This window comes from Caulobacter sp. 602-2 (assembly GCF_011043625.1).
Classification (GTDB): domain Bacteria; phylum Pseudomonadota; class Alphaproteobacteria; order Caulobacterales; family Caulobacteraceae; genus Caulobacter.
Window position 1 is genome coordinate 338,061 of record NZ_JAAKGT010000001.1, and the last position, 55,055, is coordinate 393,115.

Annotated in this window: 55 protein-coding genes, 2 tRNA genes and 1 pseudogene (2 of these 58 cut by a window edge); 33 read left to right on the top strand and 25 right to left on the bottom strand. The window is 69.0% G+C overall.

The features are described from left to right. Window positions 1-277 carry the beginning of a polysaccharide deacetylase family protein gene (locus G5B46_RS01510; protein WP_165255453.1) on the bottom strand. The gene continues 608 nt to the left of window position 1, outside the view, so only the first 277 of its 885 coding nucleotides appear in the window; the start codon lies at window positions 275-277; the stop codon falls past the left edge of the window. 121 nt (window positions 278-398) lie between these two features. On the opposite strand from G5B46_RS01510, the gene G5B46_RS01515 reads away from it, so the two are divergent. Both G5B46_RS01515 and G5B46_RS01520 read left to right on the top strand, forming a co-directional pair. Continuing rightward, window positions 399-713, top strand: coding sequence for an REDY-like protein HapK (locus G5B46_RS01515; protein ID WP_165255454.1), 315 nt, complete (start codon window positions 399-401; stop codon window positions 711-713). 2 nt (window positions 714-715) lie between these two features. Then, window positions 716-1,555, top strand: coding sequence for an SDR family NAD(P)-dependent oxidoreductase (locus G5B46_RS01520; protein ID WP_165255456.1), 840 nt, complete (start codon window positions 716-718; stop codon window positions 1,553-1,555). On the opposite strand, the gene G5B46_RS01525 is transcribed toward G5B46_RS01520, so the two are convergent. Beyond that, on the bottom strand, window positions 1,552-2,196 hold the full coding sequence (locus G5B46_RS01525; protein WP_165255457.1) for a hypothetical protein: 645 nt from the start codon (window positions 2,194-2,196) through the stop codon (window positions 1,552-1,554). The genes G5B46_RS01520 and G5B46_RS01525 overlap by 4 nt on opposite strands. Before the next feature lie 184 nt (window positions 2,197-2,380). Here G5B46_RS01525 and G5B46_RS01530 point away from each other — a divergent pair, with 184 nt between their 5' ends. Continuing rightward, window positions 2,381-3,379: an NADP-dependent oxidoreductase gene (locus G5B46_RS01530; RefSeq protein WP_165255459.1), complete on the top strand. Its 999-nt coding sequence runs from the start codon at window positions 2,381-2,383 to the stop codon at window positions 3,377-3,379. 102 nt (window positions 3,380-3,481) lie between these two features. Here G5B46_RS01530 and G5B46_RS01535 read toward each other — a convergent pair whose 3' ends face one another. The 3 genes from G5B46_RS01535 to G5B46_RS01545 form a co-directional block, all read right to left on the bottom strand. Beyond that, window positions 3,482-4,813, bottom strand: a complete 1,332-nt coding sequence (locus G5B46_RS01535) for an MFS transporter (protein ID WP_165255460.1) — start codon at window positions 4,811-4,813, stop codon at window positions 3,482-3,484. Between the two features lie 181 nt (window positions 4,814-4,994). Continuing rightward, window positions 4,995-5,070, bottom strand: a tRNA-Lys gene (locus G5B46_RS01540). Window positions 5,071-5,257: 187 nt separating this feature from the next. Then, window positions 5,258-5,333 (bottom strand) — tRNA-Lys (locus tag G5B46_RS01545). Window positions 5,334-5,417: 84 nt separating this feature from the next. Here G5B46_RS01545 and G5B46_RS01550 point away from each other — a divergent pair. Next, entirely contained in the window at window positions 5,418-5,756 is a 339-nt protein-coding gene (locus tag G5B46_RS01550) for an Hpt domain-containing protein (RefSeq protein ID WP_165255462.1), read from the top strand. Window positions 5,757-5,785: 29 nt separating this feature from the next. After that, window positions 5,786-7,285 carry a S41 family peptidase gene (locus tag G5B46_RS24800; protein ID WP_165255464.1) on the top strand — a complete coding sequence of 500 codons (1,500 nt, stop codon included), beginning with the start codon at window positions 5,786-5,788 and terminating at the stop codon, window positions 7,283-7,285. On the opposite strand, the gene G5B46_RS01560 is transcribed toward G5B46_RS24800, so the two are convergent. From G5B46_RS01560 to gcvA, 3 genes are read right to left on the bottom strand one after another with little or no spacing between them, the layout of a single operon-like run. Continuing rightward, a complete protein-coding gene (locus G5B46_RS01560) occupies window positions 7,282-7,554 on the bottom strand; it encodes a hypothetical protein (RefSeq protein WP_165255466.1) in 273 nt (90 codons plus the stop codon). The genes G5B46_RS24800 and G5B46_RS01560 overlap by 4 nt on opposite strands. Further along, the gene (locus G5B46_RS01565; RefSeq protein WP_058348794.1) at window positions 7,551-7,886 is read right to left on the bottom strand and encodes a chorismate mutase; all 336 of its coding nucleotides are present in this window, start codon (window positions 7,884-7,886) and stop codon (window positions 7,551-7,553) included. The genes G5B46_RS01560 and G5B46_RS01565 overlap by 4 nt, the downstream gene beginning before the upstream one ends. A 37-nt stretch (window positions 7,887-7,923) precedes the next feature. Next, window positions 7,924-8,880, bottom strand: coding sequence for a transcriptional regulator GcvA (gene gcvA, locus G5B46_RS01570; protein ID WP_165255468.1), 957 nt, complete (start codon window positions 8,878-8,880; stop codon window positions 7,924-7,926). Between the two features lie 291 nt (window positions 8,881-9,171). Between gcvA and cobA the strand changes: the two are divergent. The 5 genes and pseudogenes from cobA to G5B46_RS01595 form a co-directional block, all read left to right on the top strand. Continuing rightward, window positions 9,172-9,951 (top strand): annotated as a pseudogene (cobA, locus tag G5B46_RS01575) (uroporphyrinogen-III C-methyltransferase); the annotation flags it as partial. Then, the gene (locus G5B46_RS01580; RefSeq protein WP_165255471.1) at window positions 9,948-10,316 is read left to right on the top strand and encodes a DUF2849 domain-containing protein; all 369 of its coding nucleotides are present in this window, start codon (window positions 9,948-9,950) and stop codon (window positions 10,314-10,316) included. The pseudogene cobA and the gene G5B46_RS01580, both read left to right, overlap by 4 nt. Window positions 10,317-10,324: 8 nt before the next feature. Next, a complete protein-coding gene (locus G5B46_RS01585; RefSeq protein ID WP_165255473.1) occupies window positions 10,325-11,983 on the top strand; it encodes a nitrite/sulfite reductase in 1,659 nt (552 codons plus the stop codon). After that, window positions 11,967-12,494, top strand: a complete 528-nt coding sequence (locus tag G5B46_RS01590) for a DUF934 domain-containing protein (protein ID WP_165255475.1) — start codon at window positions 11,967-11,969, stop codon at window positions 12,492-12,494. Before G5B46_RS01585 ends, G5B46_RS01590 begins: the two co-directional genes overlap by 17 nt. Further along, window positions 12,494-13,237, top strand: coding sequence for a phosphoadenylyl-sulfate reductase (locus G5B46_RS01595; protein ID WP_165255477.1), 744 nt, complete (start codon window positions 12,494-12,496; stop codon window positions 13,235-13,237). Before G5B46_RS01590 ends, G5B46_RS01595 begins: the two co-directional genes overlap by 1 nt. Window positions 13,238-13,240: 3 nt before the next feature. Here G5B46_RS01595 and G5B46_RS01600 read toward each other — a convergent pair whose 3' ends face one another. The 5 genes from G5B46_RS01600 to G5B46_RS01620 all read right to left on the bottom strand — a co-directional run bounded on the left by G5B46_RS01600 (window position 13,241) and on the right by G5B46_RS01620 (window position 17,888). Beyond that, window positions 13,241-14,671, bottom strand: coding sequence for a glycosyltransferase (locus G5B46_RS01600; protein WP_165255479.1), 1,431 nt, complete (start codon window positions 14,669-14,671; stop codon window positions 13,241-13,243). A gap of 3 nt (window positions 14,672-14,674) precedes the next feature. Next, window positions 14,675-15,718 (bottom strand): HEAT repeat domain-containing protein, encoded by a 1,044-nt coding sequence (locus tag G5B46_RS01605; RefSeq protein WP_165255481.1) that lies wholly within the window; start codon window positions 15,716-15,718, stop codon window positions 14,675-14,677. After that, window positions 15,719-16,801, bottom strand: coding sequence for a YaiO family outer membrane beta-barrel protein (locus tag G5B46_RS01610; protein ID WP_165255483.1), 1,083 nt, complete (start codon window positions 16,799-16,801; stop codon window positions 15,719-15,721). After that, entirely contained in the window at window positions 16,798-17,202 is a 405-nt protein-coding gene (locus tag G5B46_RS01615; RefSeq protein WP_346764853.1) for a response regulator, read from the bottom strand. Before G5B46_RS01615 ends, G5B46_RS01610 begins: the two co-directional genes overlap by 4 nt. A gap of 191 nt (window positions 17,203-17,393) precedes the next feature. Beyond that, window positions 17,394-17,888, bottom strand: a complete 495-nt coding sequence (locus tag G5B46_RS01620) for a 3D domain-containing protein (RefSeq protein ID WP_165255486.1) — start codon at window positions 17,886-17,888, stop codon at window positions 17,394-17,396. 189 nt (window positions 17,889-18,077) lie between these two features. Here G5B46_RS01620 and G5B46_RS01625 point away from each other — a divergent pair, with 189 nt between their 5' ends. Genes G5B46_RS01625 through G5B46_RS01635 form a run of 3 tightly spaced genes read left to right on the top strand, consistent with a single transcriptional unit; the run spans window position 18,078 to window position 20,163 of the window. Then, a complete protein-coding gene (locus tag G5B46_RS01625) occupies window positions 18,078-18,665 on the top strand; it encodes a glutathione S-transferase family protein (protein WP_165255488.1) in 588 nt (195 codons plus the stop codon). 15 nt (window positions 18,666-18,680) lie between these two features. Next, window positions 18,681-19,712 (top strand): S1/P1 Nuclease, encoded by a 1,032-nt coding sequence (locus G5B46_RS01630; protein ID WP_165255490.1) that lies wholly within the window; start codon window positions 18,681-18,683, stop codon window positions 19,710-19,712. 4 nt (window positions 19,713-19,716) lie between these two features. After that, window positions 19,717-20,163, top strand: a complete 447-nt coding sequence (locus G5B46_RS01635) for an NUDIX domain-containing protein (RefSeq protein WP_165255491.1) — start codon at window positions 19,717-19,719, stop codon at window positions 20,161-20,163. Here G5B46_RS01635 and G5B46_RS01640 read toward each other — a convergent pair. Further along, window positions 20,160-20,489: a hypothetical protein gene (locus G5B46_RS01640; protein ID WP_165255493.1), complete on the bottom strand. Its 330-nt coding sequence runs from the start codon at window positions 20,487-20,489 to the stop codon at window positions 20,160-20,162. The genes G5B46_RS01635 and G5B46_RS01640 overlap by 4 nt on opposite strands. 101 nt (window positions 20,490-20,590) lie before the next feature. Here G5B46_RS01640 and G5B46_RS01645 point away from each other — a divergent pair, with 101 nt between their 5' ends. Both G5B46_RS01645 and G5B46_RS01650 read left to right on the top strand, forming a co-directional pair. Continuing rightward, window positions 20,591-20,932 (top strand): (2Fe-2S) ferredoxin domain-containing protein, encoded by a 342-nt coding sequence (locus tag G5B46_RS01645; RefSeq protein WP_346764854.1) that lies wholly within the window; start codon window positions 20,591-20,593, stop codon window positions 20,930-20,932. Window positions 20,933-20,957: 25 nt separating this feature from the next. Further along, window positions 20,958-21,689, top strand: coding sequence for a TlyA family RNA methyltransferase (locus tag G5B46_RS01650; RefSeq protein WP_165255494.1), 732 nt, complete (start codon window positions 20,958-20,960; stop codon window positions 21,687-21,689). 57 nt (window positions 21,690-21,746) lie between these two features. Here G5B46_RS01650 and G5B46_RS01655 read toward each other — a convergent pair whose 3' ends face one another. Next, complete coding sequence (locus tag G5B46_RS01655; RefSeq protein ID WP_165255496.1) at window positions 21,747-22,562, bottom strand: LytTR family DNA-binding domain-containing protein; 816 nt, start codon at window positions 22,560-22,562, stop codon at window positions 21,747-21,749. Between the two features lie 134 nt (window positions 22,563-22,696). Here G5B46_RS01655 and G5B46_RS01660 point away from each other — a divergent pair, with 134 nt between their 5' ends. Then, a complete protein-coding gene (locus G5B46_RS01660) occupies window positions 22,697-23,914 on the top strand; it encodes an acyltransferase family protein (protein WP_165255498.1) in 1,218 nt (405 codons plus the stop codon). Here G5B46_RS01660 and phhA read toward each other — a convergent pair. Beyond that, window positions 23,872-24,753, bottom strand: a complete 882-nt coding sequence (gene phhA / locus G5B46_RS01665; RefSeq protein ID WP_165255500.1) for a phenylalanine 4-monooxygenase — start codon at window positions 24,751-24,753, stop codon at window positions 23,872-23,874. The two genes, G5B46_RS01660 and phhA, sit on opposite strands and share 43 nt — an antisense overlap. Before the next feature lie 82 nt (window positions 24,754-24,835). Beyond that, window positions 24,836-25,165 (bottom strand): heat shock protein HspQ, encoded by a 330-nt coding sequence (gene hspQ, locus G5B46_RS01670; RefSeq protein ID WP_165255501.1) that lies wholly within the window; start codon window positions 25,163-25,165, stop codon window positions 24,836-24,838. A 158-nt stretch (window positions 25,166-25,323) separates the two neighbouring features. On the opposite strand from hspQ, the gene G5B46_RS01675 reads away from it, so the two are divergent. Then, window positions 25,324-26,445, top strand: coding sequence for a Ppx/GppA phosphatase family protein (locus G5B46_RS01675; protein WP_165255503.1), 1,122 nt, complete (start codon window positions 25,324-25,326; stop codon window positions 26,443-26,445). Beyond that, entirely contained in the window at window positions 26,442-27,149 is a 708-nt protein-coding gene (locus G5B46_RS01680; protein WP_165255505.1) for an RlmE family RNA methyltransferase, read from the top strand. Before G5B46_RS01675 ends, G5B46_RS01680 begins: the two co-directional genes overlap by 4 nt. A gap of 3 nt (window positions 27,150-27,152) precedes the next feature. On the opposite strand, the gene G5B46_RS01685 is transcribed toward G5B46_RS01680, so the two are convergent. Further along, the gene (locus G5B46_RS01685; RefSeq protein WP_165255506.1) at window positions 27,153-27,440 is read right to left on the bottom strand and encodes a type II toxin-antitoxin system RelE/ParE family toxin; all 288 of its coding nucleotides are present in this window, start codon (window positions 27,438-27,440) and stop codon (window positions 27,153-27,155) included. Continuing rightward, window positions 27,437-27,712: a type II toxin-antitoxin system ParD family antitoxin gene (locus G5B46_RS24635; RefSeq protein WP_165255508.1), complete on the bottom strand. Its 276-nt coding sequence runs from the start codon at window positions 27,710-27,712 to the stop codon at window positions 27,437-27,439. The genes G5B46_RS01685 and G5B46_RS24635 overlap by 4 nt, the downstream gene beginning before the upstream one ends. A gap of 149 nt (window positions 27,713-27,861) precedes the next feature. Between G5B46_RS24635 and guaB the strand changes: the two genes are divergently transcribed. From guaB to G5B46_RS01735, 9 genes are all read left to right on the top strand, one after another. Then, a complete protein-coding gene (gene guaB, locus G5B46_RS01695; RefSeq protein ID WP_165255510.1) occupies window positions 27,862-29,325 on the top strand; it encodes an IMP dehydrogenase in 1,464 nt (487 codons plus the stop codon). Window positions 29,326-29,328: 3 nt separating this feature from the next. Further along, window positions 29,329-29,724, top strand: coding sequence for an MAPEG family protein (locus G5B46_RS01700; RefSeq protein WP_165255511.1), 396 nt, complete (start codon window positions 29,329-29,331; stop codon window positions 29,722-29,724). Window positions 29,725-29,728: 4 nt separating this feature from the next. Further along, on the top strand, window positions 29,729-31,006 hold the full coding sequence (locus G5B46_RS01705; protein WP_165255513.1) for an RsmB/NOP family class I SAM-dependent RNA methyltransferase: 1,278 nt from the start codon (window positions 29,729-29,731) through the stop codon (window positions 31,004-31,006). Window positions 31,007-31,037: 31 nt separating this feature from the next. Next, the gene (gene guaA / locus G5B46_RS01710; protein WP_165255514.1) at window positions 31,038-32,597 is read left to right on the top strand and encodes a glutamine-hydrolyzing GMP synthase; all 1,560 of its coding nucleotides are present in this window, start codon (window positions 31,038-31,040) and stop codon (window positions 32,595-32,597) included. Window positions 32,598-33,005: 408 nt separating this feature from the next. Continuing rightward, window positions 33,006-34,397 carry an SWIM zinc finger family protein gene (locus tag G5B46_RS01715; RefSeq protein ID WP_205691422.1) on the top strand — a complete coding sequence of 464 codons (1,392 nt, stop codon included), beginning with the start codon at window positions 33,006-33,008 and terminating at the stop codon, window positions 34,395-34,397. Further along, on the top strand, window positions 34,387-35,808 hold the full coding sequence (locus tag G5B46_RS01720; protein ID WP_165255516.1) for a DUF5691 domain-containing protein: 1,422 nt from the start codon (window positions 34,387-34,389) through the stop codon (window positions 35,806-35,808). Before G5B46_RS01715 ends, G5B46_RS01720 begins: the two co-directional genes overlap by 11 nt. Beyond that, on the top strand, window positions 35,805-36,884 hold the full coding sequence (locus G5B46_RS01725; protein WP_165255517.1) for an AAA family ATPase: 1,080 nt from the start codon (window positions 35,805-35,807) through the stop codon (window positions 36,882-36,884). Before G5B46_RS01720 ends, G5B46_RS01725 begins: the two co-directional genes overlap by 4 nt. Continuing rightward, complete coding sequence (locus tag G5B46_RS01730; RefSeq protein ID WP_205691423.1) at window positions 36,847-39,132, top strand: DUF5682 family protein; 2,286 nt, start codon at window positions 36,847-36,849, stop codon at window positions 39,130-39,132. The genes G5B46_RS01725 and G5B46_RS01730 overlap by 38 nt, the downstream gene beginning before the upstream one ends. Continuing rightward, window positions 39,129-40,301 carry a VWA domain-containing protein gene (locus G5B46_RS01735; RefSeq protein ID WP_165255519.1) on the top strand — a complete coding sequence of 391 codons (1,173 nt, stop codon included), beginning with the start codon at window positions 39,129-39,131 and terminating at the stop codon, window positions 40,299-40,301. Before G5B46_RS01730 ends, G5B46_RS01735 begins: the two co-directional genes overlap by 4 nt. 136 nt (window positions 40,302-40,437) lie before the next feature. Here the strand turns inward: G5B46_RS01735 and G5B46_RS01740 are convergent, their stop codons facing one another. From G5B46_RS01740 to G5B46_RS01755, 4 genes are read right to left on the bottom strand one after another with little or no spacing between them, the layout of a single operon-like run. Beyond that, on the bottom strand, window positions 40,438-42,294 hold the full coding sequence (locus G5B46_RS01740; RefSeq protein ID WP_165255520.1) for an NPCBM/NEW2 domain-containing protein: 1,857 nt from the start codon (window positions 42,292-42,294) through the stop codon (window positions 40,438-40,440). A gap of 3 nt (window positions 42,295-42,297) precedes the next feature. Then, a complete protein-coding gene (locus G5B46_RS01745; RefSeq protein WP_165255522.1) occupies window positions 42,298-42,435 on the bottom strand; it encodes a hypothetical protein in 138 nt (45 codons plus the stop codon). Next, a complete protein-coding gene (locus G5B46_RS01750) occupies window positions 42,432-43,172 on the bottom strand; it encodes an FCD domain-containing protein (RefSeq protein ID WP_165255523.1) in 741 nt (246 codons plus the stop codon). The genes G5B46_RS01745 and G5B46_RS01750 overlap by 4 nt, the downstream gene beginning before the upstream one ends. Before the next feature lie 23 nt (window positions 43,173-43,195). Next, entirely contained in the window at window positions 43,196-45,400 is a 2,205-nt protein-coding gene (locus tag G5B46_RS01755) for a galactosylceramidase (protein WP_165255525.1), read from the bottom strand. Between the two features lie 541 nt (window positions 45,401-45,941). Here G5B46_RS01755 and G5B46_RS01760 point away from each other — a divergent pair. Continuing rightward, a complete protein-coding gene (locus tag G5B46_RS01760; RefSeq protein WP_165255527.1) occupies window positions 45,942-46,667 on the top strand; it encodes an FCD domain-containing protein in 726 nt (241 codons plus the stop codon). Between the two features lie 32 nt (window positions 46,668-46,699). Here G5B46_RS01760 and G5B46_RS01765 read toward each other — a convergent pair whose 3' ends face one another. After that, complete coding sequence (locus tag G5B46_RS01765) at window positions 46,700-47,431, bottom strand: SDR family oxidoreductase (protein ID WP_165255529.1); 732 nt, start codon at window positions 47,429-47,431, stop codon at window positions 46,700-46,702. 2 nt (window positions 47,432-47,433) lie between these two features. Beyond that, on the bottom strand, window positions 47,434-48,621 hold the full coding sequence (dgoD, locus tag G5B46_RS01770) for a galactonate dehydratase (protein WP_165255531.1): 1,188 nt from the start codon (window positions 48,619-48,621) through the stop codon (window positions 47,434-47,436). Window positions 48,622-48,979: 358 nt separating this feature from the next. Here dgoD and G5B46_RS01775 point away from each other — a divergent pair, with 358 nt between their 5' ends. The 5 genes from G5B46_RS01775 to G5B46_RS01795 all read left to right on the top strand — a co-directional run. Next, window positions 48,980-50,407, top strand: a complete 1,428-nt coding sequence (locus G5B46_RS01775) for a sugar porter family MFS transporter (protein ID WP_165255532.1) — start codon at window positions 48,980-48,982, stop codon at window positions 50,405-50,407. A gap of 41 nt (window positions 50,408-50,448) precedes the next feature. Continuing rightward, window positions 50,449-52,911, top strand: a complete 2,463-nt coding sequence (locus G5B46_RS01780; protein WP_165255534.1) for a beta-galactosidase — start codon at window positions 50,449-50,451, stop codon at window positions 52,909-52,911. 101 nt (window positions 52,912-53,012) lie between these two features. Next, window positions 53,013-54,050, top strand: a complete 1,038-nt coding sequence (locus G5B46_RS01785) for a helix-turn-helix domain-containing protein (RefSeq protein WP_165255536.1) — start codon at window positions 53,013-53,015, stop codon at window positions 54,048-54,050. 186 nt (window positions 54,051-54,236) lie between these two features. Further along, a complete protein-coding gene (locus G5B46_RS01790) occupies window positions 54,237-54,806 on the top strand; it encodes a hypothetical protein (protein ID WP_165255538.1) in 570 nt (189 codons plus the stop codon). Next, a protein-coding gene (locus G5B46_RS01795; protein WP_165255540.1) for an autotransporter domain-containing protein crosses the window boundary here: on the top strand, window positions 54,715-55,055 show its 5' portion. The gene runs 5,137 nt beyond the window's last position; 341 of the gene's 5,478 nt are visible here — the first part of the coding sequence; it begins with the start codon at window positions 54,715-54,717; the stop codon falls past the right edge of the window. The genes G5B46_RS01790 and G5B46_RS01795 overlap by 92 nt, the downstream gene beginning before the upstream one ends.

Consider the following 55,055-nt stretch of genomic DNA (forward strand, 5'->3'; position numbering starts at 1 on the left):
CGAGAGCCAGGGCCGCGGCCGTCCAGGTGGCTTCGATCCCGTGCTGGTCCAGGATCCGCAGGATACGCGGCGCGCCGGCCTTGATGCCGTACAGATAGTTGCTCTCGCTGCCGTGCATCCGCATCGGCTTCTTGGGAACCGCGCCCAGCTCGTCGACCGGCTCGGGGCCCTTGTCGCCGTCGCGGATGTTGTGCTCGGCGCCTTCCTCGACATTGACGACGATCGACAGGGCGAGGCGCGAACCGTCCGGCCAGCGGAAGTCGTCAGGTGCGGGCATAGGGCTTTCTCCAGTAGGCGGTCACTTCGCTCGCGGCGCTCGCGCCTTTCGGTGCGGCGCTCCAGCGTGCGGCCTCCAAATCTTCACGGCGGCGCCCTGGCCGCAACGGAGGGAGCGCCTCATGGCCGTCACGCGGATTGTCGCCCTGTTCAACCTGAAGCCCGGCGTCTCGGTCGCCGACTACGAAGCCTGGGCCAAGGAGCGCGACCTGCCGACCGTCAACGGCCTCAAGTCCATCGACAAGTTCGAGGTCTTCCGCTCGGCGGCCCTGCTCGGGACCGACGCGCCGCCGCCCTATCAGTACGTGGAGATCATCGACGTCGCCGACATGGACGCCTTCGGGGCGGACGTGGCCAGCGAGACGATGCAGGCGATCGCCGCCGAGTTCCAGGCCCTGGCCGACACCACCTTCATCGTCACCGAGAAGGTGGGTTGAGCATGGCAGGACGCTTTTCGGGCAAGACGGCGGTCGTCACCGGGTCCGGTCGGCGCGGGGGCCTGGGGGAGGCCATCGCACGACGCCTGGCGCAGGAGGGAGCGGCGGTGGTCGTTTCCGATATCGGTCGCTCCGTCGATCCTTCTACGCCTGCCGGCATGATCGGCGGGACGCAGGAGATGGAGGCGATCGCCGCCGATCTGCGCCAGTACGGCGGGTCGGCCAGCATCCGGCCCTGCGACGTGCGTCGCTGGGACGAGGTCCGGGCGCTGGCCGACCATGCCGTGGAAGCCCACGGCTCGCTCGATATCTGGGTCAACAACGCCGGCATCGGCTACATCATGAAGCCGCTGATGGAGGTCCGTCCCGAGGACTGGTCGGCGGTCATCGACGTCAATCTGACCGGCTGCTTCTACGGCCTGAAGGCCGCGGCCGAGGTGATGATCCCGCAGGGCAAGGGCGGCCGCATCGTCAACATCGCCAGCCAGGCGGCCAAGTCGGGCTTTCCCCACGCCCAGGCCTACACCGCTTCCAAGCACGGCCTGGTGGGCCTGACCCGTTCGGCGGCCATCGAACTGGGCGCGCACCAGATCACCGTCAACAACGTCTGCCCCAACCATGTGACCACGGGTCTGGGCGCCTGGCAGAACGAGTACTTCGCCAAGGTCACCGGCGCGGCTTCGGTCGAGGCCTATCTGGCCGCCATGGCCGCCCGCATCCCGCTGGGCCGCCCGGGCAAGCCCGAGGATACCGCCGACGCCGTCGCCTTCCTGTGCTCCGACGAGGCCAAGTACATCACCGCCGAGAGCATGAACGTCTCGGGCGGCGAGGAGCCGCACTAGGTCTCTGGAGCGACCTTGTAGCGGTCGGGGACGACGCTGCGCTGGAGCGAGGCGTCGTCGAAAATGTCCGGCGCGGGCAGGTCGCCTTCGACCACGGTCTTGAGCACGCTCAGGACGGTCTTGTTGTCCTCGTTCTTGAGCTTGAACGTCGTGCCGACGATTACGCCGTTCTGGTCGATGTCGTAGATCCTCACCAGTTCGGCGTCGGCCACGCGGATGCGGTCGACCGGACCGGTCGGGGTCTGCCGCACCCCGACATAGGCCTTTTCAAGAAGCTCGTTGTTGCTGTTCACGCCGCAGGCTGAGCGGGCGTACTGGGGGCCTTCGCGGACCTCGCTGCTGGCGATGTTGAAGATCTTGCCCGTGCCGGCGGCGCAGTCGGCCACGATGCGGTCGGCGGGGGTTTCGACGCGATGCTTTGCGCCGCTATGAAACTCGGCCGACCATTCCACGGTCGGATCCTCGTCCGGCCGCTCGACATTCACCCAGGCATAGGCCGCGTAGGTGGCCTGGGTCGTGCGCGACCGTTCTAGCACGGCGTCGACCTTGGGATCGGTCACGGGCTTGGCGGGCGGCGCGCAAGCCGCGGTCGTCAGGATCAGGCCGGCCGCGAGGGCCAGGCGAGCAGTTGAAGCGAACAAGCAAGATCCCCCGGTTGGACGCGTCGCTTATTTCATGCATCGGCGGCTCTGCTCAAGGTTGCGGCTGAAGACGCACTACGTGTGCGCCGGAAAGTTCGGCTGGTGATGAAACTCGCCGCCGATCGGAGATGGCGGGCCGCCGACGGCTAGGGTCGCCGCTCGTTTTTCCTCCGCGAGCAGCGTCATGAGCAAAACCCTGGAAGTCGTCCTCAAGCGCGTGATCGAGGACGTGCCCGTCGCCGCCGATTTCGAGGTGGTCGAGCGCGTCGCGCCGACCACGGCGCCCGCCGGTCAACTGCTGGTGAGGGTGCTGTACCTGTCGCTCGATCCCTATCTCGGTTCGCGCCTGCGCGGCCGGCACATGGGCGAGCCGCGTCCGGCGCCTGGCGAGATCCTGCCGGGCTCGGCCGTCGCCGAGGTCATCGCTTCGGGCCATCCGGACTTCGCGCCCGGCGACCACGTGATCGGCGAGGCCGGCTGGGCGCAGATCGGCCTGATGGACGCCAAGTTCGCGCGCAAGGTCGATCCGTCTCTGGGCGTCTCCAATCACCTGGGCGTGCTGGGCATGCCGGGCCTGACCGCATGGGCGGGCGTCACGCAGCTGGCCAAGGTCGGCGCCGGCGACGTCTTCACGGTCGATGCGGCCGCCGGCAGCGTCGGCGGCACGGCGGGCCAGATCGCCAGGATCCTCGGCGCCAAGGCCGTCGGGATCGCCGGCGGGGCCGACAAGGTGGCGCAGGTGGTCGAGCGCTACGGCTTCGACGCCGCCGTCGACTATCGCAACGAAGGCTGGGTCGACGAGCTGAAGGCCCTGACCGACGGCGGCCCCACGGTTCACTTCGAGAACGTCGGCCTGCCGATCCTCAATCCGGTGTTCGGCCTGCTGAAGACCTATGGGCGCGTGGTGATCTGCGGCCTGTCGGCTCACTACCACGCCGACGGTCCGCCGCCGCAGTTCGGGCTGGGCCCCATCGTCGGCAAGCGCGCCGCCGTCATGGGCCTGGTGGTCTACGATTTCTATCCGCGCTGGAACGAGTGGGTGAAGACCGCTGAGCCGTGGCTGAAGGAAGGCCGCCTGGTGCAGGTCGAAGACCTGGGCGAGGGGATCGAGTCGGCCCCGGCCCAGTTCGAACGCCTGATGAAGGGCGCCAACACCGGCAAGACGCTGGTGAAGGTGGGCTGAGCTCCACTCTCAAAATAACGCGAGATCCCGGAAAGCCCGAAGGGCTTATCCGGGACCCAGGGGCCGGCGCATCGCGTCGGCCCCTTTGCTTTCTGGCAGGCCTCAAGCTCTCCCGAACTTCGCGTACAGCGCCGCCGCCGCCAGGTTGAACGCCGCCGGGGCATAGGCGAAGGCTACGGCCACGCCGACCAGGGCCGAGCCCGGCTGCGGAGCGCCCGTCACCGCCAGGGCGCTGGAGAAGCCGAAGGCCGATAGCACCAGGCCAGTCAGCAGCGTGCCGCCCAAAGCGAAGCCGATCTTGTCGGCCCCGGTCCACAGCGCCGAGAACACGCCAGCCCGGCTCTCGCCATGCTCGGCCTCGTCCTGGGCGATGACGTCGGAAAGCAGGCTGTAGCCCATCAGGCTCCAGCCCGAATTGAAGAGGGCGAACAGCACGACGACGCCATAGATCGCGCCGAGCGGAGCGCTGGCCATGACGCCCCACAGGGCCTGGACCAGCGCATGGCCCAGGGCGGCGGCGATGTAGACGCGCTTGCGGCCGAAGGCGGTCGACAGCTTGATCCACAGCGGCTGGGCGGCGATGACCACGGCGCTCATCATCAGCACGATCAGGCCGATCTGGGTCAGGGCGTCCTTGCGGCCCATGTTGTAGCTGAGGAAGTAGATCATCGCCGCATAGCCCAGGCCCGAGCCGATCAGTTGCAGTAGGTAGGCGCCAAGCAGCGGGCGGAAGGTCGGATCCACCAGGGCGCTGAGAATCGCCTTCAGGCGCAGCGCCGGCTGGGCGGCCGCCTGCACGACAGGGCGCGGGGAGGCGAGGAAGGCGATCAGCAGGCTGGCGGCGCAGACCCCGGCCAGCACCAGCGACATCTGGGAATAGGCCGGTCGTCCGCCGCCCCAGGTCTGGACCAGCACCGGCGCCAGGGCGTTGCCCACCAGCAGGCCGATGGCCGAGAAGCCCATCCGCCAGGCCATGACCACCGTGCGTTCCTTCGGATCGTCGGACAGTTCGGTGCCGATGGCGAGGTAGGGCACCGAGAACGCGCCGAACACGATCATGTAGAGGCTGAAGGCGCCGGCCACGTAGGCCGCGCTGGCGGTGGGCGAGCCTTCCGGCACGTGGAACAGCAGAGTCAACGCGAGCGGCGCCAGCAGCGCGCCGGCCAGCAGCCAAAGGCGGCGCGGGATCCGGGCCTTCCAACGGTCGGAGACCAGACCCACGGTCAGGTCCGAGATCAGGCCCCAGAACAGCTTGGGAAAGAAGATAGCCGCCCCGGCCAGCGCGGGCTCGACGCCCAGCGCGTTGGTCATGAAGAACAGCAGCAGCAGCGAGGGGGCGTCGCGGAACACCTGGCCGGCGATCTGGCCGGCGCCGTAACCGGCGTGGACGAGCAGGGGTAGACGGTGGGGCGAGGGCGGTTTGGCGGCGGTCATGGCGCGGATCCGTTGACTGGGAACCCGCGACGCTAGGCGCGAAACGCCGCTGCAAGCGGGCGCGCGCGGCGGCGCCCGACAGTCGGACAATCCTTGATTGAAGCTTGGTGATCTGCGCGAGGCAGCGGCGCCGGCCGCTTTCGCGGCCATCCAGCTTCAGATCACAAAATCGAAGAGAGAATGGTGGGTGTACAAGGATTCGAACCTTGGACCCGCTGATTAAGAGTCAGCTGCTCTACCAACTGAGCTATACACCCGTTCGCGTTTCGAAGTCGCTTTCGCGTCCCCGACGGCGAGGCGCGATACATACCCCAAGACGCGGGGAGCGCAATCCGATTTAGACAAGAAGGTGTGGATATATTCGTCGCACCCGGACGAAACGCAGATACGCCAAAGCGCCTCCCCGGGAGGGGAAGTTCTTATCGGATCAAGTATTGAGGAGAATGGTGGGTGTACAAGGATTCGAACCTTGGACCCGCTGATTAAGAGTCAGCTGCTCTACCAACTGAGCTATACACCCATTCGCGATTCCGAAGCGCTGAAGCGTCCCGGCGGCGAGGCGCGGAACATACGCAATGAATTTGAGAGCGCAAGGACTTTTTCGATGGCCAGGCGAGATATCAGTGGAGCCGTGGATTTCGCCTACCTGGAAGGGTTCGCGATGGGCGACGCTGCGGTGATCGAAGAGGTGCTGGCCCTGTTTCGCGAACAGGCCTCGCTGTGGACGCCGATGCTGGATCCCGGCCATCCCGGCTGGCGCGACGCTGTCCATACCGTGAAGGGCGCCGCGCGCGGCGTGGGGGCCAACGCCCTGGGCGAGGTCTGCCAGCGCGCCGAAGACGGCCAGGCCAGCCTCGACGAGGTGAAGACCGCGCTCGATGCGGCGCTGCTCGATATCGCCGCCTATGTGCACGAGCAGGCGCTGAAGTCGCTGAAGGGCTGAGCGTTCATCGGGGGCGGTGGATCGTGGTCGTGAAGAATCGCACCGGCGAGGCGACGCCCAGATTCGCGCTCGCCGTGCTGGCCATGTTCCTGGCTTTTCCGGCGAGCGCCCAGCCCTTGCCGTCGATCGACCTGACGCCCGCCCAGGCGCGCGAGGACCTGGAACTGGCGATCGCCGCCGTCGAGGCGGGGCTGCCGGACATCCATTGGCGACAGTCGCCCGGCTCGTGGCGTCGGGCCAAGGCGCGGGCCAGGGGCGAGGCGCAGGGCGTCGCCGACAGCCGCCAGCTCTATGCGCTGCTTAGGCCGCTGATGAGCCGGACCGGCGAGGGGCACCTGTCGCTTCATCGCAGCGAGGCGCTGATCGCGCGGGAGCGCGCCGAGGGGCGCTTCTTGCCGCTCAACCTGCATTTCAGCCAAGAGGGCGTCTTCGTCATCCGCGGTTTCGGCGAGGCGGCCGATATCGCCCGCGGAACCCGCCTGCTGGCCATCGACGAAGAGGGGGCGGACGTCCTGGTGCGCGAAGCCATGGCCGGTCTGGGCGTCGACGGCGCGATTCCCACGGGAGCGATGCGCGAGGCGGGCGGGCAAGGCTATGCGCGGCTGCGATATCGGCTGCGCGGCCCCGAGGCGAAGTTCCGGCTGAAGATCCAGGCCGGCGACGCCCCGGTCGTCGAGCGCGAGGTCGCCGCGATCGCCCATGCCGACCGGCCCGCGGCGGCGGACGAGCCTGAGGCGTCTTCGCTGGCCAGCCTGGAATGGCTGGACGAGCGCACGGCCTACCTGTCGGTCCCAAGTTTCAGCAATCGGCGCTACCGCGCGGCCGGCGCGAGCTTCGAGCCGACCATCCAGAAACTGTTCGAGGAGATCGAGCGACGCGGCGCGCGCGACCTGATTCTCGACCTGCGCCGCAACGGCGGGGGATCCGAACCGAACGAGAGCATCCTGTTCTCCCACCTCGTCGCCCGACCCATCCGGAAGTACGCCTCGGTGGAGGCGCGAGGGGCAGTGGTCTCGGTGCGCGACCTTTCAGGACGTCGCTACGAGCATGTGGTGTTCGATGACGAGGAACTGGCCCTGCAGCGCGTGGGCGCGGACGGACGCCTCTATCGCCGCGAGGGCCTGATGAGCCGTCCGGCGCCGGCCTCGCCGGTGTTCGGCGGTCGGCTGGTGGTGCTGACGAGCGGCGACACCTTTTCGGGCGGCGCGGAACTGGCCTCGATGCTGCGCCACGCAAGGCGGGGTGTCTTCGTCGGCGAGGAGGTCGGCGGAACCCAGGACGGCAACACCAGCGGCTATGGCTGGGAGCTGGTGTTGCCCAATTCAGGCCTGGAGCTGGACGTGCCGTTGCTGCGCTTCCGGCACGCCTGGCGCGCGCAGGTGCGCGATCGGGGCGTCATGCCGGACTGCCCCGTTCCGCCGCGCGTCGACGAGATCGGCCAGACGCGCGACGCGGCCTGGCGCGTGGCCGTGACCCTGCTGAAGCAGGACTGGAAGAGGGGGCGTCAGGCCCGCTGTCCGGCGCCCTAGTCGAGCGGCGTCAGGTCCTCGAACGCGCCGACCTCGAGGCCCGCGGTCTCCTTGCGGGTGATCACCCTGGTGTCGTAGCCGCGGGCCACGAAGACCCGGATGCCGCGATAGCGCTGGCCGCGCACCGCCGAGATGGTCTCGGTGCGGATCTCCGTGCCGTACAGCCGGTCGTTCAGATAGATTAGGCCTGGACGCAGGTCGTCGTCGCCCTTGGCCGCGGCCTCGGCGGCCATCTCGTCCAGGAGCTTGTCGATCTCTTCCTTGGTCACGCCTCGCCCTTGGTCCGGTCCCAGCTGTCGTATTCATAGGCGATGCAGCGGTCGATCAGCGTGCGCCACACCGGCTCTGCGATGGCTTCCGACAGGCCGGCCTCGCGGGCGGCGGCCTTGACCTTGTCGACCACGTCCTCGATGCGGGCGCGGTCGAACACCTTGGAGCGGTCGGCCTTGATGCGGGCGGCGGCGTCCATATAGCCCTGGCGCTCGGTCAGCAGGGCCACCAGGGCCCGGTCCAGCGCGTCCACGCCCTGGCGGACGTCGAGCATGGTCTGGCAGTCGGCGGGAGCGAGGCGCTCGTCGACGGTGAGAGTCGTCTTGATCATGCGCCCCTTTAAGCCGGTTTGGCTGCGCCGTTCCAGCCTAGATGCCGGCTCCGTTGTCGATGGTCAGCAGGGCCGCTTCGTGGGCGGCCGCCTCGTCCTTCAGCCAGGTCACGAAGGCCTTCACCTGCGGCAGGCGACCCTTGGCCTTGGGGTGGACGACGTAATAGGCGAAGTCGACCGAGGTGGCGATGTCGAACGGGATCACCAGGCGTCCGGCGTCCAGGTCGGCCTGGGCCAGGGTGCGCTTGGCAAGGGCGATGCCGCGGCCGTTGGCGGCGGCTTCGATCACCAGGCTTGACTGGTTGAAGCGCGGGCCGCGGGCGCCGTCGACGCCCTTGATGCCGCGCGCCGCCAGCCACATGGCCCAGTCTGGACACGAATCGTCGGCGTCGGGCGAGCCGTCGTGCAGCAGGATGTGACGCGCCAGGTCCTCGGGCGATTCCAAGGGGTTGTCGGCCAGAAGCTCAGGGCTGGCGACCGGCACCACCGTCTCGTTCAGCAGGCGGGTGACTTCGAGTCCCGGATAGCGGCCCGAGCCGTAGCGGATCGCCAGGTCCACCTCGCCGGCGGCGAAGTCCACGACCTCCATGCCGGCCGACAGCCAGACGTCGACCTGCGGCTGCGCCTGCTCGAACTTGCCTAGGCGCGGCACCAGCCATTTGGCGGCGAACGAGGGGGCGGCGGTCAGGGTCAGGCGGCGGCCGTCGACGGCGGCGGTGAGCAGGGAGGCGGCCTCAGCCAGACGGTCGAAGGCCTCGCGCAGGGCGGGCAGGGCGGTCTGGGCTGCGTCGGTCAGCAGCAGGCCCTTTGGCGTGCGCTTGAACAGGGCCGCGCCGACATAGTCTTCCAGGTTCTGGATCTGCTGGCTCACCGCGCCCGGCGTCACCGACAGCTCGTCGGCGGCGCGGCTGAAGTTCAGGTGACGGGCCGCGGCCTCGAAAGCCCGCAGGGCGTTGAGAGGCGGAAGGCGGCGCCGTTCGGTCTGTCGTTCCATGAGTTTTACTGAACGCCCCGGCAGAAGTCCTTGTTTGCGAATTGGCCTGCCCGCGCCCAGTTTGCAAGCGTTCGCTGATGGATTGGCCCTTTTCATCGGCGAGCGAGAGGCGGGGCGGACCCTAGGGTTCGCCCCGCATTTCTTTTGGATCTTGCGGCGGGGTCGTGGCGGCTCGCGCCGCTTTCGCACGTCCATCGGACGCTTTTAGAGGACCTGGGATCGCGCATGGCGTCGCCCTCTGATCGTAAGGCTGCACCTCGTCTGGTCGCGCTTCGGGGCGGCGAGGGCGAACGCGCCTTGGGTCGGGTGACGTTGGTCGGCGCCGGCCCCGGCGATCCCGACCTGCTGACCATCAAGGCCCTGAAGGCCCTGCAGGCCGCCGACGTGCTGGTGCATGACGGCTTGGTCTCGGGCGAGATCCTCGACCTGGCGCCCCAGGCCCGCCGCATCGACGTGGCCAAGCGCAAGTCGCGCCATACGCTGCCGCAGGACGACATCAACCAGCTGCTGGTGGCGCTGGCCCGCGAGGGGCTGGAGGTCGTGCGCCTGAAGGGCGGCGATCCCTTCCTGTTCGGTCGTGGCGGCGAGGAGTTGTCGGCCTGCCGCGAGGCGGGGATCGACTGCACGGTCGTGCCCGGCGTCACCGCCGCCCTGGCCGCCAGCGCCGGCGCCGGCGCGCCCCTGACCCATCGCGGCAGCGCCCAGGCCGTCACCTTTGTCACCGGCCATGCCGCTCACGGCGAACCCGACCTGGACTGGGCCGCCCTGGCGCGCCCGAACCAGACCGTTGTCGTCTACATGGGCGTCTCGACGGCCGGCCTGATCGCCGACCGCCTGACCGCCGCCGGCCGCGCCGGCGCGACCCCGGCCCTGATCGTCGAGAACGCCAGCCGTTCCGACGAGCGCCGCATCCTGACCACCCTGGCGGGCCTGGCCTTGGCGGCCGAGGGCCTGAAGGGGCCGGCCCTGCTGATGGTCGGCGAGGCCATGGCCATGGCCCAGATTTCAGTTCCCGGCGAGACCGCAACGCTCGCCGTCTTCGAAGTTCAAAACGTGAGTTCGGGCCAATGAAAGCCGTGACCGCCAATCGCCTGATCGACGGGGAGGTCGTCTTCTGGAAGGAAGGCGCGTGGGTGGACGGCTTCGGCGACGCCCAGCTGTTCGACGAGGCGCAGGGCGAAGCCGTCGAGGCGGCCGTCGCCGCTGGCAAGGCCGCGCCGACCGTGATCGTCGATCCCTATCCGATCGACCTCGTGGCCGTCGAAGGCCTTGGCCTGGCTCCGGTCAGCTATCGCGAGCGCATCCGCGCCCTGGGGCCCACCAACGAGCTTCTCCACGGCAAGCAGGCCGAGGGCGGCGCTGTCGTCGAGGCCATCCGTCACGCTTCCGGCGCCGCCCGCTCGACGGGCCGCGTCGACCTGATCCGCCGCAAGTAGGCCGAGCCATGTATCAGTACGACGTCATCGATCGCGAGTTCCTGACGGACCGCTCCAACGAGTTCCGCCATCAGGTCACGCGCCGCCTGGCCGGCGAGCTGACCGAGGACCAGTTCAAGCCGCTGCGGCTGATGAACGGCCTCTATCTGCAGCTTCACGCCTACATGCTGCGGGTCGCCATCCCGTACGGCTCGCTCAACTCCCGCCAGGCCCGGCGCCTGGCCTGGGTCGCCCGCACCTACGACAAGGGCTACGGGCACATGACCACGCGTCAGAACATCCAGTTCAACTGGATCAAGCTGAAGGACGCGCCGGACATCCTGGACGCCCTGGCCGAGGTCGACCTGCACGCCATCCAGACCAGTGGCAACTGCATCCGCAACACCACGGCCGATCCCTATGCCGGCGCCACCGCCGAGGAGATCGACGATCCGCGCGTGTGGTCCGAGGTGATCCGCCAGTGGTCGACGCTGCACCCGGAATTCTCGTACCTGCCGCGCAAGTTCAAGATCGCCATCACCGGCGCCCTGACCGATCGCGCCGCGGTGAAGGTGCACGACATCGGCCTGATCCTGCGCCGGGCCCGCGACGGCTCGCTGGGCTTCGAGGTGATCGTCGGGGGCGGGCAGGGGCGCACGCCCTATGTCGGCCCGACCATCAAGCACCACCTGCCGGCGTCCAGCCTGCTGAGCTACCTGGAAGCCGTCCTGCGCGTCTACAATCGCCACGGCCGCCGCGACAACATCTACAAGGCCCGCATCAAGATCCTGGTCGCCGCGCTCGGCGCCGAGGAGTTCGGCCGTCAGGTCGAGGAGGAATGGGCCAAGATCGATCAGGGCCGCGCCGACCTGGGCGACCTGGAGCTGGCCCGCATCCGCGGCGCCTTCGCCCAGACCCCGTTCGAGACCCTGCCGGCCCGCTCGGAGGTGTTCGAGGCCGCCAAGGCCGCGAGCCCCGCCCTGGCCCGCTTCGCGCGCAACAACGTCAAGCCGCACAAGAAGCCTGGCTATGCGATCGTCGAGGTCTCGCTTAAGGCCGTCGGCCAGACGCCGGGCGACGCCACCGCCGACCAACTGGACGTCGTGGCGGATCTCGCCGAGCGCTACGGCCTGGACGACCTGCGCGTGACCCATGCCCAGAACCTCGTCCTGCCGCACATCAAGCTCGACGACCTGCCGGCGGTGCACGCGATCCTCGAGGCCAACGGCCTGGCGACCGCCAATATCGACCTGATCAGCGACATCATCGCCTGCCCGGGCCTGGACTACTGCGCCCTGGCCAACGCCCGCGCGATCCCGATCGCCCAGGACATCGCCAAGACCTTCGCCGACCCCGACCGGGCCGAGACGATCGGCGAGCTGAAGATCAAGATCAGCGGCTGCATCAACGCCTGCGGCCACCACCACGTGGCCCACATCGGCATCCTGGGCGTCGATAAGAAGGGCGAGGAGTTCTACCAGCTCTCGCTGGGCGGTTCGGGCGCGGAAGACGCCTCGATCGGCAAGATCCTCGGCCCGGCGCTGCCGGCCGACAAGGTCGCGCCCGCCATCGACACCCTGGTCGACACCTATCTGTCCGCGCGCCAGGGCGAGGAACGCTTCCTCGACACCTATCGCCGCGTCGGCCTCGAGCCCTTCAAGGAAGCGGTCTATGCCCAAGCTGATTAAGCTCGTTGGCGAGCAGGCCCAATGGGCTGAGAACACCTTCGTCAACGTGACCGACGAGGACGCCATTCCCGAGGCCGGCGACGTCATCCTGTCGCTGACCCGCTTCCAGGCCGAGGGCGACGCGCTGCTGTCGTCCAACAGCCGCCGCGTCGGCGTGCGCATCGAGCCGGCTGAGGAGGTCGAGGCCCTGGCCTACGACCTGCCGCGCCTGTCGGTGGTGGCCCTGGCCTTCCCGAAGTATCGCGACGGCCGCGCCTATACGTCGGCCCACCTGCTGCGCGAGCGCTTCGCCTATCAGGGCGAGGTCCGGGCCGTGGGCGACGTGCTGCAGGAGCAGGCCGGGTTCATGGTCCGCTGCGGCTTCGACGCCTTCGAGCCGAACGACGGCGCGACGCCGGAAGCCTGGACCAAGGCCGCCAACCGCTTCCGTCACGTCTATCAGCGCGCGGTCGACGCCCGGCCGATCGCCGCCGACGAGCGCGCGGTTCAAGCCAAGGAAGGCGCCCTCTGATGGCCTACGACCAGACCGACGCCGCGCCGACCCTGGCGGCGCGGCTGGACGCCGAACTGCGCGACGCCCATCCGCTGACCATCCTGCGCAAGGCCTACGAGACCTTCGGCGACAAGCTGGCCCTGGTCAGTTCGTTCGGCGCTGAGTCCGCGGTGCTTCTGCACCTGGCCTCGCAGGTCTCGCCGAACATCCCGGTGCTGTTCCTCGACACCGGCATGCTGTTCGGCCAGACCCTCGACTATCGCAAGAGCCTGGCTGCGACCCTGGGCCTGACCGACGTGCGCGACCTGCGGCCCGCCTTCGCGGACCTGGCCGTCACCGATCCTCGGTCGGACCTGTGGCGCACCGACACCGACGCCTGCTGCCACATCCGCAAGGTGCTGCCGCTGGATCGGGCCCTGGAAGGCTTCGAAGGCTGGGTGACCGGCCGCAAGCGCTTCCACGGCGGCGACCGCCTGCGCCTGGCCGTGGTCGAGGAGTCCGAAGGCCAGCTGAAGTTCAATCCGCTGGCCAACTGGAGCAAGGCCGAGCTCGACGCCTACGCGGCCGAGCACAAGCTGCCGGCGCACCCGCTGGTCGCCCAGGGCTTCCCGTCGCTGGGCTGCTGGCCGTGCACCAAGCCGGTGGACGATCCCAACGCCGACGTCCGGGCCGGCCGCTGGCAGGGGCAGGACAAGACCGAGTGCGGCATTCACGTCGCGCGCACGCCGGGCGTCGCCCCCAACGTCGGCGGCGACATCTAGGCTTCAGGGCTGGGACGAGAAGCCCTTGCGGGTCATCTTGCCCCAGCCCTGGGCGCCGGTCAGGAACTGCCAGGTGCCGCGCAGCCGCCAGAAGTTGTTGATCTGGCGATAGCCGAAGTTCTCCAGGATCGCCGCGCCCATCAGCACGGCCAGGCTGCGGGCGTTGGGAAACCGGCGCAGTTCGGTCTCCTCCAGCGCCAGGGCGCCGACGCTGATGACGATGCCGAAGCCGAAGGTCACGGCCAGCAGCGCCCAGAGATACGCGATGTCGAGCACGCCCAGCAGCCAGAAGGCCGGGATCAGCACGTAGCCGAAGATCTCGATGATCGGCCCCAGCACGTCGACCACCAGGATGTGGCCGAAGCCCACGACGCCGATCCGGCCGTAGCGTGGGTTCAGGATCATGTCGCGGTGGCGGAAGAAGGTTTCCAGCGCGCCGCGATGCCAGCGGGCCCGCTGGCGCGACAGCACGGCCATCGTCTCGGGGGCCTCGGTCCAGCATACCGGCTCGGGCGTGAAGGCCACGCGATACGGTTTGCGCAGGCGGCGGTAGTGCTTGTGCAGCTTGACCACCAGCTCCATGTCCTCGCCCACGGTGCCGTGGCTGTAGCCGCCGACGTCCAGCACCGCTTGGCGGCGGAACAGGCCGAACGCGCCGGAGATGATGGTCAGGGTCGAGATGCGGCTCCAGGCCAGGCGCGCCATCAGGAAGGCGCGCAGGTACTCGATGGTCTGCAGGCGCGCGAGCATGTTGCGGGGCACCCCGACCTCGACCACCCGGCCGAACGAGATCTTGCAGCCGTTGGCGATGCGGATGGTGCCGCCAACGGCCACCGTGCGTTCGGGGTCTTCGACGAACGGCGCGACGGCGCGCAGCAGGGCGTCGACCTCCAGCAGGCTGTCGGCGTCCATCGAACAGACGATGGGTGAGCGCGACAGGTTGATCGCCGCGTTCAGGGCGTCGGCCTTGCCGCCGTTCTCCTTGTCGACGACCAGCAGGCGCGGCTGGTTGGCGGCGGCGTAGAGGCCCCGGATCCTCTGGCAGGGCGTGGCCAGGTCGTAGTGCCGCTCGACCGGGTGCAGTTCGAAGGCGTCGACCAGCACCTGTAGTGTCTCGTCCTTGGAGCCGTCGTTGACCACCACGACCTCGAAGTGCGGGTACTGCAGGGCCAGCAGCGACCTGACGCTCTCCACGATGGTCAGGGCCTCGTTGTAGGCCGGCGCCATCAGGGTGATCGGCGGCGCGGCCTCGGCGTAGCGTCGCCAAAGCAGAGCGGCCTGGTTGACCGGCGGCGCCTGCGACAGCGCTCGGGCGGCCAGCACCAGCTGATAGAGATAGAGCGCGTTCTGAGCCAGGCCGGTCGCGATGACGGCCCAGGCTATGGTCTCGGCGAAGCGGACGACGATGAGGGCGAGGGTTTCCAGCTCCGGCATGGTTCAACCGATCTCGGCCAGGGCGCGTTCGGCCGCCCGCTGGGCGACGGGGCGCGCGCCGTCGGCGGCGGCCGCCTCGAGTTGACCGCGTCCGGCCTTGCCCAGCTTGCCCAGGGCGTCGCCAGCCCGAAACCGAACCCACCATTCGGGATCGTCCAGCAGGGCGGCGACCTGCGGCGCCAGGCGGACCAGTCCGGCGGCGCCCACCGCTTCCGCGCCTGCCGAGCGCACCGTCCAGGCTTCGTCCGTCAGGGCGGCGGCCAAGGTCGAGGCGGCCGCCGGATGCTGCAGCCGTCCGAGGCCGCGAACGGCGGCCGTTCGCACGTCCGGGGCCGGATCCTCGGCGGCGAGCGCCAGCGCGGGCACGGCCTCGTAGGCGCCCGATCGGCCTAGCGCGTCGAGCAGTACGGCCCGCATCAGCGAACTGAGGTCATGTCTCTGCAGGGCCAGGAGCCCGTCGGCGGGGGCGGCCGCCACGGCCTGGCGCATCACCTCCGAATAGACCCGCGAGGGCGTCAGTTCGCCTGTTCCGACATAGTCGAGAAGGCGTGAAGGCGTGGGCGGCGCGCCGGCGTCGGCAAGGCCCTTGATCGCGGCCATCCGCACATTGGGGTCTTTCGAGCGGATGGCCCGCCGGAGCGCGGCCTTCACCTCCTCGCCGCCGAGGGCGGCCAGCGCCTCCACGCTGGTCAGGCGTTCGTCGCGCGAGCCGTGGATGATCCGGGTCTCCAGCGCCGGGATCAGGCCAAGGCGCCTGAGCGCTCCCATGGCGCGTTCCTGGTCCGCGCCGCGGATCAGGCCCTGGAAATCGAGGACGGCCTCGGCCAGCACCTGGGGTCTGCGCACGAAGGGGGCGAGGATGTCGCCCGCCTCGGCCTGGCCCCGAAGCAGGCCCGACAGCGCCTGGATGATCATCTTGCGGTCCGCGGTGCGATCGGCGGCCCGGGTCTCCTTGACGAGCCGGGCGAGGATCAGGCCGCTCATCCACGCCAGCGCCGCGCCGATCAGGACGAGCGCGATCACCCAGATCAGCGTCAGCGACGACATCTAGAACCGTCTGGTGACGGCGACCCCGACCTCGTCGCGGTCGTAGGCCGTGCGTTTCTCGTGCGCCCCGACCACCTGCACCGTCCAGCGGGACGTCAGGTCGTAGGCGATCCCGCCCGATATCGCTTCGACGGGCACGGTCGCGCCGTCGGCGCTCTCGGGGGCGTCGGCGTAGCCCAGGCGCAGTCTCAGCCGTTCGCTCGCCGCCCACTCGCCGTTCAGGGTGTAGCCCGACTGATGCTTGCCCCGTTCGTCCTCGGTGTTGATCGAGCGGACCGTCAGCGATGCTGGCCCTGCCGCCAGCGTCAGGTAGGGCTGCAGGCTCTTGACCTCGCCCACCGCGTATCGCGACCACACGGCGTCCAGTCCCAGCCTGGCTCGCCAGGGGCCGGTGTCGCGCAGGGCGGCCGAACCACCGACGCGGATGGACAGTTCCGGGCGATAGTCGGCGTCAGGCGCACCTCCGACAGCCAGAAAGGCGTCCAGACGCTGGCCGAAGCGACGGGCGACCAGCGCCTCGGCATAGGTGTCGGAGACGCCGAAGCGTTCGGTGTGCTCGATGGAGCCGCCGACGGTGGTGGCCGGATCGAGCCGTTTCGACAGGGCCAGTGTCGCCGCGCTCCAGTGGCCCAGGTCCTTGGTCAGTTCGCTGCGGGCATAGGCGAGGTCCAGCCGCCAGGTCGGCTCGCCCGGCATCGCCTGGGTGGCCGCGATCTGCTGCTCCAGGTTCCTGGCCTCCGCATCGTTCGGCGCCGTCGCCAGCAGTGGGGCCAGGCGTCGGCGCGCCAACTCCGGCCGGCCGGAAAACAGCGCGGATCGCGCATAGGCGATGCGGGCGTCGCGGTAGTCCGGCGCCAGGGTCAGGGTCGTCTCGAAGGCCCGGTCGGCCTCGGCGTAACGCTGGGCGGCCATGCGGGAGAGGCCGAGGTTCAGCCAGACGTCCGGATCCTTGGGGCGCTGTTTCGACAGCAGGTCGAAGGCGGCGATCGCCTCGGCCGTGCGTCCGGCCTGGCGGGCCTGCACCGCAGCGGCATAAGCCGGGTCGGCCGTCTCCGGCGCCTGGACCGCCGCCGTCTCGATCATGCGGCCACCGGGGCGATGCGAAACAGGCGCGCCAGCAGTTCGTCGGGGTCGAAGGGCTTGGGCAGATAGTCGGCCGCGCCGAGGTTCAGGGCGGTGACGATGTCGTTTCGTCCCTTCAGCGCCGTCAGCATCACCACGGGGATGTCGCGCAGGGCGTCGTCGCCCTTCATGCGGCGCAGCACCTCGAAGCCGTCGATGATCGGCATCATGCCGTCCAGCACCACGACCTGCGGTCGCTCGGTGCGGGCGGCCTCCAGCACGGCGCGTCCGTCCTCGAACACCGTGACCGCGTAGCCGGCCATGCTGAGCTTATGCTCGAGGATTTCGCGGAGCAGGGCGTCATCGTCGGCGATGAGCACCGAAGGCGAGGACGCAAGGTTACTTTCAGATCGCCTGGACACCAATTCCTCGCCTGCAAGCTGAGCTTCAAGAGAGTCGCGACACCAATTCAGAGTGGTGCAGAACGTTCGGAGAGGCCAGCGCGAACATCTCGCGTTTGGTTAACTTCCCGACATTGCACGCATGCAGCGAAACGGCCGCTTTCGCGGCCGTGTCCAGTGCTCGATCTGTCGTCGGAAGAGGCTTGGGCCGGCTATTCCGGCGGGCAGCCCTTGAACTCGCCGACCTTGGTCACCGACAGGTGCGCAAGGTTCAGGCCCGCCAGCGGCTTCATCGACTTGGCGCCCTGGCCGCTGAACATATCGATCTTGTTGCCCTTGATCGCGCCGCCGATGTCGGAGGCGTACCAGTAGCCGTCGTGCGTCTCGCCGTTGGGCATCGGCAGGCCGACGGTTTCCTTGATGAAGACGATCGTGCGGCGCGGGATCACCTTGGTGTCGACAGCCAGGGTGCGCATGGCCACCACCTTGCAGCCCAGGCTGTCGAGGGCGCGGATGCCCTTGGCGCCGGCGTGGTACAGGGTGGCCTTCATCTTGTATTCGATGGAGCCGGGGATCGAGCCGGTCAGAGCCCCGGCGATCAGTTCGCCAAGCGGATCGGTGGCGCGTTCTGAGTCGGGGCCCGCGGCGGCGGGAAGGGCGGCGAACATGGCCATGAAGGCCAAAATTCCGGCGAGCGTGCGTCGCATCGAGGGGGTCCTCTTATCGGCGTATCTGTCGGTTCGGGCCGTTCCTTAAGCCGATCACGGCTCCGTGACAACCCGCTTAAAGTCGCCCGTATAGGGTGGAATCGGATGAAAACTTCTGGTGAAGCTCGGAACTCGTCCGAAAATTCAATCGTTTAGCGCGCCGTTTGAAAAGTGGGGGAGGGTGACCGAATGACGCTGCGGATCTTCGGCGACGGCAAGTCGGGCAACTGCCTGAAGGTGAAGTGGACCGCCCAGCGCCTGCGCCTGCCCTTCGAATGGATCGAGGTCGACATCCTCAAGGGCGAGTCCCGCACCGCCGAATTCCTGGCCATGAACCCGGCCGGCCAGGTGCCGGCGGTGATCCTTGAGGATGGCCGCGCGCTGGCCCAGTCCAACGCCATCATGCTGCATCTGGCCGAGGGCTCGGTGCTGATCCCGAGCGACCCCTATCTGAAGGCCAAGATGTACGAGTGGCTGTTCTGGGAACAGTACAGCCACGAGCCCTATGTCGCCGTCGCCCGCTTCCAGGTCGCCTATATGGGCAAGCCGGTGGAAAGCCTGGACGGCAAGCTGGTCGAGCGCGGCCACGCGGCCCTCGCGCGCCTCGAAAGCGGGCTGTCAGGCAGCGGTTTCCTGGTCGGCGATCGCCTGACCCTGGCGGACATCGCGCTGGTGGCCTACACCCGTGTCGCCCACGAGGGCGGTTTCGATCTGGCGCGCTATCCGGCCGTGAAGGCCTGGGTCGGCCGCGTCGAGACGGCCCTCGGCATCGCATAAGTCTTCGGAGCGCGCATGAAGTCGCCGTCGTCCAGCCTGAAAGTTCTCGTCCTCGCCGCCGCCCTGGCTGCGCCGGCCCAGTCGGCCTTGGCCTGGGGGGCTTCGGGCCACCGGATGATCGGCGTGCTCGGCGCTTCGACCCTGCCGGAAGACGTCCCGGCCTTCGTGCGCAGCCCCTACGGCGTGGCCGCGATCGGCGAATACGCCCGCGAGCCGGATCGCTGGAAGGGTTCGGGCAAGGTGCACGACCACGACCGCGACGCCGCCCACTTCCTGGATCTCGACGACGAGGGCCGCATGTTCGGCGGGCCCAAGTTCACGGTCGAGACCCTGCCGGCCACCCGGGCCGACTACGCCACGGCCCTGCGCGCCGTCGGGCAGGACGAGTGGAAGGCCGGCTACCTGCCGTATGCCATGATCGACGGCTATCAGCAGCTGGTGAAGGACTTTACCTACTGGCGCATCCTGGTGGCCGCCGAGAAGCAGACCACCGACGCCCAGAAAAAGGCCTGGTACGCCGCCGACCTCAAGCGCCGCGAAGAGCTTCTGCTGCGCGACCTGGGCGTCTGGGCCCACTACATCGGCGATGGCAGCCAGCCGCTGCACATGAGCGTGCACTACAACGGCTGGGGCGATTACCCCAACCCCAACGGCTACACCCAGAGCCGCGGCACCCACGGCGCCTTCGAGGGCCCGCTGGTCAAGGCTGTGGCCAAGGACGACGACGTCAAGGCCAAGATGCCGGCGCTGCGCGACTGCGCCTGCAGCTACGAGACCCGCATGGTCGGCTACCTGACCACCACCTGGAAGCTGACCGAGCCGCTGTACCAGCTGGAAAAGTCGGGCGGCATGGTCGCCGCCGATCCGCGCGCCAAGGCCTTCGTCGACGAGCGTCTGGCCGCCGGCGCCGCCGAGCTGCGCGACATGGTCACCATGGCCTGGAAGGCCAGCGCCGACGGCAAGATCGGCTATCGCCCCGAGATCAGCGTCGCCGACGTCGAGTCCGGCAAGGCCGATCCGTGGAACGACCTGTTCGGCAAGGACTGATCGCTTGATCGCGTTCTACGCCCCTGACGCGTCCCTCGAGTACGGGGACCGTCACGCCGCCTTCGGCATCGCCGAGGATGCGCGGGGGCACATCGCGCTGGTGGAGGTCACCAAGCCCGGCAAGGCGCCTTACTTCGACCTGCCGGGCGGCGCGGTAGACGGCGACGAGACCGAGGGCCAGGCCCTTGTTCGGGAATTTGGCGAGGAGACGGGCCTTGTCGTCGAGGTCGGGACGCTTGTCGTCGACGTCTCGCAGCCGTTCCTGAAGTCCGACGGCCAGCCGGTGCGCAATTACGGCGGCATTTATGCCGTCACGCTGGCGGGAGAGCGTCCGGAGCTGAAGGTCGAGGACGACCACAGGCTGGTCTGGCTGGATCCGCGCGACGCTGTCGTGGCCCTGCGCCACGACGCCCATTCGTGGGCCGTCGCGGCGTGGATGCGCAAAGGCTAGTTCGCCTTCTTCTTCAGCGCCGCCTTGGCCTCGGCCGGGGCGACCTGTTCGAACAGCATCGACAGGTGCTGGTCCTTGGCGTGGTCGTTGTGCAGGTCCCAGGCCAGCGAGATCGGCAGGCGCAGGCGACCGCCGTCGGGCAGGCGGGCCACCAGCACGCGCCAGCTGAAACCGTCGCCCGGATCGCCCAGCGGGCCGAACTCCAGCGGGGCCGGATCGCGCAGGCGGAAGGCGCGGTCGGCCTTGGCGGCGAACCAGGCCAGGTCGTCCGCGGCGGTCGGGTCGGCGGCCTTGGGCAGAAGCTCGCCCTTGAGATTGCGGGCCATGACAGCCTCCGAAGCATGAAAGCGCGGGTCTCTAGCACTATGCGCCTCGACTTCCCATGTCCAAGGCTCGGGTTGGGCGCCTGAAACGCAACGAGGCTCTGGTGAGCAAGGAAAGGCCGATCAAGCGCGTGCGCGCCGACTGGAACGATGTCGTCCTGGTCTGCCGCAAGTGTTCGCGCAAGCTGGACGGCGGTTTCGGCAAGGGCGGCGAGCAGAGCTTCGCCAAGGCCCTGCGCAAGGCTTCCGGCGGCGGCAAGGGTAAGGACCGCAAGGCGCCGCTGGCGGTGATCGAGGTCGACTGCTTCGACGTCTGCCCAAAGGACGCCGTGATCGCGGTCAACGCCTCGCGTCCGCGGGAATGGGTCGTGGTTCCACGCGGTGCGTCGATGGAGGCGGCCGTGGCGCGTCTTGGCCTGGCCGCCAACGACGCCGAAGCGGCCTGAAGCCGAGTCTGCTATCAGGCTCGCCATGAGCCGAAAACGCGCCGACATCCTGCTGGTCGAGAAGGGGCTGTTCGACAGCCGCGCCAAGGCGCGAGCGGCCATCGAGGCCGGCCGCGTCACCGCCGACGGCAAGGTGGTCGCCAAGGCCTCCGAGACGGTCGATGAGACCGCCGACATCGTCGCCGAAGCCGCTCACCCCTGGGTGGGGCGCGGGGCGCTGAAACTGGTGCGGGCGCTGGAGCTTTGGCCGGTGTCGGTCGAGGGGCGCGTCGCCGTCGATGTCGGCGCCTCCACCGGCGGGTTCACGCAGGTGCTGCTTTCGAAGGGGGCGGCGCGCGTGCTGGCCGTCGACGTCGGCCGCGATCAGCTGCATTCCAGCCTGAAGGCGGACGGGCGCGTCGAGGACCTGTCGCCGCTGGACGCCCGCGCCCTGACCGCCGAGCACGCGCCGAACGGCGTCGACCTTGTCGTCACCGACGTCAGCTTCATCTCGCTGGAGAAGGCGTTGCCGGCGGCGCTGGCCCTGGCCCGCCCGGGCGCGGACCTCGTGGCCCTGGTGAAGCCCCAGTTCGAGGCCGGCCGCGAGAACGTCGGCAAGGGCGGGTTGGTGAAGGATCCGGAGGTCATCGCCACCTGCGTCGAGCGCGTCTCGGCCTTCCTGGAAGCGTCTGGCTGGAGCGTGCGTGAAAGCGACGACAGCCCAATCACCGGCGGCGAGGGCCAGGTGGAAAAGCTGCTCTGGGCGGTGAAGCGGTAGCGGGCTTATCCCTTTTCCGTAAGATCCCCGACTTCGTGGAAATCTAAGGGGGAGGGGTTACCCTCGCAGCACCGCCAGCGCTTCGGGGTAACGGCGCGACAGCGGCGCTTCGGCCACGCCCAGCTCCACCGCGTAGTCGCCCGAGCCCTCCGGCCGCAGGCCCGTCACCCGCACCGTGTTGACCAGCCACGAGCGATGCGTGCGCACGAAGCCATGCGGGGCGAGCTCATGCTCCAGCGCCGTCAGCGACGACCGCGTCAAGGGGCGTCGACCGTCGGCAAGCAGGAACTCGGCGTAGTTGCCGGCCGAGCGCACGGCCAGGATCTCGCCGACGGGCGTGCGCACCAGGCGCGCGCCGTCGCGGATGTCGAACATGGCCGGAGCGACGGTGGCGGGCGAGGCCGTCACGGGCGCCTCGGCGACCACGTCGCGCGCCATCCTGGCCAGCAGCCAGAACACGACGAAGCCCAGGAGGTAGGCGATGACGTCCTTGCGCAGTTCGTAGACGAATTCCGGCCCGATCGGCCCGAAGTCGTAGCCTTCGTCCAGGATCAGGCGATGGGCGATTTTCCGCAGCACCACGAAGCCGGTGACGTGCAGGGTCGAGTAGAGCAGCAGCGTGACCGCATGGACGGGCAGGGCGCGCAGCAGAGTGGGTCTCGTCCGATGGGTCCAGATGGCGACGGCCGCCGGCAGCAGCATGATGAACACCGTCACCAGCCCGCTGGAGATCTCCCAGATCGCCGGCCGCCAAGGGCCCAGCCGCGGCGCGTCGTGAATGATCGTCAGGATGTTGATGACGGTGATCGCCGCCACGATGGCCAGGCCGCACAGCCATCCGCGCAGCAACAGGCGTCGTTCGGCGCCGCTCATCCCCCAGCGCGCGCCGTTCGTCCCGCCGCCGACGGCGGTGTCACCGACAGGGCGCTGTTCGTCCCCTGGTGCTTGGCGTGCGGCGGTCGCGGCGGATTTCTCTCCGGCGACGCCATCGTTCGGAACCAACCCCAATGCCCCCTTCGACCTCACAGGACCTCGCCCGCCGCCACGACCTCGACTGGATCCGCGTGGGCGCGTTCTTCCTGTTGATTCTGTACCATGTGGGCATGTTCTACGTGCCTTGGGAGTGGCACGTGAAGTCGCCCCATCCGATCCCGGCGCTCGAGCCGGTGATGATGCTGACCAGCCCCTGGCGGCTGACCCTGCTGTTTCTCGTCTCCGGCGCGGCCACGCGCTTCATGGCCGACAAGGTCAGTGTCGGGAAACTGGCCAGGGGCCGCATGGCGCGGCTTCTGCCGCCCCTGCTGCTGGCCATGATCGTGATCGTGCCGCCGCAGTCCTACTACCAGGTGGCCGAGTATGTGGCCGCGCACCCGCAGGCGCCGTTCGGCGTCGATCCCTGGCCCGTCTTCTGGGGCAAGTACATGACGTCGTCGGGCCGGTGGTGCGGCGAGGACGGCGACTGCCTGATCACCCCGACCTGGAACCACATGTGGTTCGTGGCCTATCTGCTGGTCTACACGCTCGTTCTGGCGCTGCTGCTGGCGATCATTCCCAGGCTGGGCGACAAGCTGCAGGCGGCCTGCGAGCGCATGCTGGCCGGTCCCTGGCTCCTCGTCGCGCCGATCGCCTTCCTGGCGCTGGCTCGCGCGGTGCTGCTGCCGCTCTTCGACATCACTCATGCGCTGGTCGACGACTGGTACAATCACGCGATCTCGTTCGCGGCCTTCCTGCTGGGCTTTGGCCTGGCCAAGTCCTCGGTGCTGCGAGACCGGCTGATCGCGTTGCGCTGGCCCGCGCTGACGCTGGCGATCGTCGCCTACGCCATGTTCGCGACCTATGCCTGGATCTATCGGCAGGGCGAGCCGGCCGAAGCGTTGCACCTGGCCATGCGCGGCGTCTACGCGGTGGACCAGTGGTGCGCGATCGCCGCCATTCTCGGGATCGGCGCCAGGCATCTGAACCGGGGCGGGCCGGTGCTGCGCTACCTGACCGTGGGCGTCTTTCCGTTCTATATCGTCCATCAGACGGTGACGGTGGTCCTGGCCCACCACCTGGCCAAGCTCGGGCTGCCGCAAGGTCTGGAGGCCCTGATCCTGGTCGCGGGAACCTTCGGCGCCTGCTTCGTCACCTACGAGATCGTCAGGCGTGTTCCTGGCGTGCGGGCGCTATTCGGCCTGCGGGCTCAGCCCGCCGCCGAGGCCAGCCGCCCGCCGGCCTTCGCATAGGCCTGGGTCCCGCGGGTCAGCACCTGGTCGGCGCCCACGATCTCGGCGATGCCGAGGTCGCCGGCGCCGGCCAGCCGCTCGTAGAGCGCGGAGAAGTCGCGCAGGGTCACTTCCTGTAGCGTCTGGATCGACGGGATAACGAAGTAGACCTGCTGGAAGTCGTCGATGCGGTAGGGCGTGCGCATCACCCGCTCCAGGTCGAAGCCGATGCGGTTGGGGGAGGGGTCTTCGAGGGCGAAGATCGACTCCGTCCGCGACGAGACGATGCCCGCGCCATAGATCCGCAAGCCCGCCGGCGTAGCCATCAGGCCGAACTCGACCGTGTACCAGTAGAGCCTGGCGAGATTGGCCAGCCGGCCAAGGCCCAACGCCCGCTGGCCGCCCTTGCCGTAGGCCTGCATGTAGTCGGCGAACACCGGGTCGGTCAGCATCGGCACGTGGCCGAACACGTCGTGGAAGACGTCCGGCTCTTGCAGGTAGTCCAGTTCATGCGGCTTGCGGATGAACTGGCCGGCCGGGAAGCGGCGGTTGGCCAGGTGGTCGAAGAACACGTCGTCGGGCACCAGGCCCGGCACGGCCACCACGCTCCAGCCGGTCAGGCGCTGGAGCTCCTCGTTGATGCGGTTGAAGTCGGGAATGCCGGTGCGGTGCAGGTCCAGCGCATCCAGGCCGCGCAGGAACTCGTCGCAGGCGCGGTTCTGCAGGACCTTGGCCTGGCGCTCGTACAGCGTGATCCAGACGTCGTGCTCGGCTTGACTGTAGCCTTCCCAGCCCTGGTCGATCGTCCAATCGGGCCGCGCCCCTGGGGGCGGCCCACCGCTGAAACCGTCTGCGCTCATGAAACGACGTTACGCCCGCTGTCGGGCAAGTTCCGTTCGATTTTTGCGCGTAACCGGCAGGGTGGCGGTGAGACCTTGCGAGCTAGTGTGAGATCCGGGGGCGAAGCTTGTAGGCGCCGTGGTCGAAGGATTCGAAGATCAGCGCCGCCTGCGGATGGTGCACGGGTTCACCCGTGTCGTCGGCCAGCAGGTTCTGCTCGGAGACATAGGCGACATAGGTGTTGTCGTCGTTCTCGGCCAGCAGGTGATAGAACGGCTGGTCCTTGGACGGCCGGATGTCCTCGGGGATGGACTCCCACCACTCTTCCGTATTGGCGAACACCGGGTCGACGTCGAACACCACGCCCCGGAAAGGGAAGATGCGGTGCTTGACGACCTGGCCGATCGCGAATTTGGCGAGTCTCTCGTTCATGGTGAAGATATTACGACGAGTCTCCTGACTGAATCCTGAACGTAAACGGCGTTCATTGTTGGGTCACGCCGCCTTCCGGTGCATCGACACGGTTGCTATGGTCGCACCCGAAGTGAGGCGGTTCGTGACGAATCGCCTGCGAGACAAGGTGAAAGACCATGTCGGAGGCGCCGAGAGCGCCCGGCGGACCCCGTGGCCAGCCAGGCCAGGGCTCGCGCCGGTCTCCGGGCGAGCAGCCGTGCTATGCGGCGCTCGATCTCGGAACCAACAACTGCCGTCTCCTGGTGGCGACGCCTTCGCCGCGCGGTTTCCGCGTCGTCGAGGCCTATTCTCGCATCGTCCGCCTCGGCGAGGGGCTGTCGCAGACCGGCCAGCTGTCGGACGCGGCGATGGAGCGCTCGATGGCCGCGCTCAAGGTCTGCGCCGAGAAGATCCGCCGCCGCAAGGCGGTGCGGGTAAAGGCTGTAGCCACCCAGGCCTGTCGCGGCGCCAGCAACGGCACCGAGTTCGTCCGCCGCGTGGCGGAAGAGACCGGCCTTCGCCTGCAGATCATCACCCCACGCGAGGAGGCCCAGCTTTCGGTCGCCGGCTGCATGAGCCTGTTCGACCGCGAGGCCGACGCGGCCCTGGTGGTCGACGTTGGCGGCGGCTCGACCGAGCTTTCGTGGGTCGACCTCAAGGGCGGGGGGCTCGACGCCAAGCCGCGCCAGTTCGAGGCCTGGAAGCTGCCGATCCGCGCCTGGCTGTCCATTCCCATCGGCGTCGTCACCCTGGCCGAGCGCTTTCCCGAGGGCGAGCGGGCCGACGACGGCTGGTTCCGGGCCATGGTCGAGGAGGTGAAGTCGAAGATCTCGGCGTTCCCGCACGCCGCGCCGATGCGCAAGACCTTCGACGCCGGCCGCGCCCACATGGTGGGCACCTCGGGCGCCATCACCAGCCTTGCGGGCCTGCACCTTGGCCTTCCGCGCTATGACCGCAACGTGGTCGACGGCCTGTGGATGCAGCGTTCCGACTGCGAAGCCGCCGCTGGGCGCCTGCTGCAACTGACCGCCAAGGAACGGGCGCTGGAGCCCTGCATCGGGGCCGATCGGGCCGATCTGGTGCTGGCCGGCGCAGCCATTCTCCAGGCCGTTCAGGAGCTTTGGCCGTGTTCTCGCGTGCGAGTCGCCGACCGAGGGCTTAGAGAAGGACTTCTGATGTCTCTGATGTCGGATCGGCAGAAGCGCCCCCGCCGTCGGCGGCGCGGCGGAGCCGGTTCGGCCCGAACGGTGAACGCATGAACGACGAGATCCCCCGCCGCCGGATGGTCAAGCCGCCCACGGGCGGCAACGCCGACGGCCGCGCCAAGCCTGCGCGTCTGAAGACCGCCGACGGCCGCACGCCCAGCCAGCAGGCCTGGCTGGAGCGCCAGATCAACGATCCGTTCTCGGCCAAGGCCCGGGCCCTGGGCTATCGCAGCCGCGCGGCCTTCAAGATCAGCGAGATCGACGAGAAGTTCCGCTTCTTCAAGAAGGGCGCACGCGTCATCGATCTGGGTTGCGCGCCCGGCGGCTGGCTGCAGATCGCGGTCGAGCGCGGCGTCACCCAGCTCGTGGGCGTTGATCTGCTGCACGTCGATCCGGTCGAGCCGGCCCACATCATCGAGATGGATTTCACCGACCCGGCCTGCCCCCCCAAGCTGATCGAGCTCTTGGGCGGCGCGCCCGATCTCGTGATGTCCGACATGGCCCCCAACACCGTGGGCCACCGCGAGACCGACCACCTGCGCATCGTCGGGCTTATCGAGATCGGCGCGGAGTTCGCCATCGAGACCCTGCGTCCGGGCGGCGCCTTCGTGGCCAAGGCCTTCCAGGGCGGCGAGACCTCCGAGGTCATCGCCCGGCTGAAGAAGCACTTCGAGAAGGTCCAGCACTTCAAGCCCAAGGCCAGCCGCCAGGACAGCTCCGAGGTCTTCCTCGTGGCCACGGGGTTCAAGGGGCGCTGAGGCCTATATGTGCGTGGTGATGTCTTGCGCCCCGTCCAGGATGCGCAGGACCTCCACGCTGTCGGCGGCTATGCGATAGCAGATTGCGTAGCGACCATGCGGCGCTCGTCGCACGCCGTTATCCTCGCGGTCGGTCAGCAACGGATAGGCGTAAGGGTGATCGGCGAGGTTCAGGCAAGCTATCTTCAGCCTCGCGACGACCTTCTTCGCGGCGTTCGGTCTGTCGGCCGCTATCCAGCGAGCTATGCCGTTGAGGTCGCGGATGGAAAGCGGCGTGAACCGGGTCTTCATTCCTCGGAGAAGCCGGTGGGCCGCGCCAGCAACAGATCTAGTTCCGCTTCGACTTGGCCGAAGGCTTCTTCCAGCGGAACCGTGAGGCCGGCTTCGGCCTCGGCCAGTCCCGCGTCTATTGAGGCGTAGAACGCCGCCAATCTGGCCTCGCGCTCCTGGACGAGGCGAACGCCTTCGCGCAGCACCTCGCTCTTGGAGCCGTACCGGCCTTTCTCGATCAGCTCGCCGACGACGGCTTCGAGCTGCGGGCCCAAATCGACGCTGATGGCCATCTGGAACTCTCCTCTGCCGCCAATATCTATTATCGAGCTGGCGTCGGCAAATCGGAAAGAGAAGAGGCAAGGGCGGCGAAATCCCCCAATCACCGCCTCGACAAACGCCCGCCTCGCGACTATACGAGCGCCGCAAAATGGAGAATCCGATGGAGATTCGCGAAGGGCTCACCTTCGACGACGTTTTGCTCGAACCTGGTCCGTCCGACGTCATGCCGACGCAAGTGACGACCGAGACCAAGTTCACGCGTGAAATCAGTCTGAACATCCCGCTCGTGTCCGCCGCCATGGACACGGTCACCGAAAGCCGTCTCGCCATCGCCATGGCGCAGGCCGGCGGCCTGGGCATCCTGCACCGCAACCTCTCCAACGAGGAGCAGGCCGACCACGTCCGCGAGGTCAAGCGCTACGAAAGCGGCATGGTCATCAACCCGCTGACCATCCACCCCGACACCACCCTGGCCGAGGTCCGCGAGATCACGGCCCGCCGCAAGATCTCGGGCTTCCCGGTGGTCGAGCGCGACACGGGCAAGCTGGTCGGCATCCTGACCAACCGCGACATGCGCTTCGAGGGCGACGCCAGCGTCCCGGCCTCGGCGCTGATGACCCGCGAGAACCTGATCACGGTCGGCGAGGGCGTGGATCACCGCGAGGCCCGCGAGCTTCTGCGCAAGCACAAGATCGAACGCCTGATCGTCGTGGACGAGGCCTATCGCGCCGTCGGCCTGATCACGGTGAAGGACATCGAGAAGGCCCAGGCTCACCCCCTGGCCGCCAAGGACGACAAGGGCCGCCTGCTGGTCGGCGCGGCCTCGACCGTCGGCGACGCCGGTTTCGAGCGCTCCATGGGCCTGGTGGACGCCGGCGTCGACGTCGTCGTCATCGACACCGCCCACGGCCACTCCAGCCAGGTCGCCGCGGCGGTTTCGCGCCTGAAGCGCGAAGCCAACCGCGTCCAGATCGTGGCCGGCAACATCGCCACCTATGACGCCGCGCGGGCCCTGATCGACGCCGGCGCCGATGCGGTGAAGGTGGGCATCGGCCCGGGCTCGATCTGCACCACCCGCATCGTGGCGGGCGTGGGCGTGCCGCAGCTGACCGCGATCATGGAAGCTGTTCGCGCCGGTCGCGAAGCCGGCGTGCCGATCATCGCCGACGGCGGCATCAAGTACTCGGGCGACCTGGCCAAGGCCATCGCCGCGGGCGCCTCGACCGCCATGATGGGCTCGATGTTCGCCGGCACCGAAGAGGCGCCGGGCGAGGTGTTCCTGTACCAGGGCCGCTCTTACAAGAGCTATCGCGGCATGGGTTCGGTGGGCGCCATGGCCCGCGGCTCGGCCGACCGTTACTTCCAGAAGGAAGTGACCGACAGCTTCAAGCTCGTTCCGGAAGGCATCGAGGGCCAGACCCCGTTCAAGGGTCCGATCTCGCCGGTGCTGCACCAGCTGGTCGGCGGTCTGCGCGCGGCCATGGGCTATGTCGGCGCGCCGACCATCCCCGAGCTGCAGGAACGCGCCCGCTTCGTCCGCATCACCGGCGCCGGCCTGCGTGAAAGCCACGTCCACGACGTGATGATCACGCGCGAGGCTCCGAACTATCCGAGCGCGGTCTAGGCCATGCAGATGGCCTTCGAGCTGCGGATGCTGGCGGTCGCGGTCGTCATCGGGCTGGTCCACCTCCTGTGGGCCAGCGCGGCGGCCCAGCCCCAGCGCGGCTTGAAGTGGAATGTCGGATCGCGGGAGACGCCGGTCGAGCTGACCGGCATGGCCGGGCGGCTCGAAAGGGCCTTCGCCAACTTCCGCGAGACGTTCCCGTTCTTCGTCGCCGCCGTGCTGGCCGCCTATCTGGGCGGCCGGCTCGGCGCGCTGACCGCTATCGGAACCGCGCTCTATGTCGGCGCCCGGGCGGTCTATGTCCTTCTCTATGCGTTCGGCGTGCCGGTCGTTCGCAGCCTGGTCTGGGTCGCCTCGATGGCGGGCCTGGGCTTGGTCCTTCTGGCGTTGGTGATTTAGCTCCATGCGTGACGGAGGACGGGTTTCCGCGGCGATCGAGGTTCTGACCGAGATCGAGACGCGGCATTTCCCTGTGAAGATGGCGCTCAAGCGCTGGGGCGAAGCCGCGCGCTACGCCGGCTCCAAGGATCGGGCCTTCGTCTCGGGCCTTGTGCTCGACGCCCTGCGCCGCAAGCGCTCGCTGGGCTGGATGATGGGCGAGCCCGCCGCGCGCGGCGTGGTGCTGGGCGTCCTGGCCTTCGTCTGGAAGTGGCCTGCCGAGCGTATCGCCGAGGCCGCTTCGGAAGAGCACGGCTTTGGCGCGCTGACCGGGGCCGAGCAGGCCCGCCTGAAGGATCCGGTATCGCTGGACGGCGCCCCCGCGCCCGTGGCCGGCGACTATCCCGACTGGCTGGAGCCGCACCTGGCCCGCGCCCTGGGCGCCGACCAGGCCGTCGAGATGGCCGCGCTGTCCGAGCGTGCGCCGGTCGACCTGCGGATCAACACGCTGAAGACCGACGCCGAACGCGGCGCCAAGGCTCTGGCCCCGATCAACGCCGCGCCGGCGGGGATCCTGCCGACCGCCTTCCGTATTCCCGCGCCCGCCGCCGCTGACCGCACGCCGTCCGTCGAGGCGGTTCCGGCCTTCTCCAAGGGCTGGTTCGAGGTCCAGGACCTGGGCTCGCAGATCGCCGCCGCCGTGGCCGGCGCGGTCAAGGGCAAGCAGGTGCTCGATTTCTGCGCCGGGGGCGGGGGTAAGACACTGGCCCTGGCCGCCGCCATGGGCAACAGCGGCCAGATCTTCGCCCATGACGCCGACGCGCGCCGCCTGGCCGACACCATCCGTCGCGGCCAGAGGGCTGGGGTGCGCAACCTGCAGATCCGCTCGCCGATCGAGGCCGAGCCGCTGAAGGGTCTGGAAGGCAAGATCGACGTCGTCTTCGTCGACGCGCCCTGCACCGGCGCGGGCACGTGGCGGCGCCACCCCGACGCCAAGTGGCGCCTGTCGCCCGACCAGCTGGCCAAGCGCCAGATCGAGCAGGACAGCGTCATGGAGGACGCCTCCACCTTCGTGAAGGCCGGCGGCCGGATGATCTACGTCACCTGCTCGCTGCTGACCGAGGAGAACGAGGACCGCGTCGCGGCCTTCCTCGATCGCCACCCCGAATTCACCGTCAAGCCGATCGCCCTGGACGGCGTCACGCACGTGACCCCGGAAGGCTATCTGCGCCTGACCCCGCACCGCGCCGGTACGGACGGCTTCTTCGCCGCCGTGCTCGAGCGCTCGACCTACGCGCCGTAACGCCCTGACCGACACGCTGGAGACCTTGCCGATGACCACCGAAACCCACCACCAGCGCGTCCTGATCGTCGATTTCGGCAGCCAGGTGACCCAGCTGATCGCGCGCCGGGTGCGCGAGGCCGGCGTCTATTGCGAGATCCATCCGTTCGACAAGGCTGAAGCGCTGGTCGACGACTACCAGCCCTCGGCGATCATCCTGTCGGGCGGCCCGGCCAGCGTGCTGGAGGCCGACAGCCCCCGCATCGGCCGCAAGCTGTTCGACCTGGGCCTGCCGATGCTGGCCATCTGCTACGGCCAGCAACTGCTGTGCGACGTGCTCGGCGGCAAGGTCGAGGGCGGCCACGCCGGTGAGTTCGGCCGCGCCGAACTGACCATCGGCAAGGCGAGCCCGCTGTTCGAGGGCCTGGCCGGCGTGGGCGAGGTGGAAACCGTCTGGATGAGCCACGGCGACCGCGTCACGGCCATCCCCGAAGGCTTCGAGGTGGTGGGCACCTCGAACGGCGCGCCTTTCGCCGCCATCGCCAACGACGCCAAGAAGATCTACGCGCTGCAGTTCCACCCCGAGGTCTACCACACCGTCAACGGCCCGCAGATCTACAGGAACTTCCTGGCCCTGGCCGGCCTGAAGGGCGACTGGACCATGGCGGCCTTCCGCCAGGAGATGGTCCAGAAGATCCGCGACCAGGTCGGTGACGGCAAGGTGATCTGCGGCCTGTCGGGCGGCGTCGACAGCTCTGTGGCCGCCGTGCTGATCCACGAGGCCATCGGCGACCAACTGACCTGCGTGTTCGTCGACACCGGTCTTCTGCGCAAGAACGAGGCCGACCAGGTCGTCACCCTGTTCCGCGACCACTACAACATCCCGCTGGTCCACGTGGACGCCGGCGACCTGTTCCTGGGCGAGCTGGCCGGCGTCTCCGACCCCGAGACCAAGCGCAAGACCATCGGCAAGCTGTTCATCGACGTCTTCGACAAGGAAGCCGCCAAGATCGACGGCGCCCAGTTCCTGGCCCAGGGCACCCTCTATCCCGACGTCGTCGAGAGCGTCTCGGCCCGCGGCGGCCCGTCGGCCGTGATCAAGAGCCACCACAACGTGGGCGGCCTGCCGGACTACATGAAGCTCAAGCTGGTCGAGCCGCTGCGCGAGCTCTTCAAGGACGAGGTCCGCGCCCTGGGCGTCGAGCTGGGTCTGGCGCCGGCCTTCGTCGGCCGCCATCCGTTCCCCGGCCCGGGCCTGGCCATCCGCATCCCGGGAGAGATCACGCCCGAGAAGGTCAAGGTGCTGCAGGACGCCGACGCCATCTATCTCGAAGAGATCCGCAACGCCGGCCTCTACGACAAGATCTGGCAGGCATTCGCCGTGCTTCTTCCCGTCAAGACGGTTGGGGTCATGGGGGATGCGCGCACCTACGAGAACGTCCTGGCCCTGCGCGCGGTCACCTCGACCGACGGCATGACCGCCGACTTCTTCGAGTTCCCCTGGGAGATCCTCGGCAAGACCGCCACCCGGATCATCAACGAGGTCCGCGGCGTCAATCGCGTCGTCTACGACGTGACCAGCAAGCCGCCCGGCACGATCGAGTGGGAGTGATCAAGGAAGGCGCTTTCAGCGCCTTCTTTTTTGTCTCCAACCCGGACGCCCGCTTGGCGCATAGCCTCAAAACGCCTTGATCTCAGAGCCGTTGTCGGTCGGTGACGGTAAATTGCGCCTGCCCTTCCGGGCTGTAAAAAAAAGGGGGCTTTCGGGCGGGGAGGGTAGTGGTTTTGGAGGGCGATCAGGCGGGGTTTCGGGCCGGCGAGATCGGGTCGGACGACGTCGGCAGACGGCTTGTTCGCGAAGTAATGGAAGCGTCTCGGTCTGGCGCGGTTCCGCCCTAGGCCCAGGCGTGTTCTGGATGCCCCAACTAGAAGGCGAGACGACGCATCCTGTCGTGCGATCTTAGCTTGTATCCTTCGCGACCCGGTCAGTAGTCTGCAGCCCAGAGTCGGGGGAGTGATGGTGGCGCTGTCGCGCAGCGAGATCGAGGCGATGGCGCCGGACCAGAGCGCGCTGAAGGCGGCCGCAGGGCTGCTTAAGCCCGCTAAATGGTCTTCTCGGGGCGCGTCGGGCGGCCTCATCTGGGGTGAGTGCCTGGGCTCCGGAGCAAACCCCTATCGGGTCGCGGCCGATACGATCGATATCGGCAGCAAGTGCACCTGTCCGTCGCGCAAGTTTCCGTGCAAGCACGCTATCGCTCTGATGTGGCTGCATGTCGATGAGCCAAGCGCGTTTGCACCGGCCGAGATCCCCGATTGGGTCAGCGACTGGATGGGGCGGCGGCGCAAGTCGTCCGGAACGGCTCCGCCCACCGCCGCCGCAAGGCCGACGCCGGGCCCCAAGAGCCTGGAGGCTGCGACCGCCGAAGAGGTCGTCGAGGCGCTGGATCCCGCCGCCGAGGCCAAGCGCAAGGCCGCGGCCGAGAGGCGGGCGGCCGATGTCCGGCGGCAGGTCGAGGCGGGGCTGGACGATCTGGAGCTCTGGATCTCCGACCAACTTCGCACCGGTCTGGGCGCGTTCCTCGCCGAGATGGGCGAGCGCTGCCGGCGGATCGCCGCCCGCCTGGTCGACGCCAAGGCGGGGGCCTTGGCCAGCCGGCTGGACGAGACGCCGTCGCGCCTGCTGCAGTTGCCGGCGGAGGAGCGGATCGATGCGGCCATCGTCGAGCTCGGGAAGCTGACGTTGCTGGCCAGGGCCTGGCGCGCGGCGCCCGAAGATCCGGAACTGCGGCGCGAGGTGATCGCCACCGAGACCCGCGAGGAGCTGATCGCCGCGCCCGACGCGCTGCGCCACGCCGGGGTGTGGGAGGTGCTTGGAGAGCAGATCGCCACCCGCCGCGACGGGCTGGTCAGCGTCTCGACGTGGCTCCTGAATACAGCCGCGGAAGGGCCGCGCTTCGCCCTGCTGCTTGACTATTTCCCGGCCTCGGCCGGGCGGCGCAGCGGCGCCTTCGCGGCCGGCGGCCGTTTCAGCGCTGAGCTGGTGTTCTACCCGGCGCGAGCGCCCCTCAGGGCGCTGATCGTCGAACGTCTGGAGACCGAGGCCTCGTCGCCGGACGGCCAGACCTGGCCCGAAGCTGCGACCAGCGATCCGCTGGCCTCCTATGCCGAAACCCTGCTGGCCGCGCCCTGGTCGCTGGCCGCGCCGGTGGTCCTGCCGCCCGGCCGCATCGCCGAGGACGCCGCGGGGCGACCCTGGTGGCTGGGAGAGGGCGGCGCGCTGCCGCTGGAGGGCGCGGCTCCCGACGTGTCGCTGGGGGCTCGGCTCGACGGCGCGGCGGGTCTCTGGAACGGGGCGAGGCTTAAGCTGCTGGCGGCGCGGACCAATTGGGGGCGGGTCGGCTTTGACGCTTGAACTGGAAGACCATCTCGCGCGCATCCGGGGCGCCTGGATGTCGGGCCGCGGGGCGGCGGATTACGCGCCGGCGGCGTGGCGTGACGCTGTGGGGCAGGGCGTGGGCTCGGAAGCCGCCCTGGTCGCCCTGGCCGGCCAGGCGCTGCAGGTGCTGTTCCGGCCGGCCGCGCCACCTCTGACGCCGCGCGCGCTGCTGCCGACCTTGTCGTCGCCGACGCCGCCGGAGGCGACCCGCGCCCGTATCCGCCGCATTCTCGCGACGCGCCGGACGGAGGAGGGCGGCGCGGCGCCCCTGGTCCGCTTTCTGGCCGCTCGCGGCTATGTCATGCACCCGGCCGACTGGCTGCCGCGCGCGACCGACGACTGGACGCCCGCCGTCTATTCGCCATGGGTGGCCTGGGCGGCTTCGGAAGCCAAGGCTTCCCTGAGCTCCCTTACCGCCGACAACTGGGACGATTGGCCCTGGGCCGAGCGGCGGGTCGCCCTGATCGCCCTGCGCCGAGCCGAGCCGGCGGCCGCGCGGGCGCTGATCGCCGCCAAGGCCGGCGGCGAGGCGGCCGAGCGCCGTCTGAAGGTGCTGGAGATCCTGGAAGAAAGGCTGTCGTCCGACGACGCGTCGGTGCTGGGCGGTTTCGCCGGCGATCGCTCCGAACGGGTTCAGGCCCTGATCCGCCGACTGCTGGCGCGGCTGGGGCAGGGCGAAGGCGACGTCTCGTCCGCCCAGGAACTGGCCGCAATGATGGAGCTAGGCCGTGTCGGCCTGATCAAGCGCCGCAACCAGCTCAAGTTGAGGCCTCTGAAGACCCAGGCGCAGGAGAGCCGCAGGATCAACCTGCTCGGCCAGGTAACCTTGGCCGACCTGGCCAGGGCTCTGGCCGTGGATGAGAAGGCCCTTCTGGAAAGCATGCCCGTCGGCGAGCCGTGGGTATTGAACAGCTTCATGACCATGGTCGAGGAGACCGCTTCGCCGGCAGCTTGGCGCGCCTTGTTCGACCTGGCGCTGCAAGAGGCCGACGCGCCGGTCGAAATGGTCGCCTTGCTGGCCCGGCGGGCCTCGCCGGAAGAGCGGCGCGTGGCCTTGCCGATCGTCCTGGCGCGGGAGGGCGTCTCGAGCTTCCGGAGCAGTCTCGCGGTAGCCGGTGATCTGCTGGGCGAAACGGGCCGCGGGGCCCTGGCGTCGTCGCCCGGCTACAAGGAACTGCTCGCGCTCGTCGCGGCCAGCCTTTCGGAAGATAACCGCATCGCAGCGCAGCCTCTGTCCGTGGGCCTGGCCAATCTTGGTCTGCTGCTCGACCGCATCGCCGCCCAGGCGGTGATCGACGCTTGCGTCGCGGCCGGGCTTTCAGCCGCCGATCCGCGGCTTGATCCGCTGCATCTCAACATCGCCCTCGAACCGGAGCGTCAGACTTGACCGATATTCTGCGACTGCCCGCGGAGACGACCTACGCCGCCGAGCTCGAGGCCCTGAAGCGCAAGGACGACGCGCCGACCCCGCGCGGCTGGGCGCTGTCGCCCAAGGCCGTGGTCACCTACCTGATGGGCGGCAAGGCGGCGGACGGCACGCCGATCAGCGCCAAGTACGTCGGCGACCGCCGGCTGATCGAGACAGCCGTGGCGACGCTGGCCACCGACCGGGCGCTGCTTCTGCTTGGCGTGCCGGGCACAGCCAAGTCCTGGGTGTCGGAGCATCTGGCGGCGGGGATCTGCGGCGACTCCAGCCTGGTGATCCAGTGCACCGCCGGCACTGACGAGAACCAGATCCGCTATGGCTGGAACTACGCCCAACTGCTGGCGAACGGCCCGTCGCGCGAGGCCCTGGTGCCGACGCCGCTCTATCGGGCGATGGAGACCGGCAAGCTGTGTCGCCTGGAGGAGCTGACCCGTATGGGCTCGGACGTGCAGGACACGCTGATCACTGTGCTGTCCGAGAAGATGATGCCGATCCCGGAGCTGAACGACGCCGTCTATGCACGGCGCGGCTTCAACCTGATCGCAACGGCCAACAACCGCGACAAGGGCGTGAACGAGCTGTCCTCGGCGCTCAAGCGACGCTTCAACGTGGTGGTGCTGCCGCTGCCGGACGACATGGATGAAGAGATCGCCATCGTCACGCGCCGCGTCGGCGAGATGGCTCTGAGCCTCGATCTGCCCGCGCCCAAGAATGTGGCCGAGGAGGTCGCGCGCGTCGTCTCGATCTTCCGCGAGCTGCGCGGCGGATCCACCATCGACGGCAAGGTGACGCTGAAGACGCCCTCCGGCTCGTTGTCGACCGCCGAGGCGATCGCCGTCACCGTCGGCGGCCTCAGCCAGGCGGCCCATTTCGACGGCGGCAAGCTCAATGCAGAGGGGCTGGCGCCCAGCCTGCTCGGCGCCATCGTGAAGGATCCGGTGCAGGACAAGATCGTGCTCGAAGAGTACCTCGAAGCGGTCCTGAAGAAGCGCCCGGACTATGCGGGCTACTATCGCGCGCTGGTCGACCTGGTCTGATCGCGTGGCGGCGGACGTCCATTATTTCGGGATCCGGCACCATGGACCGGGATCGGCACGCCGGCTTCTCGACGCCCTGGGAGCGCTGCGCCCGACAACGGTTCTGATCGAGGGGCCGTCGGACGCGTCGGACCTGCTGCCGATGCTGGCCGACCCGGCCATGGTCCCTCCGGTGGCGCTGCTGGTCTATGCCTCGGACGATCCGGCGCGGGCCGCGTTCTGGCCGTTCGCCGTCTATTCGCCGGAATATCAGGCCGCCTGCTGGGCGGTGCGCAACGGCGCGGCCGTGCGGTTCATCGACGTCCCCGCCGCTTGGGGGTTAGCGTCCGGCGATGAGCCGGCTTCTGAACCAGAGGCTGAACCGAGCGATGCGGCCGAAGCGCCCGTGGATGAGATCGCCGTGCGGCTGGAACGGGACCCGATCGGACTTCTGGCCGAAGCCGGCGGCTACCAGGACGGTGAAAGCTGGTGGCGGGACGTCATCGAGGAGAGCCCGGCGTCCGACGCCGTCTTCGCCGCCGTCGCCGACGCCATGGCGGCCTTGCGCGACGCCGCGCCGCCCGCCGAGGGGCGTGAGGCCCTGCGTGAGGCGCACATGCGGCTGGAGATCGCCAAGGCCGCCAAGGAGCAGGAGGGGGTGGTGGCCGTCGTCTGCGGCGCCTGGCACGAGCCGGCGCTGAAGGCCAAGGTTCCGCTGTCGCAGGATCGAGACCTGCTGAAGAGCGCGCCAAAGCAGAAGACAAGCGCCACCTGGGCCCCCTGGACCTCGCCGCGCCTGGCGTTCCAGAGCGGCTACGCCGCCGGGGTCACCGCGCCCGGCTGGTGCGGCCACCTGTGGGAGACGCCGCGCGAGGAGGTGACGGTCCGCTGGCTGGGCCGCATCGTCCAGGCGCTGCGCGAAGCCGGCCACATCGCCTCGACCGCCTCGCTGATCGAGGCCCAGCGCCTGGCGGTCGCCCTGGCGGCGATGCGCGACCGCCCGCATCCCGGCTTCGAGGAGCTGCGCGAGGCGGCGATCGCCTGCCTCTGCCATGGTGAGCGGCTGGTCTGGGAGACCATCGCCGCCAAGCTGCTGCTGGGCGACGCCGTCGGCGAGATCTCACCTGACGTGCCTCTGGCCCCGCTGATCGAAGATCTTCAGCGCGAGCAGCGCCGCACCCGGCTCAAGCCTGAGGCGCTGGAGCGCGAACTGGCCATCGACCTGCGCAGCGAGGGCGGGCTGGATCGTTCGACCCTGCTGCATCGGCTGTTGATCCTGGGCGTCCCCTGGGGGCGGCAGGTCGACGCCGGCCGCAGTCGGGGCACATTCCGCGAGCGCTGGCAGCTGCGCTGGGAGCCCGAGTTCGTTGTCCGCCTGGTTGAGAACCTGGTCTACGGCCCGACCCTGGCCCGCGCCGCCGCAGGCCGCCTGACCGCGCATTTCGCCGAGGCGGCGGACCTGCCGGCGCTTTGCGGCCTGACCCTGTCGGCGCTGACGGCCCAACTGCCCGACGCCGCACATGCCGGGGTCGAGCGGATCGAGCATCGCGTGGCCCTGACCAGCGACTGCGGCGAGCTGCTGTCTTCCCTGGCCCCGCTGGGCGACATCGTCCGCTACGGCCAAGCCCGACGCACCGACGCGGTGCAATTGGAGACCCTGTTCGTCCGGATCCTGTCGCAGGGCGCTCTGGCCCTGCCGTACGCGGTCAGAGGGCTGGACGCCGAAGCGGCCAAGCTTCTGCGCTCGGCGCTGCTGGCGGCCGACGCTGCGGCGGTGTTGGCTGAGGCCGACCTGACCGACTGGCGCGCGGCGCTGTCGACGGTGGTCGAGGACGAGCAGGCCGCGCCGCTGCTGGCCGGCGTCGCCGCGCGGTTGCTCTACGAGGCCGGGACGATCATGCCCGAGGCGGCCGCGGACCTGCTTGGCCGCATGTTGTCGCCTGGTCGGGCCGTGGCGGACGCCGCCGGGTTCTTCGAAGGTTTCTTCGACGGCGCCGGCGAGCGGCTGATCTACGACCCGGGCCTGCGGGCGGCGGTCGACCGCTGGATGCAGGAGCTGGAGGCGGAGGATTTCACCGCCTTCCTGCCGTTGTTCCGGCGCGCGCTGGGCAATCTGGACCGCATGCAGCGGCGGCGCTTGCTGGACGCCGTCTTTGGGCGGGGCGGGGCGGGTCTGCAGGGGCGGGCTGCGGCCGCCGACGCCGAGGCGATCTGGCCCGCGCATTTCCAGCGCCTGACCGACATCCTGACCGCGAGGCCGGCTCAATGAACGAGGAACGCGAACGCCGCTGGCGGCTGGCCGTCGGCGGCGAGGACGAGGCCTTGCCGGCCGGGGACGATCAGCGGCTCTCCAGCGCCCTGACCATGCTCTATGGAGAGGGGGAGGGGCCCGGTGGCGGCGGCAAGGGGCGCGGCGGCCTGGGGCGGTCGGCGCCGAGCGTCGCGCGCTGGCTGGGCGACATCCGCCAATTCTTCCCGACACCCGTGGTCCAGGTGGTGCAGAGGGACGCCATGGACCGGTTGGGCCTGCAGCAGATGCTGCTCGAGCCCGAACTGCTCGGTGCGGTCGAGGCGGACGTCAATCTCGTCGCCACCCTGGTGAGCCTGCGCAACGTAATGCCGGCCAAGACCAAGGCCATCGCCCGCGAGGTCATCGCCAAGGTCGTCGCCGCGCTGATGGAGCGCCTGGAGCAGAAGACCGCCGAGGCCGTGCGCGGAGCGGTCGATCGTGGCCGCCGTACCGGGCGTCCGCGCTTCTCCGACATCGACTGGCCGCGCACCATCCAGGCCAATCTGCGGCACTATCAACCCGAGCATCGCTCCGTGGTGCCGGAACGACTGATCGGCTTCATGCGGCGTCAGCGTCGGCTGGTGGATCTGGACGAGGTCGTGCTCTGCGTCGACCAGTCCGGCTCGATGGCGCCGTCGGTGGTCTACGCCTCGATCTTCGCCGCCGTCATGGCCTCGCTGCCAACGGTGAAGATCAAGCTAGTCTGCTTCGACACCGCCATCCTGGATTTGACCGAGGATCTGGCCGATCCGGTGGAAGTGCTGTTCGGCGTCCAGTTGGGCGGCGGCACCGACATCAACCAGGCGGTCGGATACTGCGAAAGCCGGATCGAGCGTCCGGCAAAGTCGCACTTGATCCTGATCACTGACCTGTACGAGGGCGGCGACAGCGAGGCGCTGGTCGCCCGACTGGCGCGGCTGGTCGCCTCCGGCGTCAACGTCATCACCCTGCTGGCGCTCAGCGACGAGGGCCGTCCGGCCTACGATCCGCAACTGTCCGGCCGAGTGGCGGCGTTGGGCGTGCCGGTTTTCGCCTGCACACCTGATCAGTTCCCCGACCTGATGGCCGCCGCTTTGAAGCGCGAGGACGTACTGGCCTGGGCGGCCAAGGCGGACATCAAGGCGGTCCGGTCCAGCGACCAGGGATAACGAGATCGGTCCGGACGAAATCGGTTCGTCCCGATGTCCGGATGACGGAGTGATCGCAGAGCCGGAAACTGGCGCGCTTCGGCCCCGCCTCACATCATTTCGGCCGGCCCATCACCCACGGCTCGTCCTTCGTCTCCTAGCGAGCCAGCTTGGCGCCGCCCCAGGCGACGGCGGGAGGAGGGCCTTCGCCGTGCGCGACGGCCACCAGTTCCAGCGTCCGGACGCCTTGGAGCCGCGCGGTGAGGTCGACCGGGGGCTGGCCTCGACGCAGGGGCTTGCTGCGGGCGAGGAGCTGGCCGTCGCCATAGACCAGGAACCGCACCTCGCCGAGCGCCGACGGCGAGGCGTCGTCGACGCCGACCCTGGCCGAGAAGCGCTTGAACTCGGCTTCGGCGCGCACCTCCAGGCGGGAGTTGGCGAGAACGCCGACACCGTGCGGGATGGTGCGCCCGGCGACCGTAAGCGGCGTGCGGTAGGGCGAGGCGTCGATCTGGGCGCCGCCCGGGCGTCCCGCGGCGTCGGCCGGACCGTCGAAGCCGTCGGCGGGCGGCGCCCAGGTCGGCTCCTGCGCCACGTGGATGCGCGCGGGCATTTCTGACAGCAGCACCGAGCCGGCGGAGGCCGTGTCGCGGGTCTCGAACACCAGGGTCTCGTGCGGGCCAAGCTCGAAGCGGCGCCCGCCCTTGAAGGGCGGCAGATCCGCCTTGCTCCAGAGATCGCGCAGGGCGATCGGGACGTCGGCGGCCAGCCGCAGGTGCTGGCTGCTTAGGGTGGCGCCGGCCGGTTTGTCGCCGCGATTGAGCAGGGCCACCGCAGTGCGGCCGCCGCTCAGGGTTTTGACCAGGATCTGCACGTCGCCTTGGTGGGCCGCCAGAGCCGCCTGGTTGCCCAGCGGGTCCTGGTTGACGGCGATGAGGTCGGCGTTGCCCCAGATGTCGAGCAAGGACCTGGGCGCGTCGCGCAGGTCATAGCCGATCAGCAGCGGCGCATTGACCATGGCCCACAGCGTGAAGTGGCTCCTGGCCTCGGTCAGGTGGGCTTCGTCAAAATCGCCGGCGCCGATGAACAGCATGTCCGGGTCGTTCCAGGCGCCGGGGCGGGCGTAGAGCGTGCGGGTGGCGACGCTGTCGAACGAGCGCAGCATCGAGCTCCACCTGGACCCGATGTCGGGGCTGGTGCGCCAGAGGTTGCCGACCTGGCCGCCCCAGGCGCGCACGTCGCCTCGGCCCCAGGTGCAGATCGAAAAGACGTAGTCGCCATCGGGGCTGTGCCTGGCGATCGACTGGCCGACCTCGAGATAGAGGTCGCGCACGGCTTGGGAGCGGTCCGCCGTCGGATCCTTGCGCACGATCAGCGGGTCGCTCGGGCGATAGCCGTTCTTGGCGACCACGGCGGAGCCCGGGGCGTAGTCGGCCAGGCCGCAGGCGTCGACCTTGACGTAGTCGAAGCCCCATTCGCCGAAGAACAGGCCGATGTCCTGGTCGACATGGCCCTCAAGGCCGACCTCGCGTTCCTGCACGGTTCCCACCGGCAGGTTCGGCGACTTCAGGTCCCAGGCTTGCGAGCAGGCGTTGCGGCCGACGTCGGTATAGATGCCGGCCTTGAAACCCATGGCGTGCATGCGGTCGACGAACGGCTTGAACGAGGCCTCGCCGCCGTCCTTGGGCGTGGCGCTCGGAAACAGCGCCGTGCGGATCTGCAGCCGGCCGTCGGAGGTTCGGCGCTGGAGCCACCAGCCGTCGTCGAGATTGACGTACCTGTAGCCGAGCCTGGCCAGGCCCGTATCACGCAGGGCCTGGGCCGAGCCCATGACCTTGGCCTCGTCCACTTCGGTGCGGAAGGCGTTCCAGGCGTTCCAGCCCATGGGCGGGGTGGCGGCGGCGCCCATGCGCGGCGCGGTCCAGCGACCGGTCGGTTGCAGGCCGTCCTGGGCGAGGGCCGGGGAGGCGGCGAGAAGGCTTGCCGCGGAGGCGATCAGGAGTTTGCGCAGCACGTTTCAGGCCTTGGGTTTGACGCGGAAATCATAGTCGCCGGAGCCCACCTTCACGGTGACTCGGCCATGTTCGAGGCTGACCTCGGCGGTCTTCAGCGCCGCCAGCGGCTTGCCGCTCTCGCAGACGGCTGGCGGGGTCATGAGCGTTGGCGGGATGCGGGGGCGCCGATGGACAGGTGATGTTCGGCCGCCGCGCACCGGATCAGCGCCAGCAGGTCGACGATCATGGCGCGCATGAGAAGAGAGGCTTCATCGGCCTGCCGCCCCAGGATCGCCACGACCAGCGCTTCATGGCGGGTCAGGGCGATGGCGCGCTCCTGACGTGCGCTGGCGAACCTGATCGAGATGCGCAGGGCGGTGCTCACCAGGTCCTGAAGGCCGACGTAGAAGGGATTGCGAGTGGCGATCAGGATCGCGCCGTGCAGGGCGATCTCCGCGCCGAGCGGATCGTCGAAGCCGGCGTCGGCGGCCTTGAGCCGCGCCATCGCCGCGCGGATCTCGCGCTGGCCGGCGCTGTTGGCGTGGCTGGCGGCCAGGGCGGCGGCGGCCGGCTCGATGCCAAGGCGCATCTCGGTGAACTGCGACAGGTGCCGAAGCGTCGACTTGCGCTCCAGCATCCAGCGCAGGACGTCCGGGTCCAGCACGTTCCACTTCGCCTGGGGCTCGATCGCCGTGCCTTGCCTGGGGCGGCCGGTGAGCAGGCCCTTGGCGACCAGCATCTTCACCGCCTCGCGCGTCGCCGTCCGGCCGGCGCCGTGCTTCACGCCCAGCTCGCGCTCGGTGGGAAAGTCGGCGTTGTCGTAGGCGCCCGCGACGATCGCCTGGCCGATCTGTTCGACCAGGCTGTAGGTCAGGCTAAGTCCCATGGTGTTGCGCATTCTGCCTTCGCCCCCGCGACGCGTCAGCCGGAGCGAGAATGTCTTGCAGCCTTGCGGGCGGCATAGATCGGGGTCTGGCGGGGCAGCGCGCGGGCCGGCCTGGGCGTTGGTCCGCCGATGGGACCGGCGGTCAGTTCGCCGAACCAGGGCGTGCTGAGGCGCGTACGCTCGGCCCCCGCCAGCAGTCCGACCATCCCCTTGGCGTAGAGCCTGTTTTCGGCTGTCAGCACCACCTGATCGTTGACCAGCCCGGTGATGCGGCTGCCTTCGAACCGCAGGGAGAGCCTGATCCACTGGCCGGCCGCGACGCCGGCCAGCATGGTGTCGCCCAGGACCAGTTCGCCGCCTTCGCCGTCGAACTTGCCGGCCTTGATCTGGGCCTGCTGCTCGGCGTCGCCGATCACGGCCTTGGGGTCCTTCTTGCCGCGAATGGCGACCAGTCGGCAGCGGCCGTCGTGGGCCAACTCAAGGAAGTAGCCCTTCGGGATGAAGCCGTAGCCGGTGCCGACGTGGTTGATCCGGCCCATGACCGCGGCGGTGTCGCCCGGGTTCAGCCAGACCGTGGTCGAGACTTCGTAGTCGCTCCAGGCCGCGTCGCCGAGAATGGTGTAGGGCCGCCAGTCCGGCGCCCAGGAGATGGTCGGGATCGGCACCGCCTGGCGCAGGCAGCGTCCCTTGCCGTCGGGGCGTTCGGTCAGCTCGAAGGCGCCGGCGATGTCGGCGGTGTAGCGCGGCAGCCAGCCGTGGGCCGCGGGCGCGGCGTAGGTCTCGAAGGTCTCGCGGTAGGGGAACGGGAAGGGCGCGGGCTTGGGGATCGCCTCGAAGCTGCCCTTCTGCTGCCCGCGGGTGGTCGACAGCGAATAGATCGCGTTCGGTTCCGCGATCAGGTTCACCACGCCGTCGACGGGCGTCAGGTCGGCCTGGCGGGAGAACTGTTCGGCGGCGGTGCTGCGCCAGACGCAGAGCGGCTTGGGCGACAGGCCTTCGCCGATCTCGATCCTGACGGTCTGGGCCTGCGTCGCCCCCTGGGTCTCGACGACGAGGCTGTAGTCCACGCCGGGAGACTTGAGGGTCGTGTAGGAGCCGCCCCCAGGCAGCATGCCGCTGGCCCCGTCGAGATAGGTCCAGCCGATCTCGGTGAACTGACCGTAGTGGGCGTAGCCCCATAGAGCCTCGCGAACCTTGTAGTGGCCGCTCCACGGCTCGTGGGCCAGCACGGTCGCCGGGTCTTCCGAATAGGGCTCGAGCGGATAGAGGCCGGCGATGTCGTACCAGTTCACGACCTTGGTCGCGCCGCTCAGGATCCAGTTGTGGTTGAAGGCCCGGACGATGCCGATCGCGCAGTCGAAACCCTTCAGGTAGACGTGGTCTTCTGTGTTCCAGATCGGCTTGCCCATGGCCTTGGCCATCGCCTGCTGCTCGGCGCTGGCGTGGGCGTTGGCGTAGAAGACGTGGGCGCTGATGATGTCGATTGCGTCGCGCAGTTCGGCGTCGGTCGTCATGTCCTTGACGAAGTCGAGCTTGTCCTTGGGCCAGTTGTCGAAGGCGTGGACCTTCACCTTGGAGAAGCCCTTGGCGTTCAGCGTGCGACGCAGGGCTTTGACGAAGGCGTAGTCCTGGCCTTTCTCGTTGCGGCAGCCGATGGCGTCCAGTTCCAGCCCGTAGGCGCCGCGCAGGCCCTCCAGCCATTTGACGTAGTAGTCGACGGCGTCCTGAGACCAGAACTTGCCGCCGCCGATCCAGCCCGGCGCGCTCCAGGCCGTGGCGTCCAGCGACAGGGCCGGATTGCGCTTCTTGGCCTCCTGCAGGATCCACCAGATGTAGCCGCGCTCGTAGCTGAGGTCCTCGCGCGTGTGCATGTGGCTGGGCGTCGATCCCTGGGTCGAGTTGCCGTCGCCCGGGATCTCGGCCAGCAGGGCGCTGACCGAGGCGCCGAACTTGGGCTTGTAGAGCAGGTCGAGGATCTGGCTGCGCTGGGGCTCGGGATAGTCCTTGAGCAGCACCGCCGTGGCGCCGCCTCCGGTGACCACGCCGATGCCGTCGAACCGCGCGCCGCCGGCGTCGCCGCGCAGCCTGATCACGTGGGGCGAGGCGGGCTGGGCCAGGGCGCGGCTCAGCGGCGCAAGGCACAGCAACGAGCCGGCGGCCAGCAGGTGCCGACGTCGCGACGGGTCGAAATCGCCGCGCCGATCAGCGGCCGCTTGGCCGCGCGCGCTTGCGCGCTCCATTGTTCCCTCTCCCAATTCTTATGTCGTGAACGCCGAGCTGGCTCGGTGTTCGCCGGTCTCCATCGGCGTTGATCGCGATGGTGCATCCCGAGCGTTTCGCGCGGCGAGAGCCGTGAGAAGCCGTCTCGTCCCTGAGGGGGTATGACCAACTTATTGCACGCATGAAATGAGCGGGCAAGTTATTCATAGGACAAATGTTATTGTTATCCAAAGTCTAAAGTTGTGAGAAAAATCAGTGAAATAGCGCTGTCATTGCCGACTCTTTCAGAGCGTGAGAGTCGCATCCTCTGCAGGCGAACAGGCGATCGAGTGGCACGAAGGCGCCATGTTTCGGCGGTGCTTGAAATCTACTGGTATGACCAATCATGTTGGCTCGGAGCCTGCTCGCAGGCCCACAGGTAGGCGCTTGATCGCAGTCTTGGGTTTTCCCTCAGGCGGCATTTCCGGGAGGGTGTTCGGCTTTGCCCAAGGATGCTGAAAGCTGGCCCGCGGGCGGCTAGAAAGAGGCAGGCTGCCAGTCGGTAGCGCAGAGATTCGGACCATGCGGGCAGCGACCCCCCACAAGAGCGTCACCGACACCATCGTTCAGGATCTCGGTGCGGCGATCGTGACGGGCCGCTACGAGGGCGTGCCGTTCCCGACCGAGCAGGATCTGTCCGAGAAGTACGGCGCTGCGCGCACGGTCACCCGCGAAGCCGTCAAGATGCTGGTCTCCAAAGGCCTGCTGTCGTCGCGGCGCCGGCGCGGCATCGTCATCGAGAACGAAGACAGCTGGAACCTGCTCGATCCAGACGTCATGCGCTGGATGCTGCAGCGCGAGTTCTCGCTCGACCTGCTGATCGAGTTCACCGAGATCCGCCTGAGCATCGAGCCCGGCGCGGCGGCGCTGGCGGCCAGGCGCGCCGACGGCGACCAGCGGGCCGCCATCGACCGCGCGGTCAGGCGCATGTTCGCCGCCGATCGCGGCGAAGACGACCCGCTGCTGTCGGACATCGCCTTTCACGTCTCGGTCCTACGCGCCAGCGGCAACCGTTTCTATCGGCAGCACTGCGAGATGATCGACACGGCGCTGCGCTTCAGCATCCGCAAGACCAACGACCTCAAGGGCGTGCGTTTCGCCAGCGCCGAGGATCACAAGCGGGTCGCCGACGCCATCCTGGCCGGTCACGTACGTGAGGCCGAGACCCGCATGCGCGACCTGATCGGCGGCGCGCTCGACCTGATGCAGCGCAGCCGCGACGAGGAGCGCCGCCGGGATCGCCGCTGAAGGCGAGGGCGGGCGGCGCACGGGCTCATCCTCTAGAGCTTGGCTAGCCGGCCTCCGTCGGCGACCAGTTCCGCGCCGGTGACGAAGCGGGCCTCGTCGCTGAGCGCGAAGGCGACGACGGCGGCTATGTCCTGCGGCTGTCCGACATCCTGCGGATCGAGAACCTCAAGGCCCGCCTTGATGTTGGGGCTCTCGCGCAGCATCGGCGTGTCCACCGCGCCGGGCAGCACGCAGTTGGCGCGGATGCCGCGCGGGCGTCCCTCGATGGCCGCCGTTCGGGCCAGCGAGGTCAGGGCCGCCTTGGCCGCGGCGTAGGGGCCGACGAGGGGCGAGGTCTGGCGGGCGTGGATGCTCGAGACGTAGACGAGGCTGCCGCCGGTCTCCATGCGGTTGAAGGCCTGTCGCGTGAAATAGGCCGCGGCGTAGAAGTTCACCGCCATGATCCGCTCCCAGTCCTGGCCGGTAAGCGCGTCCAGGCCCTTGTAGATCATCGCGCCAGCGACGCTGACCACGCCGTCGACGCGGCCAAAGCGCTGGATGGCCGCCTCAAAGGCGGCCGCCGCTTCGGCTTCCACGCTGACGTCCTGCACGCGAACCAGCACCCGCTCGGGGGCGGCCAAGGTCGATTGGGTCACGGCCAGCGCCTCGGCGTCACGGTCGATCAGAACGAGGTCGGCGCCTTCGTCGTGGAGGCGTCGAGCGCAGGCCTGGCCGATGCCGCCCCCGGCGCCCGTGATGAGGATGGTCTTGCCGGTGAAGCGCATGGTCACCACTCCCGCAGGTCGCCGTGGGGGCCGCGCCAGGCGGGGTTGCGCCAGGCCGGCGCATCGCGGCTGAGCCGGCGGACCTTCTCTTCGTCGATCTCGACGCCAAGGCCTGGGCCGGTGAGCGCCTCGACCGTCCCGTCCTTCACCGAGAAGGCTTCGGGGTTGAGCATGTAGGTCAGCAGGTCGTGGCCGTCGGTGTTGTAGTGGATGCCCAGAGACATCTCCTGGATCACGAAATTGGGCGTCGTCAACGCCAGCTGCATGCAGGCGGCCAGGGCGATGGGGCCCAGCGGGCAGTGCGGGGCGATGGCGACGTCATAGGCCTCGGCCATCGCCGCGATCCGGCGCACTTCGGAAATCCCGCCCGCGTGGCTGAGATCGGGTTGCAGAATGTCGATCGAGGCCGAAGCCAGGAACGGCTTGACGTCCCAGCGGCTGTAGAGCCGCTCGCCGAGAGCGATCGGCACGGCGGTCTGCTGGCTGAGCTGGGCGATGGCCTCGGGGTGCTCGCTGAGCAGAGGCTCCTCGACGAACAGCGGACCCAGCGGCTCCAGGGCCTTGACCAGTTGCCGGGCCATCGGCTTGTGCACCCGGCCGTGGAAGTCGACGCCGGCGTCCAGGCCCTCGGCGCGCACGGCGGCGAGGCGGTCGACCGACGCGGCGAGGGCGCTGGGGCTGTCCAGCCAGCCCAGGTCCTCGACGCCGTTCATCTTCACGGCCTTGAAGCCCTGCGCCTTGCGCACCCGCGCGGCCTCGACGACCTCGCCGGGGCGATCGCCGCCGATCCAGGCGTAGACCGGGATGCGATCGCGCACGCGCCCGCCCAGCAGCTGGTGCACCGGGACCTTCAGGGCCTTGCCCTTGAGGTCCCACAGCGCCTGATCCAGGCCCGACAGCGCCGACATCAGCACGGGGCCGCCGCGATAGAAGCCGAGGCGATAGGCGGTCTGCCAGATGTCCTCGATGCGGTCCGGATCGGCGCCGATGAAGCGGTCGCGCAGCGAGGCGAAGGCGCCCTCGACGGCTTCGGTGTGTCCCTCGAGCGAGGCCTCGCCCCAGCCGATCAGGCCGTCCTCGGTCTCGACGCGCACGAACAGCCAGCGCGGCGGCGCGGGGAAGGTTTCGATGGATTTGATGGAAGCGACCGGCGTCGTTTCGGCCTTGGCGCGTGCGGGGTCGTCGACCATGAACGTCCTCACGGGGATGGCGCGAGACTGTCCCGGATCCCCCTTGTTGTTGCCGGAATGGCTAGCACTTAGACCATCGCCGTCAAAGATATATATTACAAATCAGCTGGAGCGATGGGGCGTTAAGTTGGGCTCTGCCGGTGGGCTTAGCGGTCTCGGCTCCGTCATGGCCGAGTTCCGGTTGACCGTGGGGCCGGAGAGCGGTCTCCATGAAGCGCTGCTGGATGAGATAAGTAATACAAATAGGTTGACGGCGAGGCCGCCGCACGGACTTATGGCCGCGAAAGGCGGGCCCGTCGCTCCTTGCGACCCTGACGGGTACACGCCGAAGCAAGGGGGCGATGTCCGGATGCACACGATGTCGAGCGGCCGAGCCGAGCAGGCTGCTTCGGGCCAACTGAACCTCGCCTACATCTGGACGATCTCGAGCGTGGCGGCCCTGGGCGGGCTGCTGTTCGGCTACGACTGGGTCGTGGTCGGGGGCTCCAAGCCGTTCTACGAACCCTATTTCCACCTGACCAGCGAGGCCCAGGTCGGCTGGGCCAACAGCTGCTCGCTGCTGGGCTGCCTGCTGGGCTCGGTGTTCAGCGGCCTGGTCAGCGACCGGATCGGCCGCAAGAAGCTGCTGATCATCGCAGCGGTCCTGTTCGGCGTATCGTCGATCCTGACAGGCTGGGCGCAGGGGTTCTCGACCTTCGTGTTCTGGCGGATCGTCGGCGGCGTCGCCATCGGCGTCGCTTCCAACATCTCGCCGACCTACATCGCCGAGATCAGTCCAGCCGCCTGGCGCGGTCGGCTCGTCACCCTCAACCAACTGACGCTGGTGGTGGGGATCCTGGCCGCGCAGGTGGTCAACATGCTGATCGCCGGCGATGTCGGCGGCGACATGGGCCACGAGGCGATCCGCGACACCTGGCAGGGCCAGTACGGATGGCGCTGGATGTTCACGGCCGTCGCCGTCCCGTCGGTGATCTTCTTCTTCTGCGCCTTCCTGGTGCCGGAGAGCCCGCGCTGGCTGCTGAAGGCCGGCCGTCGCGATCGCGCCCAGGCCGTGCTGCGCAAGATCGGCGGCGAGGCCTATGCGCGCGAGGCCCTGGCCGAGATCGAGGCCGGGCTGGAGCGCGAGCGCGCCGACACGGGCTCGGCCAACGAACTGCTCGCGCCGGCTGTGCTGGGCGTGCTGCTGACCGGCGTCGGCCTGGCCGTCCTGCAGCAGTGGAGCGGCACCAACGTCATCTTCAACTATGCCGAGGAGATCTATCGCGGCGCGGGCTACGACCTCAGCGGCGTGATGTTCAACATCGTCATCACCGGCGCGATCAATCTGGCCTTCACGCTGGTGGCGACCGCCACCGTCGACCGGCTGGGCCGGCGCACGCTCATGCTGTGGGGCGCGGCGGCGATCGCGGTGATGCACGGGCTGCTCGGGGCGGCGTTCTTCCTGGGGATCCAGGGACCCGTCGTCCTGCTGCTGACCCTGGGCGTCATCGCCGCCTACGCCATGTCTCTGGCGCCGGTGACCTGGGTGCTGCTGTCGGAGATCTTCCCCAACCGCGTTCGCGGGGCGGCGATGTCGATCGCGGTCTCGGCGCTGTGGATCGCCTGCTTCGTGGTCACCTTCACCTTTCCGATCCTCAACCAGCGTCTGGGCGCGGCGGGGACCTTCTGGTCCTACGGCGTCGTCTGCCTGGCGGGCTTTATCTTCATCGCCTTGCGCGTGCCCGAGACCAAGGGGCGAACCCTCGAGGAGATTGAGGCCGCCCTGTCGCATCGCCGCGATCGCTGATCCCCCCGCGCGCCGAAACAGACACCGTCAGGAACCGTTCCATGACCCTTCGCATCCGGACCCTTGCCCTGGCCACGGCCTCGGCGTTCGCAACGGCGATCGCAGCCCAGGGCGCCGACCTGACGGTGGACGCGACCCGTCCGCCCGCCGCGGTGCGCTCCGAGCACCTGCGCATGGGGGCCTCCACAGCACCCGACGGCCAGACGCTGGGCGTCAACAACCGCTACCTGACGCGCAACGGCCAGCCCTGGATCCCGGTCATGGGCGAGTTCCACTACACCCGTTATCCGCCCGAGAACTGGAACGCCGAGCTGGCCAAGATGAAGGCCCAGGGCGTCGACATCGTGGCCACCTACATCATCTGGAACCACCACGAGGAGCGCGCCGGTCAGTTCAACTGGGCGGGCGATCGTGATCTCAAGCGCTTCGTCGCGCTGACCAAGGCCAATGGCCTGATGGTGGTGATCCGCATCGGCCCCTGGGCCCATGGCGAGGTGCGCTGGGGCGGCACGCCCGATTGGGTGGTCAACGCCATGCCCACCCGGCGCGATGATCCGGTCTACCTGACCTATGTCGAGCGCTACTGGCGCGAGATCTACAGACAGGTCGAGGGCCAGCTTTGGAAGGACGGCGGCCCTGTCGTCGGCGTCCAACTGGAGAACGAGTACAATCTCGGTGGTCCTGGCGCCGGCGTCGGGCATATCGCGACGCTCAAGACCCTGGCGCGCAAGATCGGCTTCGACGTGCCGCTCTACACGGTGACCGGCTGGGACAACGCGGTCTATCCCAAGGGCGAGGTCATTCCCGTGTTCGGCGGTTACGCCGACGAACCGTGGAGCGCCAGGCAGGGCCGCCTGCCGCCCAAGGAGGTCTACGCCTTCCGCTTCGCCAGCCGCGTCGGCGGGGATCTCGGCGCGCAGACGACGTCGCGCAATCCCGGCACGATCGAGACCGACATGGACAACACCCCTTTCCTGGGGGCGGAGTTCGGCGGCGGCGTGCCGATCATGTATCGTCGCAGGCCCTATCTGTCGCCCGACGACGTGGCCGCCATGCTGCCGGTGCAGCTGGGCTCGGGGGCCAATCTCTACGGCTACTACATGTTCCATGGCGGCCGTAATCCGCAGGGCCACACCACCCTGGAGGAGGACGACCGCCAGGGCGGCTACAACGGCATGCCGATCATCAACTACGATTTCCAGGCGCCGCTGGGCCAGTACGGCCAGGTTCACCCCGTCGCCGACGCGGTCCGGCCCTACCACCTGTTCATGAAGGCGTTCGGAGCCAGGCTCGCGCCGATGGAGGTGCAGCGGCCAGCCGAAAGGCTGAGCGGCCGCGACGACGTTTCCACCCCGCGCTGGTCGGTGCGCAGCCAGGGCGACCGTGGCTTCCTGTTCTTCAACAACCACGTGCGGCAGTTCGAAACTCCGATTCAGGCCAAGACCCGCTTCGAGGTCAAGCTGCCCGGCGGCCTCGTGACCTTCCCGAGCCGTGCTGTCGACATCCCCGCCGGCGCCTATTTCGTCTGGCCGATCAACCTGGATCTCGACGGCGCCAACCTGGCCTGGGCCAGCGCCCAGCCGCTGACCCGGCTCGAAGACGCCGACGGGCCCGTCTACGTCTTTTCGGCCACCAAGGGCGTGCCGGTGGAGATGGCCTTCTCGGCCGATGTCGTGGTCACGCTGAACGGCAAGCGCCTGAAGGCCGCCGGCGGCCGCGTGGTGACCCCGACCCTGACGCCCGAGGGCGTGCGCGAGCTGGCCGTACGGGCCCCTGGCGGCAAGCGGGTGCGGATCGTGCTGATCAGCGCCGAACAGGCCAGGCAGGCCTATCTGCTGCCGTTCGGCGGCAAGGAGCGGCTGGTGCTCAGCGAGGATCCGATCTTCGCCGATGGCGAAGGATGGTCGGTGCGCTCCAAGGCCGACGCCGGCTTCCGTCTCTCGGTGCTGCCCGCGCTGGACGCCGCGCCGGTCGCCAGCCTGCCGCTGCGCCGCGTGAAGGGGCGGGGAGCCTTCCAGGTGTTCGAGGCCCAGGCGTCCGCCAAGACCCTGACCGCCGAGGTCAAGCCGCTGCGTAAGCCTCAGGGAATGCCGGCACCGGAGATCGGCGGGCGGGCCAAGGCCGTGCTGCAGCCCTATGCCGAGCAGTACGGGCGCTCGGGCGCCTGGACGCTGAGCCTGCCGAAGGGCGCGCTCGACGGCCTGAGCGAGGTCTGGTTGGAGATCGACTATGCCGGCGACGTGGCGCGCCTGTTCGACGACGTCGAAATGCTGGACGACCAGTTCTACTACGGCCCCAAGTGGGAGGTGGGGCTGAGCCGCTTCAGCGACAGGCTGGGCCGCGACTGGACGCTGACGGTGCTGCCGCTGCGCGCCGACAATCCGCTCTATATCCAACCCGAGGTGAAGGCGCCGATCCCGGTCGGCGGCCAGGTGGGCGAGGTGAGGGGCGTGCGGATCGTTCCGGAGTACGAACTGCGGCTGACCTCCGGGACACGCAGGTGACGGCCGGGGCGTCCTTCACGCGTCGCTAGGGCGGCGTCGAGCTGGCATGAGGTCGTGTGGCGCGAGCTCTGGTTGTTCTTTGACGCGTCTTGGAATACCGGTTGCTGATTGTCGCCAAGTCGACACAGTTTGCGACCCAGCGCACCAAGATGACGCCCGATCCGTCCCGATATTCCGTCTCGAGCGCGTTCGCCACGTTCACCGACCCCGAGACGATGGCTCTGGCGATCGGCGACATCAATTCGGGCGCGAAGCCTCTTCCGCTCGAACGTGGCAGGCTGCGGTTCGACGGCATGCTGGCGCGGGCGAGCTTTGGCGGACTGAACCTTGGCATGGGTCGGTTCGCTCAGGGCATCGCCCAGACCGCGGCCATCCCCGGCGTCCACACCTTCATGTTCGCCACCGAGCCGGGGATCATGCGGCGGGTCTCGGGGCGCAAGCTCTTCGGCCGGCACATCTTTCACTTCCGGCCCAACGAACGGACCGTCACGAGCTCGCCGCCCGGCATGCCCTGGGCCTTCGGCATCGTGACCATGCCGTTCGAGCGACTTACGGCGCACGCGCCCGATCTGATGGGCGCCGGGCATGGCGCGCCGCTGGACGATGACCGCATGTTCGTCGCGCCGGCGGCGGCGATGAACGAGCTCATCGCGCTGATGGGCGACATTTCCGGCGTGATCCGGAGCCGGCCGCATATCCTCGCCGAGCCGCAACCCTCCAAGGCCCTGGCTGGCGCGGTCGTAGACAGGCTGATGGCCTGCCTCTCACAGGGGCTGGTCAAGCCGGGCAGGGCCGCCCTCGGGCGTCATCGCCAGATCGTCGCCCGCTTCGAAAGCGCCCTGGAGGAGCGGCCGGAGGAGATGCTGTCGCTGGGCGACATCTGCAGGGTCGTGGGTGTTGCCGAGCGGACGCTGAACCTGGCCTGCCAGGAATTCCTGGGAGAAAGCGCGGTGCGCTACGCTCGCAATCGCCGGCTGGACCTTGTCCATGCGCGGCTGCAGGCTTGCGATCCCGCCACTACGCTGGTGACCAACATCGCTATGGACCACGGCTTCTGGGAGCTGGGCCGTTTCGCCCAGGCCTATGGCCTGCGTTTCGGCGAGCGTCCTTCCGACACCTTGCGCCGCAACACGCACTGACCCTTCCGCTCCAAGCGCCGCTGTTCATGCCGGGATTGCATAGGCGCTCACCCGTCCCGCTGGCAGGGACGGTCGACACGCGTCATGCGGATCATCGACGCGGCGCGCGTAAGGCGCCGCCGTCGGCCGCTGTTTGCGCGTGCGTTTCAGGGGGATCGGGCCAGGCCCAGCCGAACGCGTCGCGTGATGCGTTCCGACGTCCCTGCGGTTCAGGAGCGGCTCGCCAAGACGGGCCTGGCAGGTGTCAAAGTGCTGCAGTCGTTCAACAAGGCGCGGGTCATCCGCAACTCGGTCTCGCTCACGGTGCTCGCGCTGGCCGTCGGCCTCGGCGCCCCGATGGCGCAGGCCCGGCAGATCACCAAGGGCGGGGGCGACGGCGCCGGCTATACTCCCCACACGCCTCAGGGCGGTATTGCGGGCGGCGGCGGCGGGGCCTCCGGCGCTGGAAGCTACGGCGGGGCAGCGGCGACTACACCCACCGGTTCGGCGGAAGCCGGGGCTGGTGCGGCCGGAGGGCAGCCTGGGGCGCTGAACGACCTTTCGGCCGGCGGCGGTGGCGCGGCTGGCGGCGGTAGCGGCGGCGCCGGCGGCCTGGGCTCGCAGCTCGCCACGACTGGAACCGCTTCGTTGACCGTCGACTTCATCGCGACAGACGGCGCCAACGGTGGTGCGAGCGCGGCGGGCGGCGGGCGGCGGCGGCGGCGGTGGGCTCGTTCTGACGGGGACGAACGTTCAGCTGTCGACCGCGGGCTATGACGTCACGGGCGGCGACGGCGGCGCGGGCAGTGGCGGCGTTGGCGGCGGCGGTGGCGGCGGTGGCGGCGGCGCCGGACTGGTGTTGCTGAATGGCGGTTCGGTGACCGTCAACGGCGGCGCGGGCGGTTCGGCCAGCGCCATCACGGGCGGCGCGGGCAGCTCGTTCGGCAACGGCGGCGCCGGCCTGTTCCTCTACAGCGGCGGTTCGTTGAACGTCGTCAGCGGCACGATCACGGGCGGGGCAGGGGG

Coding starts and splice junctions, on each gene's coding strand:
- G5B46_RS01515 (WP_165255454.1), top strand. CDS start 399: ATGGCCGTCACGCGGATTGTCGCCCTGTTCAACCTGAAGCCCGGCGTC.
- G5B46_RS01520 (WP_165255456.1), top strand. CDS start 716: ATGGCAGGACGCTTTTCGGGCAAGACGGCGGTCGTCACCGGGTCCGGT.
- G5B46_RS01530 (WP_165255459.1), top strand. CDS start 2,381: ATGAGCAAAACCCTGGAAGTCGTCCTCAAGCGCGTGATCGAGGACGTG.
- G5B46_RS01535 (WP_165255460.1), bottom strand. CDS start 4,813: ATGACCGCCGCCAAACCGCCCTCGCCCCACCGTCTACCCCTGCTCGTC.
- G5B46_RS01550 (WP_165255462.1), top strand. CDS start 5,418: ATGGCCAGGCGAGATATCAGTGGAGCCGTGGATTTCGCCTACCTGGAA.
- G5B46_RS01565 (WP_058348794.1), bottom strand. CDS start 7,886: ATGATCAAGACGACTCTCACCGTCGACGAGCGCCTCGCTCCCGCCGAC.
- gcvA (WP_165255468.1), bottom strand. CDS start 8,880: ATGGAACGACAGACCGAACGGCGCCGCCTTCCGCCTCTCAACGCCCTG.
- G5B46_RS01580 (WP_165255471.1), top strand. CDS start 9,948: ATGAAAGCCGTGACCGCCAATCGCCTGATCGACGGGGAGGTCGTCTTC.
- G5B46_RS01585 (WP_165255473.1), top strand. CDS start 10,325: ATGTATCAGTACGACGTCATCGATCGCGAGTTCCTGACGGACCGCTCC.
- G5B46_RS01590 (WP_165255475.1), top strand. CDS start 11,967: ATGCCCAAGCTGATTAAGCTCGTTGGCGAGCAGGCCCAATGGGCTGAG.
- G5B46_RS01595 (WP_165255477.1), top strand. CDS start 12,494: ATGGCCTACGACCAGACCGACGCCGCGCCGACCCTGGCGGCGCGGCTG.
- G5B46_RS01600 (WP_165255479.1), bottom strand. CDS start 14,671: ATGCCGGAGCTGGAAACCCTCGCCCTCATCGTCGTCCGCTTCGCCGAG.
- G5B46_RS01605 (WP_165255481.1), bottom strand. CDS start 15,718: ATGTCGTCGCTGACGCTGATCTGGGTGATCGCGCTCGTCCTGATCGGC.
- G5B46_RS01610 (WP_165255483.1), bottom strand. CDS start 16,801: ATGATCGAGACGGCGGCGGTCCAGGCGCCGGAGACGGCCGACCCGGCT.
- G5B46_RS01620 (WP_165255486.1), bottom strand. CDS start 17,888: ATGCGACGCACGCTCGCCGGAATTTTGGCCTTCATGGCCATGTTCGCC.
- G5B46_RS01625 (WP_165255488.1), top strand. CDS start 18,078: ATGACGCTGCGGATCTTCGGCGACGGCAAGTCGGGCAACTGCCTGAAG.
- G5B46_RS01630 (WP_165255490.1), top strand. CDS start 18,681: ATGAAGTCGCCGTCGTCCAGCCTGAAAGTTCTCGTCCTCGCCGCCGCC.
- G5B46_RS01640 (WP_165255493.1), bottom strand. CDS start 20,489: ATGGCCCGCAATCTCAAGGGCGAGCTTCTGCCCAAGGCCGCCGACCCG.
- G5B46_RS01650 (WP_165255494.1), top strand. CDS start 20,958: ATGAGCCGAAAACGCGCCGACATCCTGCTGGTCGAGAAGGGGCTGTTC.
- G5B46_RS01655 (WP_165255496.1), bottom strand. CDS start 22,562: ATGAGCGGCGCCGAACGACGCCTGTTGCTGCGCGGATGGCTGTGCGGC.
- G5B46_RS01660 (WP_165255498.1), top strand. CDS start 22,697: ATGCCCCCTTCGACCTCACAGGACCTCGCCCGCCGCCACGACCTCGAC.
- phhA (WP_165255500.1), bottom strand. CDS start 24,753: ATGAGCGCAGACGGTTTCAGCGGTGGGCCGCCCCCAGGGGCGCGGCCC.
- hspQ (WP_165255501.1), bottom strand. CDS start 25,165: ATGAACGAGAGACTCGCCAAATTCGCGATCGGCCAGGTCGTCAAGCAC.
- G5B46_RS01675 (WP_165255503.1), top strand. CDS start 25,324: ATGTCGGAGGCGCCGAGAGCGCCCGGCGGACCCCGTGGCCAGCCAGGC.
- G5B46_RS01680 (WP_165255505.1), top strand. CDS start 26,442: ATGAACGACGAGATCCCCCGCCGCCGGATGGTCAAGCCGCCCACGGGC.
- G5B46_RS01685 (WP_165255506.1), bottom strand. CDS start 27,440: ATGAAGACCCGGTTCACGCCGCTTTCCATCCGCGACCTCAACGGCATA.
- G5B46_RS24635 (WP_165255508.1), bottom strand. CDS start 27,712: ATGGCCATCAGCGTCGATTTGGGCCCGCAGCTCGAAGCCGTCGTCGGC.
- guaB (WP_165255510.1), top strand. CDS start 27,862: ATGGAGATTCGCGAAGGGCTCACCTTCGACGACGTTTTGCTCGAACCT.
- G5B46_RS01700 (WP_165255511.1), top strand. CDS start 29,329: ATGCAGATGGCCTTCGAGCTGCGGATGCTGGCGGTCGCGGTCGTCATC.
- G5B46_RS01705 (WP_165255513.1), top strand. CDS start 29,729: ATGCGTGACGGAGGACGGGTTTCCGCGGCGATCGAGGTTCTGACCGAG.
- guaA (WP_165255514.1), top strand. CDS start 31,038: ATGACCACCGAAACCCACCACCAGCGCGTCCTGATCGTCGATTTCGGC.
- G5B46_RS01730 (WP_205691423.1), top strand. CDS start 36,847: ATGCGGGCTACTATCGCGCGCTGGTCGACCTGGTCTGATCGCGTGGCG.
- G5B46_RS01735 (WP_165255519.1), top strand. CDS start 39,129: ATGAACGAGGAACGCGAACGCCGCTGGCGGCTGGCCGTCGGCGGCGAG.
- G5B46_RS01745 (WP_165255522.1), bottom strand. CDS start 42,435: ATGACCCCGCCAGCCGTCTGCGAGAGCGGCAAGCCGCTGGCGGCGCTG.
- G5B46_RS01750 (WP_165255523.1), bottom strand. CDS start 43,172: ATGCGCAACACCATGGGACTTAGCCTGACCTACAGCCTGGTCGAACAG.
- G5B46_RS01755 (WP_165255525.1), bottom strand. CDS start 45,400: ATGGAGCGCGCAAGCGCGCGCGGCCAAGCGGCCGCTGATCGGCGCGGC.
- G5B46_RS01760 (WP_165255527.1), top strand. CDS start 45,942: ATGCGGGCAGCGACCCCCCACAAGAGCGTCACCGACACCATCGTTCAG.
- G5B46_RS01765 (WP_165255529.1), bottom strand. CDS start 47,431: ATGCGCTTCACCGGCAAGACCATCCTCATCACGGGCGCCGGGGGCGGC.
- dgoD (WP_165255531.1), bottom strand. CDS start 48,621: ATGGTCGACGACCCCGCACGCGCCAAGGCCGAAACGACGCCGGTCGCT.
- G5B46_RS01775 (WP_165255532.1), top strand. CDS start 48,980: ATGTCGAGCGGCCGAGCCGAGCAGGCTGCTTCGGGCCAACTGAACCTC.
- G5B46_RS01780 (WP_165255534.1), top strand. CDS start 50,449: ATGACCCTTCGCATCCGGACCCTTGCCCTGGCCACGGCCTCGGCGTTC.
- G5B46_RS01790 (WP_165255538.1), top strand. CDS start 54,237: ATGCGTTCCGACGTCCCTGCGGTTCAGGAGCGGCTCGCCAAGACGGGC.